General features: G+C 47.2%; 65 protein-coding genes (2 of these 65 running past the window's edge). 15 read left to right on the forward strand and 50 right to left on the reverse strand.

Going from position 1 to position 56,645, the window contains the following annotated elements:
- The 4 genes from deoB to KNP04_RS01225 form a co-directional block, all read right to left on the reverse strand.
- Positions 1-746 carry the 5' portion of a phosphopentomutase gene (gene deoB, locus KNP04_RS01210; protein ID WP_214820133.1) on the reverse strand. The gene continues 421 nt to the left of window position 1, outside the view, so only the first 746 of its 1,167 coding nucleotides appear in the window; its start codon is at positions 744-746; the stop codon falls past the left edge of the window.
- A gap of 23 nt (positions 747-769) precedes the next feature.
- On the reverse strand, positions 770-1,654 hold the full coding sequence (gene xerD / locus KNP04_RS01215; protein ID WP_214820135.1) for a site-specific tyrosine recombinase XerD: 885 nt from the start codon (positions 1,652-1,654) through the stop codon (positions 770-772).
- A gap of 182 nt (positions 1,655-1,836) precedes the next feature.
- Positions 1,837-2,316 carry a ferric iron uptake transcriptional regulator gene (gene fur, locus KNP04_RS01220; protein WP_012726507.1) on the reverse strand — a complete coding sequence of 160 codons (480 nt, stop codon included), beginning with the start codon at positions 2,314-2,316 and terminating at the stop codon, positions 1,837-1,839.
- A gap of 112 nt (positions 2,317-2,428) precedes the next feature.
- A complete protein-coding gene (locus KNP04_RS01225; RefSeq protein WP_214692812.1) occupies positions 2,429-2,959 on the reverse strand; it encodes an NUDIX hydrolase in 531 nt (176 codons plus the stop codon).
- 72 nt (positions 2,960-3,031) lie between these two features.
- Here KNP04_RS01225 and KNP04_RS01230 point away from each other — a divergent pair, with 72 nt between their 5' ends.
- Complete coding sequence (locus KNP04_RS01230) at positions 3,032-3,862, forward strand: aldo/keto reductase (protein ID WP_214874494.1); 831 nt, start codon at positions 3,032-3,034, stop codon at positions 3,860-3,862.
- Between the two features lie 6 nt (positions 3,863-3,868).
- Here the strand turns inward: KNP04_RS01230 and KNP04_RS01235 are convergent, their stop codons facing one another.
- Positions 3,869-4,411 carry a PadR family transcriptional regulator gene (locus KNP04_RS01235; RefSeq protein ID WP_214820139.1) on the reverse strand — a complete coding sequence of 181 codons (543 nt, stop codon included), beginning with the start codon at positions 4,409-4,411 and terminating at the stop codon, positions 3,869-3,871.
- A 129-nt stretch (positions 4,412-4,540) separates the two neighbouring features.
- Between KNP04_RS01235 and KNP04_RS01240 the strand changes: the two genes are divergently transcribed.
- Both KNP04_RS01240 and KNP04_RS01245 read left to right on the forward strand, forming a co-directional pair.
- Positions 4,541-4,855 carry a thioredoxin family protein gene (locus tag KNP04_RS01240; RefSeq protein ID WP_012726511.1) on the forward strand — a complete coding sequence of 105 codons (315 nt, stop codon included), beginning with the start codon at positions 4,541-4,543 and terminating at the stop codon, positions 4,853-4,855.
- A gap of 245 nt (positions 4,856-5,100) precedes the next feature.
- Positions 5,101-5,313: a hypothetical protein gene (locus KNP04_RS01245; RefSeq protein WP_214874495.1), complete on the forward strand. Its 213-nt coding sequence runs from the start codon at positions 5,101-5,103 to the stop codon at positions 5,311-5,313.
- Positions 5,314-5,329: 16 nt separating this feature from the next.
- Here the strand turns inward: KNP04_RS01245 and KNP04_RS01250 are convergent, their stop codons facing one another.
- The 9 genes from KNP04_RS01250 to KNP04_RS01290 all read right to left on the reverse strand — a co-directional run bounded on the left by KNP04_RS01250 (position 5,330) and on the right by KNP04_RS01290 (position 13,625).
- Positions 5,330-6,256 (reverse strand): NAD(P)/FAD-dependent oxidoreductase, encoded by a 927-nt coding sequence (locus KNP04_RS01250; RefSeq protein WP_214820143.1) that lies wholly within the window; start codon positions 6,254-6,256, stop codon positions 5,330-5,332.
- Positions 6,253-6,834, reverse strand: coding sequence for a CDP-alcohol phosphatidyltransferase family protein (locus KNP04_RS01255; RefSeq protein WP_214692829.1), 582 nt, complete (start codon positions 6,832-6,834; stop codon positions 6,253-6,255). Before KNP04_RS01255 ends, KNP04_RS01250 begins: the two co-directional genes overlap by 4 nt.
- The gene (locus KNP04_RS01260; RefSeq protein ID WP_214820144.1) at positions 6,827-7,714 is read right to left on the reverse strand and encodes an ABC transporter ATP-binding protein; all 888 of its coding nucleotides are present in this window, start codon (positions 7,712-7,714) and stop codon (positions 6,827-6,829) included. Before KNP04_RS01260 ends, KNP04_RS01255 begins: the two co-directional genes overlap by 8 nt.
- Positions 7,711-8,418, reverse strand: coding sequence for an ABC transporter permease (locus tag KNP04_RS01265; RefSeq protein ID WP_214820145.1), 708 nt, complete (start codon positions 8,416-8,418; stop codon positions 7,711-7,713). The genes KNP04_RS01260 and KNP04_RS01265 overlap by 4 nt, the downstream gene beginning before the upstream one ends.
- A complete protein-coding gene (locus tag KNP04_RS01270; protein ID WP_214820146.1) occupies positions 8,415-9,188 on the reverse strand; it encodes an ABC transporter permease in 774 nt (257 codons plus the stop codon). The genes KNP04_RS01265 and KNP04_RS01270 overlap by 4 nt, the downstream gene beginning before the upstream one ends.
- Complete coding sequence (locus KNP04_RS01275) at positions 9,175-10,350, reverse strand: ABC transporter substrate-binding protein (RefSeq protein WP_214820149.1); 1,176 nt, start codon at positions 10,348-10,350, stop codon at positions 9,175-9,177. Before KNP04_RS01275 ends, KNP04_RS01270 begins: the two co-directional genes overlap by 14 nt.
- A gap of 15 nt (positions 10,351-10,365) precedes the next feature.
- Positions 10,366-11,109, reverse strand: coding sequence for an SDR family NAD(P)-dependent oxidoreductase (locus KNP04_RS01280; RefSeq protein WP_214820150.1), 744 nt, complete (start codon positions 11,107-11,109; stop codon positions 10,366-10,368).
- Positions 11,106-12,080, reverse strand: coding sequence for an MBL fold metallo-hydrolase (locus KNP04_RS01285; RefSeq protein WP_214820152.1), 975 nt, complete (start codon positions 12,078-12,080; stop codon positions 11,106-11,108). The genes KNP04_RS01280 and KNP04_RS01285 overlap by 4 nt, the downstream gene beginning before the upstream one ends.
- Before the next feature lie 108 nt (positions 12,081-12,188).
- Positions 12,189-13,625 (reverse strand): NADP-dependent glyceraldehyde-3-phosphate dehydrogenase, encoded by a 1,437-nt coding sequence (locus tag KNP04_RS01290; protein ID WP_074033255.1) that lies wholly within the window; start codon positions 13,623-13,625, stop codon positions 12,189-12,191.
- A gap of 222 nt (positions 13,626-13,847) precedes the next feature.
- On the opposite strand from KNP04_RS01290, the gene KNP04_RS01295 reads away from it, so the two are divergent.
- Positions 13,848-14,729 (forward strand): chemotaxis protein CheV, encoded by an 882-nt coding sequence (locus KNP04_RS01295; protein WP_214692850.1) that lies wholly within the window; start codon positions 13,848-13,850, stop codon positions 14,727-14,729.
- Between the two features lie 36 nt (positions 14,730-14,765).
- Here KNP04_RS01295 and KNP04_RS01300 read toward each other — a convergent pair whose 3' ends face one another.
- Positions 14,766-15,128 (reverse strand): Hpt domain-containing protein, encoded by a 363-nt coding sequence (locus KNP04_RS01300; protein ID WP_214821674.1) that lies wholly within the window; start codon positions 15,126-15,128, stop codon positions 14,766-14,768.
- Between the two features lie 156 nt (positions 15,129-15,284).
- On the opposite strand from KNP04_RS01300, the gene KNP04_RS01305 reads away from it, so the two are divergent.
- Positions 15,285-16,220 (forward strand): magnesium transporter CorA family protein, encoded by a 936-nt coding sequence (locus tag KNP04_RS01305; protein WP_074033258.1) that lies wholly within the window; start codon positions 15,285-15,287, stop codon positions 16,218-16,220.
- Positions 16,221-16,406: 186 nt separating this feature from the next.
- Here KNP04_RS01305 and KNP04_RS01310 read toward each other — a convergent pair whose 3' ends face one another.
- Positions 16,407-16,703, reverse strand: a complete 297-nt coding sequence (locus tag KNP04_RS01310) for a transposase (protein ID WP_251126045.1) — start codon at positions 16,701-16,703, stop codon at positions 16,407-16,409.
- 193 nt (positions 16,704-16,896) lie between these two features.
- Positions 16,897-18,009, reverse strand: coding sequence for a PP2C family protein-serine/threonine phosphatase (locus KNP04_RS01315; protein ID WP_214820153.1), 1,113 nt, complete (start codon positions 18,007-18,009; stop codon positions 16,897-16,899).
- A 144-nt stretch (positions 18,010-18,153) separates the two neighbouring features.
- On the opposite strand from KNP04_RS01315, the gene ytzI reads away from it, so the two are divergent.
- Positions 18,154-18,345 (forward strand): YtzI protein, encoded by a 192-nt coding sequence (gene ytzI, locus KNP04_RS01320; protein ID WP_074033260.1) that lies wholly within the window; start codon positions 18,154-18,156, stop codon positions 18,343-18,345.
- A 15-nt stretch (positions 18,346-18,360) separates the two neighbouring features.
- Here the strand turns inward: ytzI and KNP04_RS01325 are convergent, their stop codons facing one another.
- Positions 18,361-20,487 (reverse strand): DNA topoisomerase III, encoded by a 2,127-nt coding sequence (locus tag KNP04_RS01325; protein ID WP_214820155.1) that lies wholly within the window; start codon positions 20,485-20,487, stop codon positions 18,361-18,363.
- A 200-nt stretch (positions 20,488-20,687) separates the two neighbouring features.
- Here KNP04_RS01325 and KNP04_RS01330 point away from each other — a divergent pair, with 200 nt between their 5' ends.
- Complete coding sequence (locus tag KNP04_RS01330; RefSeq protein ID WP_214874496.1) at positions 20,688-21,551, forward strand: DMT family transporter; 864 nt, start codon at positions 20,688-20,690, stop codon at positions 21,549-21,551.
- Here the strand turns inward: KNP04_RS01330 and KNP04_RS01335 are convergent, their stop codons facing one another.
- The 3 genes from KNP04_RS01335 to KNP04_RS01345 all read right to left on the reverse strand — a co-directional run bounded on the left by KNP04_RS01335 (position 21,552) and on the right by KNP04_RS01345 (position 25,175).
- Positions 21,552-22,949, reverse strand: coding sequence for an MATE family efflux transporter (locus KNP04_RS01335; RefSeq protein WP_214692868.1), 1,398 nt, complete (start codon positions 22,947-22,949; stop codon positions 21,552-21,554). It lies immediately after the preceding gene.
- A gap of 78 nt (positions 22,950-23,027) precedes the next feature.
- Positions 23,028-24,269, reverse strand: a complete 1,242-nt coding sequence (locus tag KNP04_RS01340; RefSeq protein WP_214874497.1) for a peptidase U32 family protein — start codon at positions 24,267-24,269, stop codon at positions 23,028-23,030.
- Between the two features lie 9 nt (positions 24,270-24,278).
- Positions 24,279-25,175, reverse strand: a complete 897-nt coding sequence (locus KNP04_RS01345; protein ID WP_353047564.1) for a peptidase U32 family protein — start codon at positions 25,173-25,175, stop codon at positions 24,279-24,281.
- Positions 25,176-25,329: 154 nt separating this feature from the next.
- Here KNP04_RS01345 and KNP04_RS01350 point away from each other — a divergent pair, with 154 nt between their 5' ends.
- Positions 25,330-26,121, forward strand: coding sequence for an SDR family NAD(P)-dependent oxidoreductase (locus KNP04_RS01350; RefSeq protein WP_251126046.1), 792 nt, complete (start codon positions 25,330-25,332; stop codon positions 26,119-26,121).
- 31 nt (positions 26,122-26,152) lie between these two features.
- Here KNP04_RS01350 and KNP04_RS01355 read toward each other — a convergent pair whose 3' ends face one another.
- The 7 genes from KNP04_RS01355 to rnz are packed head-to-tail and all read right to left on the reverse strand — an operon-like array spanning position 26,153 to position 30,814.
- Complete coding sequence (locus tag KNP04_RS01355) at positions 26,153-26,485, reverse strand: hypothetical protein (protein WP_214748132.1); 333 nt, start codon at positions 26,483-26,485, stop codon at positions 26,153-26,155.
- 41 nt (positions 26,486-26,526) lie between these two features.
- Complete coding sequence (locus KNP04_RS01360) at positions 26,527-27,072, reverse strand: hypothetical protein (protein WP_214874498.1); 546 nt, start codon at positions 27,070-27,072, stop codon at positions 26,527-26,529.
- Complete coding sequence (locus KNP04_RS01365) at positions 27,045-28,001, reverse strand: ATP-binding cassette domain-containing protein (RefSeq protein ID WP_214874499.1); 957 nt, start codon at positions 27,999-28,001, stop codon at positions 27,045-27,047. Before KNP04_RS01365 ends, KNP04_RS01360 begins: the two co-directional genes overlap by 28 nt.
- On the reverse strand, positions 27,979-28,665 hold the full coding sequence (locus KNP04_RS01370; RefSeq protein ID WP_251129804.1) for a hypothetical protein: 687 nt from the start codon (positions 28,663-28,665) through the stop codon (positions 27,979-27,981). Before KNP04_RS01370 ends, KNP04_RS01365 begins: the two co-directional genes overlap by 23 nt.
- Positions 28,616-29,023, reverse strand: coding sequence for a DUF4430 domain-containing protein (locus tag KNP04_RS01375; protein ID WP_074033270.1), 408 nt, complete (start codon positions 29,021-29,023; stop codon positions 28,616-28,618). The genes KNP04_RS01370 and KNP04_RS01375 overlap by 50 nt, the downstream gene beginning before the upstream one ends.
- Complete coding sequence (locus KNP04_RS01380; protein WP_214820166.1) at positions 29,020-29,907, reverse strand: hypothetical protein; 888 nt, start codon at positions 29,905-29,907, stop codon at positions 29,020-29,022. Before KNP04_RS01380 ends, KNP04_RS01375 begins: the two co-directional genes overlap by 4 nt.
- A 1-nt stretch (position 29,908) precedes the next feature.
- A complete protein-coding gene (gene rnz / locus KNP04_RS01385) occupies positions 29,909-30,814 on the reverse strand; it encodes a ribonuclease Z (protein ID WP_214874500.1) in 906 nt (301 codons plus the stop codon).
- A gap of 74 nt (positions 30,815-30,888) precedes the next feature.
- Here rnz and KNP04_RS01390 point away from each other — a divergent pair, with 74 nt between their 5' ends.
- Entirely contained in the window at positions 30,889-31,062 is a 174-nt protein-coding gene (locus KNP04_RS01390; protein ID WP_214874501.1) for a hypothetical protein, read from the forward strand.
- A 454-nt stretch (positions 31,063-31,516) separates the two neighbouring features.
- Here KNP04_RS01390 and KNP04_RS01395 read toward each other — a convergent pair whose 3' ends face one another.
- Both KNP04_RS01395 and KNP04_RS01400 read right to left on the reverse strand, forming a co-directional pair.
- Positions 31,517-32,644, reverse strand: a complete 1,128-nt coding sequence (locus KNP04_RS01395; protein ID WP_214875152.1) for a M20/M25/M40 family metallo-hydrolase — start codon at positions 32,642-32,644, stop codon at positions 31,517-31,519.
- 173 nt (positions 32,645-32,817) lie between these two features.
- Positions 32,818-33,816 (reverse strand): aromatic acid exporter family protein, encoded by a 999-nt coding sequence (locus KNP04_RS01400; protein ID WP_214782456.1) that lies wholly within the window; start codon positions 33,814-33,816, stop codon positions 32,818-32,820.
- A 77-nt stretch (positions 33,817-33,893) separates the two neighbouring features.
- Between KNP04_RS01400 and KNP04_RS01405 the strand changes: the two genes are divergently transcribed.
- Positions 33,894-34,964 carry an N-acetylglucosaminidase gene (locus KNP04_RS01405; RefSeq protein WP_251126048.1) on the forward strand — a complete coding sequence of 357 codons (1,071 nt, stop codon included), beginning with the start codon at positions 33,894-33,896 and terminating at the stop codon, positions 34,962-34,964.
- A 38-nt stretch (positions 34,965-35,002) separates the two neighbouring features.
- Here the strand turns inward: KNP04_RS01405 and KNP04_RS01410 are convergent, their stop codons facing one another.
- Complete coding sequence (locus KNP04_RS01410) at positions 35,003-35,563, reverse strand: hypothetical protein (protein WP_214874502.1); 561 nt, start codon at positions 35,561-35,563, stop codon at positions 35,003-35,005.
- Positions 35,564-35,803: 240 nt separating this feature from the next.
- On the opposite strand from KNP04_RS01410, the gene fadH reads away from it, so the two are divergent.
- Positions 35,804-36,574: a 2,4-dienoyl-CoA reductase gene (fadH, locus tag KNP04_RS01415; protein WP_353047565.1), complete on the forward strand. Its 771-nt coding sequence runs from the start codon at positions 35,804-35,806 to the stop codon at positions 36,572-36,574.
- A 38-nt stretch (positions 36,575-36,612) separates the two neighbouring features.
- Here fadH and KNP04_RS01420 read toward each other — a convergent pair whose 3' ends face one another.
- The 8 genes from KNP04_RS01420 to KNP04_RS01455 form a co-directional block, all read right to left on the reverse strand.
- On the reverse strand, positions 36,613-37,188 hold the full coding sequence (locus tag KNP04_RS01420; RefSeq protein ID WP_214874503.1) for an HD domain-containing protein: 576 nt from the start codon (positions 37,186-37,188) through the stop codon (positions 36,613-36,615).
- A gap of 2 nt (positions 37,189-37,190) precedes the next feature.
- Positions 37,191-37,865 (reverse strand): metal-dependent hydrolase, encoded by a 675-nt coding sequence (locus tag KNP04_RS01425; RefSeq protein WP_214748101.1) that lies wholly within the window; start codon positions 37,863-37,865, stop codon positions 37,191-37,193.
- A gap of 30 nt (positions 37,866-37,895) precedes the next feature.
- A complete protein-coding gene (locus KNP04_RS01430; RefSeq protein ID WP_074033278.1) occupies positions 37,896-38,618 on the reverse strand; it encodes an amino acid ABC transporter ATP-binding protein in 723 nt (240 codons plus the stop codon).
- Positions 38,615-39,274 (reverse strand): amino acid ABC transporter permease, encoded by a 660-nt coding sequence (locus KNP04_RS01435; protein WP_012726548.1) that lies wholly within the window; start codon positions 39,272-39,274, stop codon positions 38,615-38,617. Before KNP04_RS01435 ends, KNP04_RS01430 begins: the two co-directional genes overlap by 4 nt.
- 60 nt (positions 39,275-39,334) lie before the next feature.
- Positions 39,335-40,126 (reverse strand): transporter substrate-binding domain-containing protein, encoded by a 792-nt coding sequence (locus KNP04_RS01440; protein WP_214820177.1) that lies wholly within the window; start codon positions 40,124-40,126, stop codon positions 39,335-39,337.
- Between the two features lie 182 nt (positions 40,127-40,308).
- Positions 40,309-40,650, reverse strand: coding sequence for a DUF952 domain-containing protein (locus KNP04_RS01445; protein WP_214692910.1), 342 nt, complete (start codon positions 40,648-40,650; stop codon positions 40,309-40,311).
- Between the two features lie 56 nt (positions 40,651-40,706).
- Positions 40,707-41,135, reverse strand: coding sequence for a BrxA/BrxB family bacilliredoxin (locus tag KNP04_RS01450; protein WP_012726551.1), 429 nt, complete (start codon positions 41,133-41,135; stop codon positions 40,707-40,709).
- A 35-nt stretch (positions 41,136-41,170) separates the two neighbouring features.
- Positions 41,171-42,355 carry a class I SAM-dependent methyltransferase gene (locus tag KNP04_RS01455; protein WP_214820179.1) on the reverse strand — a complete coding sequence of 395 codons (1,185 nt, stop codon included), beginning with the start codon at positions 42,353-42,355 and terminating at the stop codon, positions 41,171-41,173.
- Positions 42,356-42,454: 99 nt separating this feature from the next.
- On the opposite strand from KNP04_RS01455, the gene KNP04_RS01460 reads away from it, so the two are divergent.
- From KNP04_RS01460 to KNP04_RS01470, 3 genes are all read left to right on the forward strand, one after another.
- Positions 42,455-43,228 carry a sporulation protein gene (locus tag KNP04_RS01460; protein ID WP_214874504.1) on the forward strand — a complete coding sequence of 258 codons (774 nt, stop codon included), beginning with the start codon at positions 42,455-42,457 and terminating at the stop codon, positions 43,226-43,228.
- A 119-nt stretch (positions 43,229-43,347) separates the two neighbouring features.
- On the forward strand, positions 43,348-43,728 hold the full coding sequence (locus KNP04_RS01465; protein ID WP_214820183.1) for a hypothetical protein: 381 nt from the start codon (positions 43,348-43,350) through the stop codon (positions 43,726-43,728).
- Between the two features lie 16 nt (positions 43,729-43,744).
- On the forward strand, positions 43,745-43,960 hold the full coding sequence (locus KNP04_RS01470) for a hypothetical protein (RefSeq protein WP_214820185.1): 216 nt from the start codon (positions 43,745-43,747) through the stop codon (positions 43,958-43,960).
- Positions 43,961-44,004: 44 nt separating this feature from the next.
- Here the strand turns inward: KNP04_RS01470 and KNP04_RS01475 are convergent, their stop codons facing one another.
- The 8 genes from KNP04_RS01475 to KNP04_RS01510 all read right to left on the reverse strand — a co-directional run bounded on the left by KNP04_RS01475 (position 44,005) and on the right by KNP04_RS01510 (position 53,619).
- Positions 44,005-45,321, reverse strand: coding sequence for a dihydrolipoamide acetyltransferase family protein (locus KNP04_RS01475; RefSeq protein WP_214874505.1), 1,317 nt, complete (start codon positions 45,319-45,321; stop codon positions 44,005-44,007).
- Between the two features lie 12 nt (positions 45,322-45,333).
- On the reverse strand, positions 45,334-46,311 hold the full coding sequence (locus KNP04_RS01480; RefSeq protein ID WP_214820189.1) for an alpha-ketoacid dehydrogenase subunit beta: 978 nt from the start codon (positions 46,309-46,311) through the stop codon (positions 45,334-45,336).
- Positions 46,311-47,318 (reverse strand): thiamine pyrophosphate-dependent dehydrogenase E1 component subunit alpha, encoded by a 1,008-nt coding sequence (locus KNP04_RS01485; RefSeq protein ID WP_483297961.1) that lies wholly within the window; start codon positions 47,316-47,318, stop codon positions 46,311-46,313. The genes KNP04_RS01480 and KNP04_RS01485 overlap by 1 nt, the downstream gene beginning before the upstream one ends.
- A gap of 12 nt (positions 47,319-47,330) precedes the next feature.
- Positions 47,331-48,740 carry a dihydrolipoyl dehydrogenase gene (gene lpdA, locus KNP04_RS01490; RefSeq protein ID WP_214820191.1) on the reverse strand — a complete coding sequence of 470 codons (1,410 nt, stop codon included), beginning with the start codon at positions 48,738-48,740 and terminating at the stop codon, positions 47,331-47,333.
- A complete protein-coding gene (gene buk, locus KNP04_RS01495) occupies positions 48,724-49,815 on the reverse strand; it encodes a butyrate kinase (RefSeq protein WP_214874506.1) in 1,092 nt (363 codons plus the stop codon). Before buk ends, lpdA begins: the two co-directional genes overlap by 17 nt.
- 1 nt (position 49,816) lies before the next feature.
- A complete protein-coding gene (locus KNP04_RS01500; protein ID WP_214820195.1) occupies positions 49,817-50,938 on the reverse strand; it encodes a Glu/Leu/Phe/Val family dehydrogenase in 1,122 nt (373 codons plus the stop codon).
- A gap of 25 nt (positions 50,939-50,963) precedes the next feature.
- A complete protein-coding gene (gene yqiS, locus KNP04_RS01505) occupies positions 50,964-51,860 on the reverse strand; it encodes a phosphate butyryltransferase (RefSeq protein WP_214820197.1) in 897 nt (298 codons plus the stop codon).
- A 121-nt stretch (positions 51,861-51,981) separates the two neighbouring features.
- The gene (locus KNP04_RS01510) at positions 51,982-53,619 is read right to left on the reverse strand and encodes a sigma 54-interacting transcriptional regulator (RefSeq protein WP_214820199.1); all 1,638 of its coding nucleotides are present in this window, start codon (positions 53,617-53,619) and stop codon (positions 51,982-51,984) included.
- 135 nt (positions 53,620-53,754) lie between these two features.
- Here KNP04_RS01510 and KNP04_RS01515 point away from each other — a divergent pair, with 135 nt between their 5' ends.
- Positions 53,755-54,003 (forward strand): DUF2627 domain-containing protein, encoded by a 249-nt coding sequence (locus KNP04_RS01515; protein ID WP_074033291.1) that lies wholly within the window; start codon positions 53,755-53,757, stop codon positions 54,001-54,003.
- A gap of 224 nt (positions 54,004-54,227) precedes the next feature.
- Here the strand turns inward: KNP04_RS01515 and KNP04_RS01520 are convergent, their stop codons facing one another.
- The 3 genes from KNP04_RS01520 to recN form a co-directional block, all read right to left on the reverse strand.
- A complete protein-coding gene (locus tag KNP04_RS01520; RefSeq protein WP_214874507.1) occupies positions 54,228-54,401 on the reverse strand; it encodes a hypothetical protein in 174 nt (57 codons plus the stop codon).
- Between the two features lie 258 nt (positions 54,402-54,659).
- Complete coding sequence (gene spo0A / locus KNP04_RS01525) at positions 54,660-55,391, reverse strand: sporulation transcription factor Spo0A (protein WP_214820201.1); 732 nt, start codon at positions 55,389-55,391, stop codon at positions 54,660-54,662.
- On the reverse strand, positions 55,392-56,645 hold the 3' portion of the coding sequence (gene recN / locus KNP04_RS01530; protein ID WP_214820203.1) for a DNA repair protein RecN. It continues 444 nt past the right edge of the window; the window shows 1,254 of its 1,698 coding nt (coding positions 445-1,698); the start codon falls outside the window, past its right edge; it ends in the stop codon at positions 55,392-55,394.

The raw sequence follows: 56,645 nt of genomic DNA on the forward strand, positions 1-56,645 counted from the left end.
GTCACACCTTCACCGTCGTAGATATCACTGATTTTCCCGAGAGCGATGACATCTTTCCCAGCCTCTTCGAGCGTATTCATGACTGTCTTACCGAAAGGTTTGAGTGCGTAGTCATGACGATTTGCCGTACGTACCCATGCACCCGGTGTGCCGATGAACGGACGGGCGATAATACGACCGAGCATATACGGGTCTTCACGTGTAATCTCACGCGCGTATTCACAAATCCGGTACAACTCGTCGATTGGCACAATCTCTTCGTGCGCGGCGATCTGTAAAACCGAGTCTGCTGATGTATAAACGATGAGCGCACCTGTCTCGACATGTTCTTTACCGAGCTCATCTAAGATGGCTGTACCTGATGCCGGCTTGTTTCCGATGACTTTACGGCCACTGAACTCTTCTAGACGATGAATCAAATCGTCCGGGAATTCTTCAAAAACACGGAATGGCGTCTCGATATGAAGACCCATGATTTCCCAATGACCTGTCATCGTATCTTTACCTGCCGAGATTTCTTCCATACGACCATATGCACTTGGCGTCTCCGACACGTCGATTCCTTGAATCGGTTTAATGTTCGCGAGTCCGAGTTTTCCCATATTCGGCATGTTCAATCCGTTATGTTCACGAGCGATATGTCCGAGCGTATCGGCCCCTTTGTCACCGAACTGTTCAGCATCCGGTGCTTCACCGATACCGACCGAGTCCATGACCACTAAAAAAATACGTTTAAACTTCTTCACAAAAAATTCCTCCTTTTCAATGTCTAGGCACGAGGGTGATGCTTGCGATACACATCATGTAGCCGCGACTTATTGACGTGTGTATACACTTGCGTCGTCGCTAAATCCGCATGACCGAGCATTTGTTGAATGGCACGTAAATCAGCGCCGTTCTCGAGCAAGTGTGTCGCAAAGGAATGACGGAGAACGTGAGGTGTGATCTCCTTATCAATTCCGGCAAGCTTGGCACGTCGTTTGATCATCTTCCAAAATCCTTGACGACTGAGCCGTCCACCTCTGCCGTTTAAAAAGAGCGCTTCGGTCTCTCTGCCGCCGAGTCCGTTTCGAGCTTGTTGAATATATCGCTCAACAAACCCTTGCGCGACCGACGAAACCGGAATGATTCGAGCGCGCTCGCCTTTCCCTTCACATTGTAGATACCCCAATTCGAACTGCAAATCATCCAAATCAAGACCTAAAAGTTCACTGACCCGCATTCCGGTCCCGTAAAGCAACTCGAGCATCGCACGGTCCCGAAGTGATAGGGGGTCGGATGTCGGGACGCTATCTAAGAGACGCTCGACTTCCGCTTGTGACCAAGTATCCGGAAGGTGTTTCTCTGCTTTCGGCGTCTCTAGATAAAGAGACGGATCTGTCGTCGTGACCCCGGTCATTTTTAGATGATGATGGAACATGCGGATTGAACTGACAGCCCGTCTCAAAGAAGACGAAGCACGCCCCGCCTGTGACAGCTCTTCGATATGCTTAACGATATGAGAACGTGTCACGTCGTTCCAATCTTCCACCCCCAACTGGGTCAAAGTCGATGCGTATTGCGTCAAGTCGCTCGCATACGCTTGTCTCGTGTTAGCGGACATCCGCTTTTCAACCGTCATGTACTGAAGAAATGACTCGATATGCGAACGCATCATACCCTCCTCCTTCCACATTTCGCCTGAATACGCTTACAGCATATCACTTATGTAAACCGTTGTGAAGATGTCTGACCTCATTTTTTATTCACTTTTTTGTGACAAGATTAAGTGAGCCTTTTCTTTAAAAGAACATTAGAAAAAACCATCCTTATAGAAAGAATGGTTTAAAGTAATCGTTATCCGTTAATTACTGCTTTATGACCTTCGAGCGTGACGCCTTTTGCTTGGCACACTTTACAGATGCCGTGAAACGTCAAGCGATGGTCTTTAATCAAAAATTCATATTTGCTCTCGACTTTTTTCTCAACATCGACGAGCAAGTCTTCCATGATTTCCTCAACCGATCCGCATTCGACACAGACGAGATGGTGATGCGAATGATTCGCCCCTTCTGGGCGCAGATCAAAGCGCGCGACCCCGTCACCGAAGTTGACTTTATCGACAACACCGAGCTCAGTCAATAACTCAAGTGTGCGATACACCGTTGCGAGTCCAATCTCTGGTGCGATGCTCTTGACGAGCATAAAGACGTTCTCGGCACTCAAATGGTCACTCTCATTCTCAAGTAAGATGCGAACCGTTGATTCACGTTGCGGTGTCAATTTATATCCTTTGGCGCTCAATTGCTGTTTAATTCGTTCAATTCGCGTTTCCATAAGGCGCCCCCTCTTTACATAGTTCACTACACAAAGCATACCGAAGTTTTAATCAATTTTCAATTTAAAATCATTACTATGTAAGTTTACCATATAAAATTTCAGATTAGAATTATTTTAATCTAGACAATTGCCACCATTGTATCGCCATGATTGTCTTCGCATCGGTGATGACACCTCTGTCTAACAAATCAACCGCTTCTTCAAAAGAATATCGTTTCACGTTTAAAAACTCATCCTCGTCAAGATTCATTTCACCCGCTGATAATCCTTTCGCGACAAACACATCGACTCGTTCACTGCAAAAACCTGGGGCTCCGTAGAAAGAGAAAATCTTTTCGAGCGACTCCGCCGTATATCCGGTCTCTTCAGCTAACTCACGTTCGGCACTCGATACCGGTTCTTCCCCTTTTTCAAGTTTGCCTGCTGGGATTTCAAGCGACATCGATTCAAACGCTTTTCGATACTGCTCTACCATGACAATTTTGTCTGATTCATCGATGACGAGTACGGCAACAGCACCGTTGTGATAGACGAGTTCTCGCACAGACGTGTTTCCATTCGGAAGGGAGACGACATGCTTTTCCACATCGAAAATCTTACCTTCGTAGATGACTTCCCGCTCAATCGTTTTTTCTTCCATATGATTACTCCTCACTTTTCGATATACTCTGATTATGAGTCAAACCAACATTTCGAACAAGGAGGAATCCATATGAGTGAACTCGGACTCGGAACGATGACGATTTTGAAACATGGGGAGATCGAGGCGAAGAATATCCTCGAGACGGCCATTCAATCGGGGATTCGTCATATTGATACAGCAGATGTCTATGCACGACAAGCTGTCGAGCATGTAATCGGTGAAACGTTAGGTCAGGAACGAAAACAACTCTTTTTAGCGAGTAAAGGTGGCAATGAACTGACTGAGGACGGGATGCGTTGGAATCCTGATCCGTCCTACTTAGAGGAAGCGTTACACGGATCGCTCGAGCGATTACAAACCGATTATCTTGATTTATATTATATTCACGGCGGTACGCTCGAGGACAATCTCGACGCAACGATTGAATGGGCGCAAAAACAAAAGCGTGACGGTCTCATCCGACAAATCGGACTCTCGTCGATTCGACCGAACGTCATCAAACATTGGGTCGCTTCTGGAGCTCTCGATGTGCTCATGACGCCGTATTCCCTTCTTGACCGACGACCAGAGACGCTTGAGTTGTCGATTCCAATCGTTGGACGTGGTGTTCTTGCCAAAGGATTCCTAACGGATGAATGGGAGACACGACTCGGGGATAAAGGATTTGAGTCGTGGCGAAAAGAGGAAGTTGCCAGTGAATTGGCGATGATGCCAAATCCGATTCAGGCGTATGCACTCGAAGCCGCTAAGCGGTTCTGTGACGTCGTCTTACCTGGTGCCTCTTCAGTGAAGCAATTGAACGAGACGATTCGCGCGTTCGAGACTGAAATCGATGAAGATGCGCTTGACCGACTACTCGCCCGTCTGCCGATTCATCCTTATACAAAACACGTGACCTGAACTGTTTCAGGTCACGTGTTTTTCATTACGTTCTTTAATCTGTTCGATTGCCCAGTCTGCCCATCCGGCATAGTTTTCCATCATCCGAATCGCATATTCACTCGTCAATAAATAGCCGAGCGTATCTTCATCTGATTGATGTTCTTCTTGAAACATCCGAATTTGTTGGGCAACTTGTTCGTGATGGGCTTTTGTCTCTTCGATATATCGGACCGCTTCTTCGACCGGAAGCAATTGAAGCAGACTGACTCGCAATAGGTTCTCATCTTTCATTTTTGGTTGAAACGTTGTCGGTTGACGTAGCCAGTTGATCAACTCCTCACGTCCTTGGTCCGTGATCGAGTAGATTTTCTTATCTGGCAACTCCTGTTGCGAAATATGCTCCGCTGAGACAAGGTCATCTTCTTCCATCTTTAACAGTTCCCGATAAATCTGTGTATGGTGTGCGTTCCAAAAATGAATCATCTGCGCCTTGAACGTTGCGTTCAGGGCATACCCGGTCGCAGGCTGATGGGTCAATAACCCGAGCAATGCGTGACGTAACGCCATATCCATCACCTTTTCCTTATCATGCTATTTTTATAAGTGTATCACATTCTTCTATGGATTCGAGAATGCCAATCTGTTGACGACTCGTTTAAAACCCGACAAAATAGATAGAAGAAAGGAGAGTTGTCTATGCAACCGATTCATTCATCACAACAATTTGACGAAGCCACAAAAGATCATGGAATGGTAGTCTTCACCACATCATGGTGCCCGGACTGCAAACGTCTGGACATGTATGTCGACGAGCTCGTCAAAGACTATCCACAGTTTAACTGGCATGTCGTCGACCGCGACGAACTACCAGAATTATCTGATGCTCAAGAAGTTCGCGGCATCCCTTCACTTCTTTACTATAAAGACGGGGTAAAACAAGAACACCTCCACTCGGCAAACGCCAAGACGGAGATGCAAATCCGTTCATTCCTCGATACGATTCAAGCATAACCTGATTCCTGCAGACCTATCGCGGCTGCAGGATTTTTTTGTACATGCCTGTCTCATCTCCGACTATACTGTAAGAAATAACCAAACGAGAATGGAGAATAATCATGATTCAAACTCGCCTTTTTACCGCACTTTGTTTCACCATCTTCATGTTAGTCGGTTGCAAACAACCATCCACCTCATCACCTTTGCCACCTGATGGTGAGAAAGTCATCATAAATCATGCAATTGAATATCTAAACAATATGGATTGGCTACCAACCGACGAAGATGGCAAACAGGTCACGGTTCAATCCATCACAGTCGATGATCGTTATGAATTAGTTGATTCAAGTTTTGAAGGAACACGGGCCTGGCTCGTCACGTTCCCTTCTGATTCACAACGCACGGCCGAGATTCCACAAGTGCTCGTTGAATCAAAATCGAACGAAGTGATCGGCTATATGCCAAGCGAATGACGCTTTAGACCTCCGACTACTTGTAGTGCCGGACATATCGCGAGTCAATGAAACGCTTCACATAATACGGAAGTCGTCCATGCCAGGTGAACTGTCCAAATGTCAGCAAGGCATGACCCGGTGTCGTCAATAGTATATTCATCGATTGACGTCTTCGAAATGGTTGGTTCGTCTCACCGAGTAAGCGCTTGGCGACATAGCGTCCCGACCTGACAGCATCGACGCCTCCATTTAAGCAGGATGCCATATCTCCTGTTATATATATATTTGTAAACTGATGATGACGTAAATATTCATCCGTCTCTATAAAATTGTCAGGTTTTGCAAGCCCGGATTCAGCCCACCATTCTACGGGAACAACGCCCGTCGCATCTAGCAGGAGCCCCTCCGATGCGTCATCTTGAAGCTGTTGTTTCACGACCATAATACCTGATTTGACTAAAAGACGTTCAATTTGCTTCTGTCTATAGAGCGGCACGTCTGGCAAAATCTTTTTCGCATACAGCGTTACGTCTTTCGTCCTTGCGCACGTAAACGCCAATTCTACACCGGCCTTGCCCCCACCGACGATCGTCACTACCGGACTCGAATCGATACGGCCAAGTAAAGCTTGTGACATCGGTTTAAGCGGTGTCCCAATGCCTCTACTCTTTGCACCAGTCGCCAGCACGAGTTGATCGTAGTGAAACAATCCCTGTTCTGTTTGAACGGTTTGCTGTTGAGGATCAATTGAAATAACCCTTTCTGCGACCGGTTCAAGTCGAGGCAATTGGACTGTCGCGGAGTTCATGAACCCAGCAATCACTTGTGGGAAGGCACCTGTATACACCGTCTGACGTCCTCCGATGAATTGAACTTCGTAATGCTCTCGAATCTCATCAATACGGTCCAAAATTTCAAGCTGGCCGTGACCGAGTCCTGCCAACATCAATACTGGTTTCATCGCAAAATTCTCCGCGCCTCGATGAATCGTTGCGTGATTGTCATCACTTCAAGTACTAAAAAGATGAGCGCAATCACACCGACCCAGTTCGGGAAGAGAATCATCAATGTGAACAAGATGAAGCATTCCGTTCGTTCAATGATTCCAGGCTGATAATAAAATGTCTTCTCTGATCGCCTTGAACTACTTGCACCAACAGCCAAAAATAGCGTCATCGCAATGACAAATGATCCAATCAATATGAGAAAGATTGGCATGTATTCCGGATAGCGAAGTGCGAGGGCAATCACGACCGATAATTCGACGAACCGGTCTAAGACGAGGTCGAGCACCGTTCCAAAACCAGTCGTTTTGGATTTTCGTGCCATCGTTCCATCCAAGACATCAAACAAACCGGATAGCCACAATAAGATAACGGCCGTCCAGTGCATGTCATTATAAATAAAGATTCCTGTCGAAACCCCTATGATTCCGCCTAAAATGGTTACTTCATTCGGTGTAAAGTTCCATTTGAGCAGTCGATTCGCCCCCCGTTCAATGACAGGTTGGACGTAACGACTCCCGTACGTATCAAGCATGGTATTCCTCCTTTCGTTTGATTCGATATGACATTCCGATTTGAAACCATTCATGCGTCGGTAACATGACCGACCTCCCATCCTCGAAATGATATTCTCCAAAGCACTGACCGAACCGATAAATTTTCTTCATCAATTGCACCGGTTCACCAATCGTTTCGGATATTTCCACCTCGGATAATGGTCGAAGTTTGCCATCGAGCATGACAAAGTCTCCGAATCCAGGTGCGGAGTCATACAATTCCTCTACGGTCCCTGTCTGCGTCACCTTGCCAGCTTCAAGCAGTGTCACTCGATCTGCCATGAGCATCGCCTCTTCTCGGTCATGGGTGACCAATACTGCCGTGAGGCTGAGCTCTTTGACTAAGTCACGGATGAAACGTTGCAAATCAAGTTTTAGCTTCGGGTCAAGGTTTGTGAACGGTTCATCCAATAACAGAAGTTCCGGTTCTGCTGCTAGAGCCCGGGCAAGGCTCACACGTTGCTGTTCGCCACCCGATAGTTCGTGTATTTCAGCATCGTACCGGTCAGTGAGGCGAACGACTTGTAACCAATGTTCTGCTTGTTTACGTGAACGCCCAGGTGTCGCGAGTGTGACGTTCTCCCCTACCGTCAGATGTGGGAACAACAATGCAGTCTGCGATAGCATCGTCACGCGACGTTTATGGGCAGGAATGTTGTTTAAGGAGCGATGATTCCACCACACATCACCTCCATCAGCCGTCTCGAGACCAGCGATGATTCGGAGAATTGTTGATTTCCCTGAGCCGCTCACCCCGACGATTGCATGAATGTCATGAGGTGCGACCTTAAAATCGACACCGTTTAATATTTGTCTTGATCCAAAATGTTTACGTAAATCGTGTACATTCAAACTCATTGCAAACGTCCTTTCAGCATACGCACCATCCACCGATTCCATCCAGAAAGCAGGAAATAGATGGCTACGGGGAATAAAATGAGCATCCAAGTGTTCGAGAGCGCGAGACTCCTATTGTTTCCCGCGTAAGATTGATACAATTCTGTCGTCACTGTCGGAATCAATCCTGCACCGATTAGCTGAATGAGTGCGAATTGACTAAGTAAAATGACGGTCGTGAATAACGCGATGGTCCGCATCGTTCTCGAGAAGAGCGGATATAATACATAGACGACTCGTCGACTCATCGGCAATAGTCGGGCCTGTTCTAAAAGAGGACGACCGATGACCGCCATTCCGTTATAAGCGAGACGGATTGAATATGGAATCGTCACGACGAGCAAAGCAAGTATGACTCCGACATACGTCCCAATCAGTCCCACTTCAGCCAAGATGAGGTAAAGCCCAAACAGTGTGGCAAGCATCGGAATGAACAACGGTAAAAACACGAGCCATTCTATGACACTTTTCCATCTCGATTCTGTCCATAAGAGCCACCAGGCAAATGTCGTCGCTAGCCACACATTGATTCCAGATAGAATAATGGTTAATCCAACCGTATGAACAATGGACTCAACATTCCCGATTTCCATTGACGGAGCGACTAAAAATAAACTGACGAACGGGAATAACGCAATAAATAGGATGAATCCTTGAGGAATCATCGCCTCACCCCCCGTTCAATCCGTCGACGAATAGATGCGGTGATCACGTAAGACACGAATACACCGAATCCGACAAGACATGTCCAAATAAGGGCGACGGCATACGGTTCTGTCGCCTCCAAATAGAGTCCCGTAGAGAGTCGTTCGTAAGCGAGGACACCGATTAGTTTCGGATAGGTCACACCAAGCAGTGCCGGAACCTCATACGCAAATGAAATAAAAGCGATTAAAATCCAGGTCGAGTCGAGCAACGGTTTAATTAAAAATGGGAACTCTGCATGTTTGAATTGTGCAAAGGGAGAAAGTTGCAGCGTTTTCGCCGTTTCTACGTAACCCCGATTCAATTGTTCATACGTTCCAATCATCATTAAAAAGACGAACGGTGTCTCCTTCCATATGTATGTCAGGATGACCGTCACATAATCTCGCTCGTTCGTCTCAATCCCCCAAAAACTATTGGACCCACTAAATAATAGCCAAAACAAATACGCCGCTGCGATGTGAGGAACGAACATTGGGATTTTCAAGATTGTCGATGTGAATCGCCAATTTTGTTTTACAACCGTCCGTGCAACCCACGTTCCGAAGAAGAGTGATAGAGTGGTTGACACACTGACGACATAAAGCGTTGCGAACAAACTATCTCGCCACGTTTCGTCCGTCAACAGTGCGCCCCAATCCGTCCCTAGCGCCTCCATTCCTAGAAAAAGGAGGGCAGCGAGCGGCAAAAAAGATACGAGAATCGTTAACGCGACACTACTTCGCAACACGCGGCCACTCCTCGCGTACGACATCAATGATGTTCGGTCCGTAATCTGGAATCGACCGTTCGAGTAACTGTTCCGGATTCGGATACGTCACGCCGTCTCCTAGCTCTTCGAAGGCTTGTTGGTCGTTTGCGTCAAGTTTTGTCAAATCGAGTGACGTCCCATCTCCCCAATAATCAGGACCTTGTTTCACGAGCTGAGCTTCTGGCGACAACAGTTCTTGAATGAGAACGAGCGCCCCATCTGGATTTGGTGAATTGAAGGGGATAGCCAAAAAGTGCGTCGAGGCAATCGAGTGATCTAAGAGAAGTGCACGTGTCTCTTTCGGGAAAATGCCTTCCATCACTTCCGCTTCTGCTCGACGTTCATTGAAGCCCATCGTCATCCACACTTCCCCGGATGCATAGAGTTGATCGAGTTGTTCAAGCGTCTTCGGATACGTCTGTCCTTCTTTCCATAAATTCGGGGACCACGCTTTCAAATCATCCCAGAACGACTCTTCAACGTTCGCGTTTTTGTTCAATTCGTCACCGTAGCGCTCATATAAAAGATGGCGGACAAAAGCATTTCCAGTGAAATCTGTGACTTCAGGATACGTGAAACGACCTGGGTTGTCTTCGGTCCAGCGACGTAATTCCTCAAACGATTCTGGAGGATTGTCTACTTTCGCTGCATCGTAATGCAAGATAAACTGTACATTTCCCCAAGCGAGTTCCAAGTCATCTGTCGGTATACCGGCATCTGATTGTTGAGCCGTTTCATTTAATAACGTGGCATTTGGGACACGCTCCATCAGTCCATCCCGAAGGAGTTCTGCTTCTTTCGCATTTCGGAAATTGTCGCCGTTAATCCAGACGACGTCGATTGTTCCGACTTGTCTGTCCGCTTTTTTGTCGAGCGATAGCTGACGTACGAATTCAGCCGTATCCATAGCGACACGATTTAACTCGACATCGTAAGATTCCTCAAGCCGGGGTGCCACATAGTCATCAATATAGCTGTTAATTCCCTCGTCCCCACCCCACATATATAAGTTGACGGTCGATCCGTTCGCTGACTCAGCCGCAGCTTCGAATGTGTCCGAAAACTCAACTGCTTCTTCATTCCCACATGCTGCAACGAAAGTGAGCATAAGCGTTGCGAGCAATACTCTCCATTTCTTCATCGTTCTCCCCCTTTTTTACTTTTTCTCAAATCCCCGTTTTGCAAGCATTTCGAACATATTTGGGCAGATTGCATACACATTCGCACCGATATTCATCCACCACGGTGCATTTATTTCGCGTTTGCGCATAAAACTCCCTTTGACAATCGCGTCGGCTAATCGTTTCGGATTGAGCATGATTCCCTTAACACTTTGGGCATATGTACCACTCTTGTCGGCCCGATCAAAGAATGGCGTGGCAATCGGTCCCGGATTGACAGTCATAACATGGACGCCACGTGGCTTTAACTCGAGTCGAAGGGCGTTTGAGAACTGAAGAAGTGCCGCTTTCGATCCTGCGTACACGGCTGATTTTGGAGTTGGAACTTTCGCTGCTTGCGAACAAATGTTGATGATGACACCTCCACGTCCTAACACTCTGGCAGCGTTTCTCGACAACAACATCGGAGCGACGGCATTCACATGCATCGTCTCTTCCATCACATCAGTCGATTGTTCGGTCACGAAATCAAATTCAGCCATTCCTGCATTATTGACCCAAATGTCAAACTTCCCAAATCGCTCGATCACATCATCGACAAGAGCATCCGCCTTCGTGACGTCCGCGCGCATCCATCCCCCCTCACACGTGGTCGCAATGGTTTTCAAACGTTCTTCATTTCTTCCAATCAATAACACGCTACATCCTTTTTCATAAAAAGAATGCGCCAATGCGGCACCGAGTCCGCTTGACGCACCTGTAATGACTACCCGTTTCATGACATCGCTTCTTTCTTTGTATAAATCCATTTTCGGTCATCCCGGCGTCTCTCGATGTCGCCACGCTCTTCGAGTAAACTGAGTCGTGCGAACACCTCGCTAAAGACGAGTGGCATACCACTTCGCATCTTTCTCCCATATAATTTCATCGACCAATCAAAGACACTGAGTCCATCTTCCCATTCAGCGAGCAATTGTTCACTGCGTTCATACCGTTGTCGGATCCGGTTCTCAATCAAATCGTTCGGATGATGAATCGGTTCACCATGTCCACTGACGACAAGTTTCAAATCGATTCCACGCAACTTTTTAAGTGAATCGATGTAGAGAATAACCGGTGAGGCAAACCCTTCATCCTCATACGGTTGTTCAATGAGTGGATTTGGTTCGACCTTATCAATCAAGTGATCCCCCGCAATCAAAACGCCTCCAGGACCGATCAATCCGAGCTGGTCACTCGCATGTCCCGGCAAATGAATCGTTTGCCACGCCCCGTCCGGTGTCACAGCTTGTCCGTCACTAAACGTCATGGTGACGGTCGTCGGCCCAATCCAACGTAATGCTTCCCGATAGTCTGGCAATTTTTCCACGAGTGGCGCCGGTGCTCCAAATGAGAGCGCCAATTCATGTAAAAAGTGGTTGCCCCTTTTTAGAAAATTCGGGGTTTGTTCTAAGTATCGAACGAGCTTCTCGTGCCCATACACCGGAATCGAGGCATCACGAAGTCGCCACGCCTGCCCCGCATGGTCGGCATGATGATGCGTCAAAAATAAAAAGTCGATGTCAGACAACGATAGTTCAAGCTCTTCAAGTTGCCGATTCAATGAAGTCCACGCTTCTTCCGTATCTGGTCCACAGTCGACCATAAAAAAGCGATTCTTATGTTCAACGATATATACGTTCACGTTTCCAACTTCGAACGGTGTCGGAATATCGAGTCTTGCCAGTTGGCTTGAAATCCAGTTCGCCACGTCATCACCACCCCTTCTTCCTGTCTTTCTCCATTATACCCGTCTGAAAGATGCGTTTTCAATCAAACAAAAAAGAGGGGGACACCTCCCCCTCACGAATGTTGAATATTATAAGTTGATAACCGTCACTTTATCGCGCGTCATCGTCTCGAGGCTACGCCCGATTCCTTGAACGCCAAGTCCCGATTGTTTCACGCCGATGAATGGGAAGTGGTCTGGACCACGTTCCGTACGTCCGTTCACTTGGACCGTACCGACTTCTAGCTTGTCAGCGACTGTAAAGGCGCTATTCACATTTTGAGTGAAGACACTCGCTTGAAGACCGAACTCAGATTCGTTCGTGAGTTCAATCATCTCTTCGAGTGATTTCACGCGGATGACAGGAAGGACTGGTCCGAACGGCTCTTCCCATGCGACACGCATGTCTGTCGTCACATGATCGAGTAATGTCGGATAAATAAGGTTTCCTTCACGCTCATTTCCATGAACGACCGTCGCCTTTTTGTTAACCGCATCGTCAATCAAACCTTGAACGTAATCTGTCGTTTTCGCATCGACTAAAGGAACGATGAAGCTGTTCTCTTCAGGTGAACCGACCGAGAGTTTTGCGACGCGTTCTTTCAACATGCCAACGAGCTCATCCGCTTGGTCTTCGAGGACGAAGACACGTTTGATGGCTGTACAACGTTGACCTGAGTATGAGAATGCACCGCTGACAATTTGATCTGCCGCAAGTGTCAAATCTGCATCCTCAAGGACGAGAGCCGGGTCTTTCCCACCGAGTTCGAGCACGACCGGTACCATTGACGCTTGTTGTGACAAATGTTGACCTGTACCTGTTCCACCTGTGAATGTGATCATGTCGATTCCTGGGTGAGACGTCAAGTAATCTCCGATGACCGAACCGCGTCCTGTCACGAGATTCAAGAGACCTTTTGGAAGTCCTGCGTCATGAAGGGCTTCGACCATCTTGATTCCGCTGATTGCACCTTGAGTCGCCGGTTTGAAAACGACCGCATTCCCCGTGACGAGAGCTGGCGCAATTTTTGCCGCTGCCAAGTTGACCGGGTAGTTGAACGGTGAAATCGCGAGCACGACACCAAGCGCCTCTTTCTTGATGATGGCCATCTTGTTTTTCGAACCACCAGGGAACGAATCACCTTGCATGAATCCACCATTGAAACGAATGCCTTCTTCCGCTGTGTAACGGATGATTTCAGCTGTGCGAACGACTTCTTTTTTCGCGTCGTTCAAGTTTTTCCCGACTTCTTGCATGATGATTTGACCGATCTCATCGACGCGTTCTTCGAGTTTCTCTGCCCATGCATACAACAATTCAGCGCGCTTGTTGACCGGAAGCGCCGCCCATTCTTGTTGTGCACGTTTTGCGCCATGGATGGCTGCATCGACTTCGTCGCGTGACATCGCCTGAACGCGACCTACGACTTCGTCTTTATATGGTGAAACGAGTTCAATCGTTTCCTGACTTGATGATTCCTGCCATTGACCATTCAATAAATATGGATATGTGTTCATACTCATCATCTCTATCTGCCTCCTGAGTAAGCTGTAATATCTCGTTGCCAACCCCATTGTATGCAGATTTTTTTGCATTGGACAACTATAACGATTCAGTTTATAAGATGTAAACGGTTACTATGAAACTTTTTGTGAATTCTGACGACAGTTCGACAATTTTTCACTATAGATTTGATGATCTGAGACCGATAGTAAAGGAGAGAGTACGTGAAATAGGAGGGACAACCATTGAGCACTGATCATAATATTTTACTTGAGGCTGGTACGAATGAACTTGAAATCGTCATTTTCCAAGCTGGACCGTTCTTATTCGGTATCAACGTCATGAAAGTACGTGAAATCATCACGATGCTTCCATTGACACCTCTTCCGGGTACACCAGAGGCAATTATGGGACTGATCGAATTACGGGGCGAGGTCATGACCGTCATCGACCTTCCAATGGTCATCAATCACCCACGTGAGGTCGGAAGTGACGATCGATTGATTGTCTGTGAATTTAACGGGGAAAAATCAGTTCTTCGTGTCGACCAAGTGACGGAGATTAAACGCATCTCGTGGGAGCAAATTGATACGCCTTCTGACCTTGCACGCGGCGTCCAAGGGATAACAAACGGTGTCGTCAAAACAGGTGATCAAATGATTATCCTGCTCGATTATGAGCGAATCGCACTCGAACTTTCGCGTAAAGATATCATGGCCCGCGAATCGGTTAAACGTCTCGGTGCTCGTGAACGCTCAAACAAAAATATTTGGATCGCTGAAGATTCGGAAATGCTCCGGACTCTTATCCTCGATACGTTAGATGATGCCGGGTATTTCAATACGACCGTCTTCAACAACGGGAAAGAAGCACTCGATGCGTTTGAACAAGATGGTGTAGAGTGCGACCTTCTCATCACGGACATCGAGATGCCGCAGATGGATGGACTCCATTTAACGAAGCGTCTCCGGGAGATGGACCGTTACGCGTCCCTTCCAATCATTATCTTCTCGTCGCTCATCTCAGACGACTTGAAGCATAAAGGCGAGGCCGTCGGTGCGAATGCTCAAATCACAAAACCAGAAATCGGGATTTTGATTGCGACGCTCGACGAATTTGTAGGGTAACAAAAAAAGTTTGCGACTTCACGGTCGCAAACTTTTTTATGTCAACTGCTCAAAATGATTATTCCATTCGACTAAAAAGCGCTGACTATGCGACTCGATTGTCGCAAGCGTTTCATGTGCACCTTCAAGATGTGCATTCTCGCCTGCCAGTTCAAGGTCATGAAAAAGAAGCGCGGTCTGTTCCAAGCCGACCGAATAAGAGGCCCCTTTTAATAAATGGGCGAGTTGTTCGACACGTGAATAGTCGTTCGACTCGACAGCTGCGTACAATTCAGGGTATTTTTCTTCGAACTGCTTAATATATGTGGTTGCAATTTTATTCAAAAATTCCATGTTTCCATTTGCGATTTGGTGGAGCTCCGCTAATTTATCTTCATTGAACAGAGCGTCTTCGGGCATTCTTGTCAATATAACCCCTCCTCAATAAACAATCATCCGATCGTTCCCTTTCACTGTAACATGTTTTCTAGAGAAAACAAAAAATCTCCTGCTTTGGATTGCACTCTTCATTTTCGCTACCTATAATAAGATTGAGTTAAGGTAGGAGGAAGATGCATGCTGACGATTTACCGTACTGACGCATCAGGCCATGTGGATGAAATCGAAGACTTTGATAAAGGAAGCTGGATTCAACTCGTGAATCCGACAAAAGATGAGGCCGATCAAGTCATCGAGGCGTCCGGCATTCCAGAAGACTTTGTTTATGACCCACTTGATATCGAAGAAAAACCGCGTTTTGAAAAAGATGATGAGGGACTTCTCATGATCATTGACGTCCCGTACGTGGAGGAAGATGATACGGGGCGAACTTATAATACAATCCCACTTGGTATCATCGTGACTGGACGACATTTCATCACTGTCTGCTCCCGAGAGCTCGACGTTTTAAATTTATTCGCAAACGGCAAAGCACGACTGTTTCGGACAAATTATCGAAGTCGTTTCGTCTTTCAGATTTTACATCGTGTAAGCATGACGTACTTACGTTTCTTGCGACAAATCGACCGAAGAATGGATGAGCTTGAACAGGAACTACAACGTTCGATGCGAAATCAAGAGATCTTTCAGTTGATGAACCTGCAGAAATCCCTTGTTTACTTCATGACCTCTTTGAAAGCGAACGATAGTGTCTTAGACCGAATCGTCAAGACACCAAGTTTGGAGAAACATGAAGAGGACGAAGAACTATTAGAAGATGTGTTCGTCGAACACCGCCAGGCCATGGAAATGGCGTCAATTTATAATGATATCATCAGCATTAAGATGGAGGCGTTCGGGTCAATCATTTCGAACAACGTCAACTTCGTCATGAAGTTCTTGGCGTCGATTACGATTGTCCTCAGTATCCCAACGATGATTTCTGGAATCTTTGGGATGAACGTCCAAGTTCCATGGGAAGGACAGCCGTTCGGATTCATCATGGCAATCACAATGATGATCGGGTTTTCTGGTCTCGCCTTTTACATCCTATGGCGAAAGCGATATTTCTAATGAACAAGAGTATAAGACTGGATTTGTTCACTACAATTTTTCAATAAAAAGACAAACTGCTCACCGAAAATTGATGACTGGTTTGTCTTTTTATTCTTCCTTTTATTCATAGAAGATCTTCACACTAGTATGTTTTATCACAAATCAGTTCTTCTTATTTCATGTCTAGAGATGAGTAATCATTATTTATGGAAACAGATTTTCGTCTTCGATATATGCTAAAAATAAATCTTGTAAATCACCTTCAGAATCAATTGAATCCAGTAATAAAGTGGGTTCTACTTCAGCGTCTACAAGTCCTGAACTTCCATCAATAATTCCAAAAACATGCGAAATGGTATCAATCATCGTTTGTTTCATCATTAACATCAAAACTTCTTTTTGTTCACTGTTTAGTTTATTGTAGAATTCATCTTGTTTTTTCCAATAAACATCTATTTCTGATTTGCTCAATTTTGCGTGATCTAGTCTTTCTTCATACATTTCTTTATATGATGCTAAGTTGCCTTCAATAATCGTTTTATAAATCGCCTTTACAAATACTTCATTCTAACTACTCATACTTTCGCCCCATCTCCTTTTGATTTGATTATAGGATTAACAATCGTCTGGTCTGAGTAACCACTACTTAACAAACATACCAAAAAACCTGACGCATCATACGTCAGGCTCTTTGTTATGTGATCTTGACCGTGACGAGACAAAGGTCATCCTCAATTTCAATTTTCGGGACGAGTTGGTCTGCAACGTGACGACTATAGTCGAGACCGTACGAGGCGATATCCTTCTCAAGCCAGCGAATCCCATCGTCGATATCTTTGCTGTAACATTCCATGAGTCCATCCGTGTACATGTGAAGTGTCATACCCGGAGCAATATCAACTTCTTTAGACTCATAATTTGGTTCTTCGAACATGCCAACAGGCACTCCCGTCGTCTCAAGACGACAATTGCCTTCTTCTGACATCACAATGACTGGAGGATGCCCTGCATTCACATACTCGATTCGACGCTTCGTTGTATCGATATAGCAATACACCGCTGTAAAGTAACTATGCATATCGTCACCCGAGAATAAGAACGTCATCTGTCGATTCAACTCGGTCATCACGTCCACCGGATATTGAACATTTCCAACAAGTCCTGGAAGGATCGAGCGAATTCCCATCGTAATAAGTGCCGAAGAGACCCCATGTCCCATGACATCAAAGATGATGACCCCATACCGGTCCGGTGCGACCTGGAACCATGCATACATATCCCCCGCTAATTTTTTCGAAGGTAAATAGAGAGCACGCACATCAATCTCTTCGTTACTAATTGGTGGAGTGAGCGCACTTTGTTGAATTTTTTGCGCAAGATCCAAATCGTATTGGAGACGGGCCTCATAGATTTTCCGCTCATCGACGGCCGCTTTATAACGGAGAGCAGAACGGATCCGAGCGAGTAACTCCGTTACCTTGATTGGTTTCGTCGTATAATCCGACGCTCCTGCATCTAGTCCTTCTGCAATCTGCTTTTCATCTGTACGACCCGAAACCATGATGACTGGCATTTCTTCATAATCGGCCATCTGACGAATTCGGTTACATGTCTCAATCCCAGAAATTCCAGGCATCTCGACATCCAACAGGACGAGATCATACAGCGATGCGGCTTGTGGGGCCATTAATAAATCGAGCGCTTCTTCTCCGCTCGAGACTGATACCGTCTCATAGTCGTGCTGGTGAAGCAGTTGCTCGAGAACGAGCGTATTGACCGGTTCGTCGTCCACAATCAAAATCGCCATGACTATCCCTTCCTTCTCTACGTAGTGTTCTACATCGTATTGTACCATATCTTTTCAATGTGACACGAGATTACCGTCTGTTCATTCCAGTTGAAGAACCAACTCACTATTTGGCATACTGAAGAGAGAAAGTGAGGGGTTCTTATGGCCTGGATTTTTGCCGTCAGCGGTTTGATTATTTTACTCGTCCTCATTGCATCTATCGTCGTCATCCAAAAAGGATACGCCTACAAAGATAACAAAGACGACATCGTTCTTGACTATGACGAAATCAATCGTCGCATCGAGGACGACCAGAAAAGAGAGAAGACTGACAAGACAGAAGGGCCGCTCTAATTTGCGACCCTTTTTTTATTTGAATTCGAATCGGAGCGTACCTTTTTCAAGATATAAAGAAGCATTGAACGTCTTCTCCCCTTTTTTGAATGTATGCACGTTCGATTGACCTCCGTTAATCATTTGCTTCAACTCATCTTTGACAAGTCCGACGCCGAGCACCTGTTTGGAGACCGTGAAGCGACATCCTTCCCGGTAACCACTACAACCGATGAATTTCGGATGTTCGACGAGTCCTTTGCCACAATTGGGACAGACTCCGAACGACGGTTTCGGTCGAGTCGCTCCCTTTTTCCCGTAACGCTTCGCCTCAATCGTATAACCTTCCGGGTTTGCTGCCTCGACTCGTGACTTTGCCTCTTCAACCAAATGAATCGACATCTTCTTCGCTTGTTCAATGAATTCAGCTGCAGATGCCGATGCTTGGCCGATTTCGTGAAGTCGTTTCTCCCATTTCGCCGTCATGACAGGCGATGCTAAAATACTGTCGCCGAGCACATCAATCAATAGACGTCCTTTATCTGTCGGAACGAGTTCTTTTTTCTGAAGTTGAACATAGCCGCGCTTTTTCAATCCGTCGATAATGTTAGCGCGTGTCGCCTCAGTGCCGAGACCTTCGACTTCTTTCATAATGTGAATCAGCTCTTCGTCATCGAGCTGTTTTCCTGCGACTTTCATCGCCATGATCAGCGACCCTTCCGTATACCGTTTCGGCGGCTCCGTCTGTTTTGACAACACTTCAACTTTCTTCTCTTTCAATTCTTCGCCGATTGTCAATGCAGGAAGCTCGACATCTTTTGATTTCATCTCGACGACTTGACGATAGCCTGGACTCACGACGACGGTACCTTTTGCCCGATACAAATCGTTTCCATCAATCAAGTCAACTGTCGTCTTCTCGAGCTTCGCCGCAGGTGCAAATGCCGCGAGAAAACGCCGGTTGATCAAATCGTACAGCTTTGCCTCATCACCGCCGAGACGTGTGACGTCACCACAAGCTTCGGTCGGAATGATTGCGTAATGATCACTCACCTTTTTCGCATTGACGTAACGACGATTCTTTGACGGGTCCTCGGTTAAGATGTCGCGAAGACCCTCATAGGCGGCTGATTTCAGTAGTCTCGCCTTCGTCTGAGGGAACAGCGTTGCCTCATCTGGAGTGACGAAACCTGAATCCGTCCGAGGATAGCTGATCCACCCTTTCGTGTAAAGCTTTTGAGCGATATCGAGCGTCTTTTTCGCCCCAAAACCAAAACGTTTCCCTGCTTCTGCCTGAAGCCCGGATAAACTGAACCAAAATGGGGGTTGCTCAATCTTTTCTTCATTGTCGATTGTTTTGACCGTTGCGGTGCCGGAAGCTCGTTTCACGACAGCGTCTGCTTCCTCACGTGTTTTGAGCTTCGTTGTCTTTCCGAATGAATACTTCGCTTTGAACGTGCCTCGACCTTTTGCAAGTGTCGCCTCGACTTCAAAGTACGGTTCTGGCACGAACTGCTTGATTTCTCGTTCGCGATTGACAATCAAGGCGAGTGTCGGAGTCTGGACACGACCGAGCGAGAACACGTCCTCGATCCCGATTGTTTTCAACAAGGTCGTATATGCACGGGAAGCGTTCATGCCAACGAGCCAGTCGGCACATGCGCGACTCATCGCCTCATGATAATAAGGGACTGTTTGCTCACCCGGTAACAGTTGAGAGAATCCACGGTCGACCGCTTGTTCCGTCAGACTCGAAATCCATAGTCGCGCTAACGGTTTTTTGTTTCCGGCGAGCCGAAGAATTAATCGAACAATCGCCTCCCCTTCCCGCTCGGCATCCGAAGCGATAATCACATCGGTGATGGAGCGGTCATGTAGCCATTTCTTGATGGCATAAAACGGCTTTGATTTTCCTTTCGAGATTCGATAATCGAACCGTTCCGGAACAATCGGAAGTGCCTCGTATTTCCAAGACTTCCATTCAGGACGATAGTGTGAAGGCTCCTGCAGTTCGCACAGGTGACCGACCGCCCAAACGACAATCGCCCCTTCAGGGAAACGTGAACATGGTGAGATTTCAATCTCATCTTTTCTTTTTTTAGATGGGTAGGGAGCCGCCAACTTTTGAGCTTGCGATGGCTTTTCCGCGATGATTAGTCTCATAAGAACTCCTTACTTTGCCTTCAGTTTCGTGGCAAGACGTACGTGGTGGGATTGCTTCTTCTATGTATTTTACTATACCAAGTCGAGGATGGACATATCGAGAGGGGAGCATTTGTTTGTATTCCATGAATCATATCTTGCCACACGGCTGTTTTCCGATATGATTAACAGAGAACATACATATGTGAAGGAGTGTCGTCATGTCTTACCTCATTTTATTCGCTGCCGTTTTTTTCTTGTCGACGAGCGTCTTGTTCGTCAAATGGACGTCTGCTCCAGCCGAGACAGCTGCGTTTTACCGCATGCTGATCACATGTCTCATGCTACTCCCATTCGTCGATTTCAAATCACTCATCACAACGCGATTGATGACACGATATGCTTTGTTACTTAGCGGAACGTTGCTCGCGTTTCACTTTTGGCTCTGGTTTTTATCACTCGATTATACGACAGTAGCCAGCTCCACTCTTTTTGTCACATCGAGTCCGATTTTCGTATTAATTGGAAACGCCTTGATCTTTAGAAAGAACCCGACGCGAAAAGGATTGGCATACGCGCTCGTAGCTGTCCTCGGTGGGATGCTTGTCGCTGCAGGTGATATTCAGCTCGGACGAGAAGCACTATTTGGTGACCTGCTCGCTCTGATTGCCGCCCTCCTCATCGCAGGGTACTGGCTCGTCGGTCAACATGTCCGGACATCGATGAACACGAATACGTACTCTTTTAGCGTCTATCTCGTCGCGACGGTCGTCCTTTGCTTCATGCTCCTCGTACGCGGGACGACTTTCACGGACTTTGAAACGGTCAACTGGTGGTATTTCCTCGCCCTTGCCTTCTTCCCGACGATTTTAGGGCATAATCTGTTCAATTATGCACTCGCTCGGGTCAGTGCGACCGTCGTCAGTATTACCATCCTTGGAGAGGCCTTATGGGGAATGCTATTTGGGTACGCCTTTTTCGGTGAGCGCCTCGGTCCGTTCCAGTGGCTCGGCGCCATTGTCTTGCTTGGCGGGATTTACTTGTTCCTAAAAGAAGACGCCCGCTCGACACGAGCGGACGTTTGATTATAAGTTTGTCGCTTTCGGATTTACATCATGCGCTTCTTGATCTTCTTCTGAAGGACGGAACAATAATTTACGGTCCCAAAATGCCAAGGCGACTGCCGTCAAAAACGTCATCGCATCGGCAATCGGAAACGCCAACCAGACCCCGAACACTCCGAGGAACGACGGGAGTATAAAGACGAGCGGAATCGTATAGAGCGTCTGACGTGAAAGGGACAAGAACATGGCGACTCGCGCTTTCCCGAGTGACTGGTAAATCCCGTTGACGAGCATTTGAACACTCGGTAAAAACGAGACGGCGAACAAGATGTGAATTGCCGTCACGCCTCCTGCAATCAATGCCTCGTCCGTCGAGAACCATCCCATCAACGTATTCGGGAATACCTGCAAGATGAGCCAGATGATCACAGCGATTGCAATCCCTGCCCGCATCGCTGTCCATATGGTCTCACGCATACGATCATACCGTTCGGCACCATAGTTATATCCGACAATCGGTTGCATCCCTTGGACAATTCCCATGATTGGCATGCCGACGAGGGCCATGAACTTATTGATGATGGCGAAAATCGCCAACTCCTCTGTCCCACCGTATGTTCCGAGCATCACGTTGACGCCAACGAACAAGATGGATTGGGACACCATCATGATGAATGAAGAGGAACCGATTGCCATAATCTCTTTCATCTCATCGAATCGTATCCGGAACTGTCGCCATTTGAAGCGCAGTTCCGTTTTTGGTTTTCGGGCGAAGAAGAATCGAAGCATCAATATGGAACCGATGACTTGAGCGAGTGCCGTCGAAGTCGCTGCACCGTACATCCCCCAGTCGAACGTGAAGATGAAAAGTGGAGTCGTGACGAGATTGACGAGAACGGTCGTCAACATGACCTTCATTTGATACGGTGCCTGACCTTCGGCACGAACCATCGCACTCGAAGCAAGTGTGAACATAAAGAATGGTGAACTGATCAAAACAACTGATAAGTACTGTCTACTGAGCTCCATAATCTCGGACGTCGCCCCGAAGACCATTAAAATCTCATCCAACATAAAGAAAGCGGAACTCACCGCGAGGGCAGCAAACAATCCGACGAGGACGAGCACATTCAAAAATGTGACAGCCGCACCGGCATCGTCTCCTCTACCTAACTTCCTAGAACTGATGGAGGCGCCACCGAGACCAACAGCACTCGACACGGCCATTAAGATCATCTGTATGGGAAACGCAATCCCGATGGCAGCGACGGCCGAAGCGCCAATGCCACGAGCGACAAAAATCGTATCAATGATATTGTAGAGCGCCGTCACGAGCATCCCGATCATCGCGGGTAGCGATAACTTAAACAGGAGTCGGCCGATGGGCTCTGTCCGCAATTGCTCCGTATTTTGGTTCATCCTTCCATCCCTCCGTCTCTATCTCTTAGGGTAGCAGGATTAGACAGTTCGGGCGACTATGTTGGCTCGGTGGATGTGTCAGGCGAGGACGCGCGCCAGGACACCTTTTCGCTTGCGCATGATGTAATCGGTCGCGACGGGGTTTTCCACTTTGACTCGAATCGTCATCATCGCTTGATTGGCGGATTCAATCGGTTGACCGTCGACATCCTCAATTGTCTCAATGACTTGGGAGAAACGGACGAATCCAGGTCCGAAAAATTCAACTTCTTCACCGATTGAGAAGTGATTTCGTTGTTCGAGTGTCGCCATCCCGCTCGACGGGTCGTATGCGATGACACGTGCGGCAAATGCGTACTGAGGAATCGAACGTGGTTTCCCAAACAATTGTTCTTTCTCGGTCGGAATCCCGTAATAGAAACCACTCGCGAGTTCTCGCTGTGCCGCTTTCCAAATCTCTTCTTCCCAAGCCGGGTCGAAGACAAAGTTCTCAGGATCTTCACAGTATGCGTCAATCACTTGACGATACACGTTACACACGGTCGCGACGTAATGAATCGATTTCATTCGTCCTTCGACTTTCAAACTGTCGACTCCAGCGTCCACCAAGTCGGGAATATGTCGGACCATCGATAAATCGACCGAACTCATCGAGAACGGCTCTTCATCACGGGTCTCCATCTCTTTCGTCAAGAGATCATCCTCTTCAAAGAAGCCATATTTCCAACGGCACGACTGGGCACAGCCACCTCGATTGGCATCACGCAATGTCATATGGTTCGACAGCGTACAACGCCCTGAATATGAGATGCACATCGCTCCATGTACAAACGTCTCAATTTCAACATCGACTTCTTGTTTCATTTGCAAAATCTCATCCATCGATACTTCACGAGCCAAAACAACCCGCTCGAGTCCTTCTTCTTTCCAAAAACGAAGCGTCTCGTAGTTCGTCGCGGAAGCTTGTGTCGACAGGTGAACCGGCAATCCTTCCGCTTCAGATAGACACGTCTCAATCATGGCAGGATCAGAGACAATGACCGCATCGATCCCGATATCGCGGAGCGTTCGGAAGAAGTCACCAGCTCCTTCGATATCTCCTTCATGCGTCACCATGTTTGCAGCGACATATACTTTTGCACCGCGAGCATGTGCGAAAGCCACACCTTCACGCATCTCGTCATAACTGAAGTTACCGGCACGCGAACGTAACCCGAATTGTTGACCGCCGATATAGACCGCATCGGCACCATAATGAATCGCCATCTTCAATTTTTCTAAGTTTCCTGCTGGCGCTAATAATTCTGGACGTTGTTTCATCTTGATCCCTCACTTGATCTCTTCTGGTTTGCGTAACAATAATCCCGTTCCGAGTCGAAACGCTTCCGGTTGTAATTCTCTGAGGCGGTGCTCCATCTCGATTCGGTCGAATCGACCATTCAATAGATTCGTCCGTGCGATGGTAAACAACTGAACGATTTCAACAAACTGTTCTCCCGCGTGCCAGCCGTCAAGTTTCCACGTATGCAGACCGTTTTTGACTAACGTCGGTAGCTGACCCATAAGCGTCAAATCTTCTGAGAAAACATGTGTGCCATTCTCGTCCTCGTAGATGGGATATCGACTCGTCTCATCTGCTGGCTCACTCATATAAAACTCACGTTGTTTCGCCTCTTCAGAAGGGCGTCCGAGTTCATTGAAATAGTTCGTCACGAGCGGTCGCTTCGAATGATGAATACACGTCGGACCGTACACTTGTACTTCTACCGGGAGACCGATTTGTTGCTGAATCAACACCAATTCCTCGAGAGTGACTTCTCGAGCGACGACCGCCCCAATAGCCTCACGTTTCCCCCAGAATTGAATCTGTTTGGCGGACGTGACGAGCGTTTGGGCATCGTACCAATATGGGATTTTCGCTTGACGGATCAAGCGGATGGCCCCGGGATCTCCAGCTGTCACATCGTCGACTCCGATTGCTTTCAACGTTTGTAAATAATCCGGCAATTCTTGAATGTGGTCGTTATGCATCAAATTGTTGACGGCCACCGTCACTTCTTTTCCGTATCGATGGGCAAGCTGTGTGACTTCCCTCACAGCATCGATTGTCCAGTCTCCCTTTTGTCGCAAGCCGAACCTAGAATTCCCGATATACAATCGGTCCGTACCCGCTTTAATTAACGCTTCTGCTTGTTCGACGCTTTGCGCCGTAGTGACGAGCTGAATCATCATATTTGTTCTTCTCCCTACTTTGTGAGTCTAATCACATTTTCTTGCTATACTTTAGCATAGGATTGAATGTGCAAACGGGGCAGGATTTTAACAACTCGTGAAGAATTCAGTAACAATGTATGACTTTTCATTAAAGGAGTGGATCACGTTGTCAAAGACAGCTTTAATTACCGGGGCCTCGATGGGCATCGGTTTAGACTTGGCCGTACTCGCCGCACGAGACGGGTACGACTGTATTCTCGTATCCCGAAACGAACCTCGCTTACACGAACTGAAAAAAGTCCTTGAAACGAGATATCGAATCAATGTACATGTCTTCGCGCTCGATTTGGCGAAACATGACGCTGCCAAACAATTGACCTCGATGATTGAAGAAGCCGGACTAACCGTCGACTTTTTAATTAACAATGCTGGATTTGGAACGTCTGGTGCGTTCGCTGATCTCGATGCTGAGACAGAGGCGGACGAAGTACGATTGAACGTCAACACATTGACCGAACTGACAAAAGCCTATTTACCGAGTATGCTCGAACGAAATCACGGCTATGTGCTAAACGTCGCTTCCGTCGCTGCGTTCCAACCCGGTCCGTACATGGCTGTTTACTATGCGACGAAGGCTTATGTCCTCTCACTTACCGAGGCGTTGCATGCCGAAGTGAAAGGGAGCGGTGTTCACGTCAGCGTCCTCTGCCCTGGTCCGACAGATACGAATTTCTTTGATCGCGCCGGTAGTGAATTATCCTTCTCAAAAATGCCATCTCACCTCGTCGCCTTCTTCGGTTATAAAGGTGTCATGAATAATAAGCGCGTGATTGTGCCTGGTCTCTCGAATCAACTCCTAGTCGGGGTGGCTAAGTTGATGCCACGTGCTCTCAGTCTCGAAGTATTGCGTCGTGTCCAAAAACCAACAGACGGGTCAGCCGCTGAATCAACGACATGAAAAAAGGAGCGACCATCGCCGGTCGCTCCTTTTAAGATTCTGAATGTAATCGCGAGACACTTACGAGCCGATGTAAAAACACACCTGCTGGAATCATCGTCATGAGCGCTGTCGAGAGGACGACCCCCCACGCAAGCACAGCATCTAGTGACCATTCACCCGAGGTCAATTGATCCATCACGCTCAACTGTTCTACTGATAGAACAATCATCAGCGCTGGCCATACACTTGCCGCTAGAATGCTTAGCATGGCGAAACGGGCCCTCGTATAACGTTTCACTAAAAGAACAAGGTTTAATAAGATAAACAACAACCCTACAAGTAGAAACATGCCGACTTCAGTAATGTTAATATATGCACTCATCCGTCGTTCACCTCACTCAATATGATAGGAATATTGTATATTTACCCGAGTTGACGAAGGAATATGCGCTCAAATAGCGGACGAATCATGATTAAAAAGACGACATTCGAAATACCGTGGGCCAGATCAAATGGAAAACTGAGTAACAACAACTTCACGACATCCGTACCGACCACTTCAATGAACGCCAAGTTTGTCGTCCACCCATATAAAAAACCTGATAGTAAACCGAGTAGTAAGAAGAGGATTGTCGATTTCAATAGAATCGGACGAAATAAACGGACGAGCACAACGACAAGAAGCCATCCTAAAAATTGAAAAAATACAAACGGACCAATCCCGAGCAATAGTCCTGACAAAATCGGGACAAAGAGCGCGAGGATGGCGGCCTCGTTCAAACTGACCAGTAAGGCCGTCAACATGATCATGGCTGTCGTCGGTTGAACATTCGGTATCGTCATAAAGAGCCAGCGTCCAATGACCGCAAGTGCTAACAATTGAACGAGTGGTTGAATCGGGATTCTAGATTTTTCGAACCGGTACAACACGACGATTGCAATCAGGATGGCGAGGACGTATGTGACCATAAGGTGCTCCGATCTTGAAAAATGTTCCGATCGCCTTGAAAGACGACTTGACCGCTCGCTAGATAAATCACATCCGTTGCAACCTGTATGAGACCCATGTCATGTGTTGCACAGATCACGCGGGCCGACTTTGCTTTTTGTTGAAGCGCACTGAAAAACGCATCCCGCTCTCTCTTCGTCAAATCCACGGTCGGTTCATCAAGTAAAAGGACACTCGACGGATCGTGTAGGACGGATTGAAGTTGGGCGACCCGTCGCTTCCCTTCTTGTGGGAACGGACCAATTTCTGGATTGGCAGGAAGATAGACTGCTCGTTCTCCCTTTTTCACTCGCCCCTGAAGTGGACGTCTACTTCTAGCTAATAGTTCGAGTAAAGTTGACTTCCCACTCCCGTTCGTCCCGACACAAACTGTGAGTCCAGGCTCAGTCATCTGAACTGTCACGTGATCAATCGCATAAGTCGCTTGCAGAGGATGCCGATAAGATACGTCGGTCGCATCGATGGAAGGTGTCGTTCTCGATTCGTTGAACGTGAACATTGCTTCTCCTGAAGGTTCTTTCGCTCGCTCGGTATAACCGATTTGTACCCCGATTCCAGAAATACGGCGGAGCAACATCTCTAAATGCTCTCTTCGAAATTGGTCTAGATGCCGAAATGGTTCAATCAGGACGATGGAGTCCGGTCGATTCAACAGGGCGTAGGCGACTCGAACAATCTGTTGTTCTCCACTCGAACATGCATCAAACCGCTTCGGATAAAGCGCGTCGATTTGTAATAGTGTAGCGAGTTCCGCCCCTCGAAAAGGATCGACATTCGAAAGTAAGTGCCCAACCTTTCCCGAGAACGATTGCGTCATCTCAATCACAAGTGGGCGGTAACGTTCGACGTAATGCTCGAACGAACCATCAACGGTAGATAACCATTGCATCACGCATCCCTCCTTTCGTGAGATATGGATAGATTAGCCAAAGTCCGACAAACAGATGGATTGAAGCCAGACCGATCATCCCAATGAGGACGATTTGCAACAAATCCTCTAAACGAAAGCGCCGTATCGGGTCAACCGCAAACTTCGGCTCAGTTTGCTGACTTTCAATCCCGATTTGCACACCCTCTCGCCAAGATGCCCTCGGATGACTCCTGACTGCCTGACGTACCGCCTGCTCCATTGACGGAATGAGTGCCCATGCGCCGTATAAGAGTGAAGACGATCGTGGAAAGTTCGATAAGAGCGGGAGCAATCGTTCGAGACGAATGATGCGTGCAATCCATAACATCCCTAGTAAAAAGGCAGCCAATTTCAAAAGCTGACGCCATATGTATGAATAAGAAATTTCCCAACCAATCAGGATGGGCATGATTGAAATCAACCCAAACGCAATCAGTATGGATAGCATTGACCAAGGGAAACGACGTTCAATGATGAGCAGCAAGAGGAGTCCAACCACAAAAAGAGTGACGTCTTCGACATTCATTAATATGTAAAGGTGACAGAAGAGATAGAAAAGGAGCGTGACAGGATGTCTCCGCTCCCAATCTGCCTCATTCGAAGAAAGCCACTGCATCTTCTTCGAACCGCCATTGAATGACATCCGTCGATTCCACTTCTTTGGCGCCCGCACCTTCATCCCCGGGTGCACCGTTGAAAGCAAATACCCATCCTGACGATTGTCCTTCAGATTTTTCTTCGATTCCTTCGATTGCCGTCACATAGGACATATCACCGCTCCCTGTCACCTCAAGGTCGAGTCCTGTTGCTTTTAATGCATCGAGAACAGTCGCATCCTCTTCTAAGCAGACACTTTTCTCTTGATAGAGCGTTTCCTCAGTCGCTGCGTTATAGACCGAAATAGTCGGACTCACTCCGCACGATTCTTGTTGCGCCTCTTCCCCGCCACATCCGGCAAGTAGCGCCGTCGCTAGTAGAGCAATCGTTACATATGATTTCATTGGTCTGTCAAATCCTCTCGTTGGTGTATCGAATAATTGTAAAGAATCGCATAGCGTTCACCTGTACTACGACCCTCTTGCGTCAGTCCGACGAGCTGGATACTGTTAGCAAGGACGGGTTCACGTTGTAGCCAGAACTTAACGAGTTCATTGTCACGGTTGATCATGAGCATCGACTCATTCTCGAACGTATACATATCATACAGCCCATCGTAAGAGAGTTGTAAGATTGGCGCGGCTATGACATCTGTATATTCTTCCCATGAAGGTTCCCTTAAAGTAGATAACATATGGTCAAATTCGACGAGTTTTTCAAAGAATGCCTGACCTGATTCTTTTCGTAATTCATCGACCTGTTCATAAGATAATTGTCCGTCTGCATACGTCACGCGAATTTGTTGGAACGATTCGGCTCGTTCGACCATCAGCAAATATTCAATCGTTTGGACGTTCCCTTCCCGATTAATTTGAAGTTTACCTCGGTCAAGTTTGATGGAGTCACTGTTGACTCGTTGCAAAATTTTCTCTGTCATCTCGTCGAAAGATTCATCCGTGACGGAGACGACGCCAATTTGTTGCGATTCCGCACGAAACCCAGATTGGTCAAATAAGGGTACGAATAATAAGACGATAAAAAAGAAAAATCCTAAAAGCGCTCCATACCATTTATAGCGGCTGTTCTGTTTCGGGAAGAATAAAAAAGACAATAAAAACCCGATTGGGATATGAAATCCGCCGATTGGGAACGAAACGATGCCAAGCAGTGAATAAAATAAGAACTTCGGAAAGAAATTGGCTTCCGGTTCTTTCAATTGGTTCAAGCGAACACCTAACAGGACGCTGATCACTAAAAACGCGGCCCAAACATAGAGTTGAATGGTCACATCAATCCCCCACTGTATATTCTAGAAAGTCGGTCGCAACTAAACTCGATGGAAAATCCGAAACGACCTCTTGTTCAAATTCTTCCTCTCGTCCGACATAGCGAGCGGAAATATGTGTGACAATCAATTGGCCGACCGCAGACGCTTTCGCAAGTGTAGTCGCCTCACGCGTCGTCGAGTGACCATATTTTCGTGCGAGCGGTTGTTCACTTTCCATGAATGTCGCCTCATGAACGAGGAGGTCGGCTCCTTCTGCTAACAATCGCGCGTTTTCACACGGTGTTGTATCCCCAAGAATCGCAACGACTTTGCCCGGAGTCGGTTCAGTGACGTATTCTTTAGAATCGTACCATTTTCCTTCATATTCGAACCGTTCTTGTTCTTTGATTGTTTTATAGATGGGTCCACTCGGGATTCCAAGCTCTCTTACCCGATCGACGCGTAACGTTCCCGGTTTTTCCGGGCCTGTGACACGAAACCCATAAGAAGGGAACCGATGCTCTAATTTTCGCACAGTGATCGCATGACCGTCTTGCTCAAATGTGTCTCCGTCCGTGAATTCAATGACGTTCAACTCATAACCGAGATGAGAACCTGTGACGCGAAGTGTCGCTTCGAGCCATTTTTTCAATCCTTTCGGACCATAAACCGTGAGAGGATCCGTTCCGTCTAGCGCAGAACGGGTCGATAAAAATCCAGGTAATCCGAACACATGGTCACCGTGCAAATGTGTCACCCATACCGCTGTCACTTTACGTGGTTTGACTTTCGTGTAGAGCATCTGATGTTGAGTCCCCTCTCCACAGTCGACCAACCAGGTGACTTTTGGCAAGACGAGCGCAAGACCTGACACGTTGCGTTGTTTCGATGGCATACCCGAACCAGTTCCTAAAAACTGTAACTTCATAAATAAATTAGTCCTTTCTTCAAGTCCGTTCCATGCTATACTTGTGGTAATCGCTGAAAAGGATGTGATTTGTGATGACCAAGGCAGAACAACCCGAATCCATTTACGAGACGATTCGAGACCGTGCGGCTTTGATAAATCGCTTGCACCAACAGGAACAAGGCACCTCTATCTGCATTCACGACATAGCGATCGAACTTCATTGCACAGACGAGTTGATTTTGGAGTCTTTGGAGTTCGCAGCATAACGAGTACGAACACATACGAAGAGCCGACGAATGGTCGGCTCTTTTTTATCAAAAATAGGCGAGAATACTTCCACTTCTAAACGTTCAGTGCAAATCCCTAGTGAAAGTGGGAGATGAATCGCCTTCAGGCAAGGTGTGTCATGAGACACATCAATTGCCCGACAATCTCGGCTTAAAAATACTTAGAATCGGGAATAAAAGTATGTCATGTTCTTTGAAAACTGAAGATATAGGGTTGTGACAGGAAGTTCGTCTGTCACGTAAAATCTTCAACGTTCACCTTGCGGATGACCGAAGTAGCGAAAACCAAGCAGAGTAGGCATCCGCGGAAAAGAAACTGACAAGATTGACTTTCAACCGTCGGGACGACGGGGTTAGCCTGATAAGGTTCCGAACGTTAGGTCGGATAACTCAGGAATCCTCCATCTCTAAGCAAAGCGTAGGTGGAGGTAGTTCAATGCTTAGGTGATGCGACTTCTTCGACGATTGTAACGACATACTCGACGAGTTTATATAGCTCTTCAAGTGGCATCCGCTCGTTCGTCGTATGAATTTCTTCATAACCGACTGCTAAGTTGACTGTCGGAATCCCGCCACCGGCGATGACGTTCGCATCTGAACCGCCACCTGAGTGCAAGATTCGTGTCGGACGTCCGATTGTTGCCGCTGCACGTTTTGCGACCTCGACAACCTCATCGCCTTCTTCAAACTTGAATCCCGGGTACATGATATCGATATCGACTTCAGCACGACCACCGTATGACTCCGCCACTTCGATATAGGCCTGCTTCATCGTTTCCGCCTGTTTCTCCATCTTCTCATGAATGAGCGAACGAGCCTCAGCGAGTACTTCGACATAGTCACAAACGATGTTTGTAGCACGTCCCCCTTCGAAGCGTCCGATGTTCGCCGTTGTTTCTTCATCGATTCGACCGAGCGGCATCTTCGCGATGGCTTTTGCTGCGATTTGAATAGCTGAAATCCCTTTCTCAGGAGCGACACCCGCATGAGCCGTCTTGCCATAAATCTTCGCGTTCACTTTCGCTTGTGTCGGTGCCGCGACGATGATGTCGCCGACTGGACCGTCCGAGTCAAGCGCAAAACCGAACTTCGCGTCGATTTTTGATAAATCCAAGACTTTCGCCCCGACGAGTCCTGATTCTTCCCCGACCGTAATCACGAATTGAATCTGACCGTGTGGAATCTGTTTTTCGTTCAACACGCGAACAAGCTCGATCATCGCCGTGAGACCTGTCTTATCATCCGCTCCGAGAATCGTTGTACCATCCGTGACGACATAACCATCTTTGATGCTCGTCTTGATTCCCTTACCAGGTGTCACCGTATCCATGTGAGCTGTGAAGTAAATCGGATCAACATTCTCTTTCGTTGCAGGCAACGTGATGATCAAATTGTTACCAGAATGTGCTGTCTTCGTTGATGCATCGTCTTCATACACATCACATCCAAGCTCTGTGAATACCGCTTTCAAGTGTTCACAAATGACAGCTTCTTCCTTCGTTTCTGAATCGATGCCGACCAATCCTAAAAATGTGTCAAGCACACGTGTCTCGTTTACCATAAACAACATCCCTCCATCCAAACATTTCTTGACCATTATAACAAACTCCCTTAGATTGCACGAATCTTTTCCATTCTGTACAATGATGGCAAACACGTACATGGAGGCAAGTTATGAAGAAAAAGCAAAAAAGACGACAACGCATCATTCAAATTGGCGTCATCGTCATCGTCTCAATCTTTTTGATCAGCACGTTTCTCTCGAGCATGACCATGTTCTTTTAAGAGCAAAATATAGCGCTCTTTCAAGATCAAGTAACTTTTCACATCCGATAAAATATTCAACAAGGATGAGCGTACCTCAAATTCTTCACGTGTTGTGGGGAGAGGTACGTTTTTTCGATAGTGTTCAATCATTTCTTCAAGTTCTTGCAGAAAAACGGAAGCGTCCGCCTGCTCGTTCACGTGGTCCCCGACACGACGCAAAAATGTTGCAACAGGTTTTGCTTCATTAACGACCATGGTGATTTCTCTTGCGTTATCAGCGACCCGCTTCAAAATATCGTATTGTCGCTCCCGCATCCGGAAGTAGAGGTAATCCATATCTTCATTTCGTTTCCCAATGGAGTTACCCATACGTCGAAGGGCCAAATCTTTCCCTTCTTTCAAATAGTCCCGTGTCTTGATGAGCATCATCGAATGGTTGTTATACACACCGGTCTCGACACATGCCGCTACATCGTAAAAAAGTACGGCAAGCGATCGGTCGATACTATCTTTGATACGCTCGATTTCTCGATCTAGCGTCGGCATATACATGTTGACGACGAGTCCGACCCCGACACCAATCGCGATGAGCAATAACTCGTTAATGAACAATTCGAGTGAAAACTGTGCCTCGGTATAGAGATGCGTCAAGATCACGACACTCGTAATGAGTCCATCTTGCAGTTTCAGTTGTTGTACGAGCGGAATGAAGATGACAAAATAAAGTGTGAGCGTCACCGGTGAATAACCGAGTAACGTAAACATGGCGGCACCCATTCCGATGGCGAGAAGACTCGCCATGACGCGCTCATACGAGGCGCGAATAGACTTTTTTCGTGTCTCTTGAATACTCAAAATGGCGATAATGGCAGCAAATACAAAATAATCAAGATGAATCGTCTCGGAAATGAGCATTGCGATACCCGCTGCGACCGCGGTTTTTAACGTCCGCGTTCCAATTTTCATACTGATTTCCCCCTTCTCCATCAAATTGTTGACTAAATCAACTCGTTTGGCAATTCAAAAGTTTGGAAGTGATCTGATTGAAACAAAAGAAAAAACGTACGATTTGGCCGATGATTGCGACGCTTGGTCTTGCCATCGCCGCATTTTTATGGATTCAGTCTGGCCGTGAAGACACGTATATTGTCGAAACCGTCACGAACGGGGACCGTGTCACACGGTCGTTCGAATCTCTTGCTGAGGCAAAACGCTATATGGCAGCGGGAAATAACCGCACCTTATTCTCTCCTTCTGGAGAAGTTCTCGACTTCACAGGCACCGGTGTGGCCGTGACTCCAAGCGATGCCATCACGAACCTTTACGAAGATCAATCGTTTAAAAAACGTCAGTCTTATGTCGCTGGTGGTACAAGACTTCAACTCCTTGAACGAGGCGAAGACCATTTGAAAGTACGCATATCAGGCGCAGACGTCTACGTAAAACCTGATCAGATGGCATTGTTCCCAGAAGCCGTCGTGGAAAGACGTGGATATTACGAGATTCGAGATGGTGATGTGTATCATTCCGTCGAGGCGAATGCGAATCTCGCCGGCACGTTTCTTGTCGGACCGACAGAGAAGCGCTCAGAAAATCGTTTTTATACGGAACGTGTCCGAGACGTCTTCGACTCTCCCTATCAATTCGCTTCAATCCGATCATCGTCACCGTATTCCGCCAAAGCGTTCGATCAGTATTTACAATCCATCGACTCGCCTCTCGCTGGAGAGGGCGACGCCTTCAAACGTGCGGAAGAAACGTATGGAGTCAATGCCTTGTTCCTACTCGCGGTAGCCGGTCACGAGTCACGGTTTGGAACGTCCGACATCGCACGGGAAAAACGTAACTTGTTCGGATTCCGGGCAACAGATGACGACCCGAGCGGCAACGCCACAACCTTTGAGACGGTTGAAGCGAGCGTTGACGCGGCTGCCGAACTGTTCGCCACAAAATATGTAAAAGGACCATACGCACGCGGAGATTACCCTGGTAACAAGCAAGAAGGAATTAACATCTTTTACGCGTCAGACCCGTATTGGGGTGAGAAGGTTGCCGGTACGATGTATGCAATCGATCGCGAACTTGGCTTGGAACAGTTAAAACAGATAAAATGAACAATAGCCCAGCTCAGTTGAGTCGGGCTATTGTTCATTTATAGTGTATCACTCACTTCAATTTCGTAAAGCTCGATGAGTCGATTGTTGTCGAGCACTTTCTCACTTGCCTCTTCATACCGTTCCGTGACGAGCGGGATCAGTTTTTCCCACACGACCCACTTCATATATTGATCACGATCATAATTATGATTCAGCTCATATACACTCATTTCTTTTGCCTCGGCATACCGTCTCTGTGACTCGACTTCCTCCGCATCAGGTCCTCGTTCAATCCAACCATCGACTTCTTCATCTGTTACGACGACCCCATACTCGTCTTTCGCATGAGTCAACCAAGCACGTTCAAAATCAGCTTGCTCTGAAGCGCGCGTTATGAGCTTGTTTATATCAATACTTTCATCAAATATACTCATCTCCACGTACATTCGTTCCGCCAACTTCCGTTCGAAATCATTCTTGATTTGCGGGGCCACATCGCGTTGGAAATCAGTTAAGATACCTTTTAGTTCGCCCACAGTCATCTCAGGAGCTGTCTTTGTTTCGACTTGAGAATTCGTCACCTTTTTAATCGGTTCGGACAAATCATCATCTCTCATATTCGTAAAAAAGAGCGCTATCACAACTAGAATACTGAAAATAGATATCCCCATCAGTCGCCTCATGGCTTAGCAGCTCCCTCCAATTGATTGACATCATCTTACGCACTTCAATCGTATCATATTCTATATACGCATCTTGTCGAAGAAATGATTCAACACCAAATGACATCTGATTGAAGGAATTTCAAATCAGAAGACGAATATATAGAATGAACGACCATTCATTTTCAAGGGGGAATCAATATGAAAACGATTTGGATTACCGGGGGATCGTCTGGTATGGGGAAAGCCATGGCCTTAAAATTTAAGCAAGAAGGATGGAATGTGGCGATCAGTGGTCGAAACGAGGAACGACTACTAGAAGCGATGAACGAACTGAACGCAATCGAAACAGGTCAAGCGATGAGTGTGCAGCATGATGTTCGTGATTATGAAGGATGCGCTCAAGCACTCGCTGACATCGTATCCGCTTACGGACCGGTTCACGCACTCGTCAACAACGCGGCAGGTAATTTCGTCTGTCCGACACTTGATTTGTCTCCGAACGGTTGGGCGAGCGTCATTGACATCGTCTTGAACGGCACATTCAACTGCACTCATGTTCTCGGGAAACATTGGGAAGCAGAAGAATTACGAGGCGGGTCAATCATTAACATGGTCGCCTCATATGCATGGCAAGCAGGTCCTGGTGTCGCACCGAGTGCGGCAGCGAAAGCGGGCGTCCTCAATTTGACGAGAACGCTCGCAGTTGAATGGGGCTATCAGTTCGGGGCTCGTGTCAACGCCATTAGCCCAGGACCGATTGAACGGACAGGCGGTGCGGAAAAACTCGTGTCCCATGTCAAAGAAGTAGAGCGGATTCGCCGCAATGTCCCACTAGGACGTTTTGGGACACCGGAAGAAATCGCCGACTTGGCCTTTTGGATGGCCTCTGACGAGATGCGTTATTTAAACGGGGATTGTATTTCTCTTGACGGCGGCCACTGGCTCAATAAACATCCATTTTAATCAAAAGGACGACCGAGACATATGTCTCGGTCGTCCTTTTAAATGTCTACTCCATCCCACTCTTCGTGAAATTGCACCAAAAAGCGCTCCATGAACGCATGCCGTGACATCGCCAATTGTTTCGCTTTAGCGGTATGCATCCTAGACGCCAGATTCAACAGTTTATCTTGAAAATGTTGTATTGCACTTTCTTCCGACAGATTGAGCGGTGTTCCGCGAGAACCAGCGAATTGGAATGTTCGCGCAATCCCAATGGCCCCGATGGCATCAAGACGATCGGCGTCCTGCAAAATTTCACTTTCGCGAGTCGTAGGCTGAATCCCTTTTGAGAAAGACACTTCATCGATTAAGGTCAGCACTAAGTTTGCTTGCTCTTCAGTGATTTCTAGAGAAGTCAAATGTTGTTTGACGAGTCCCTTCGGTCGACCGAGCTTATGGTCTTCCACGTCATGTAAATACGCAGCAAGGATGAGCACTGTCTCGTCGACAGGCTCATCCTTCATCAAGCGCTTCACCAGTCGGACGACGCGCTCAATATGAGCGGTGTCATGCCCTGTATGGTCTTCTGCATGAATCTGTTCGACGAACGTTTTCGTCGCTTGTATGACATCCACGCTTAAATCTCGATCGTCGTGTTCGGTTCAATCAAAAGACCACGACGATGTAACTGGTCACAGAATGCCTGAGCGTCCTGCTTGATCGGCGGGAACGTATCAAAGTGGATTGGGACGACCCGTTTGGCTTGGAGCCACTGCGCCGCGTCTAATGCATCTGCAGGTCCCATCGTAAAATTATCTCCGATTGGAAGGAATGCGACATCGATTTCGAAACGTTCTCCGTACATTTTCATATCCGAGAACAGGCTCGTATCCCCAGCGTGATAGAGCGTCAGCTCATTCGTCTCAATGATGAATCCAGCTGGCATTCCCATATAGATTGGTGTGTCACCCATATCGAAACTCGAGCTATGAAATGCTTGCGTCATCGTGACACGTCCGAACGGGAAGGCGTGTCCGCCACCGATATTCATTCCGTGTACAGAAAATCCTTTTTTCTCATAGTAGGTCGCGAGCTCATGCGTCGCCACAATCGTCGCACCCGTCTCTTTCGCGATCAATTCGACATCTTCGATATGATCAAAATGAGCGTGGGTGAGCAACAAATAGTCTGGGCGTAGTGTAGAAGGGTCTACTTCCGTATGAGGGTTACTCGTCAAAAATGGATCGATCAACACGTTTACGCCATCGATCTCAAATCCTACTGTCGCGTGTCCGTAATAAGTGATTTTCATGTGCATTCATCCTTCCTTCGTAAGTTCAGATTACAACACTTTTTCTAAGAATCGTTTCGCACGGTCTGTCTGCGGGTTCAACAATAGGTCGGCCGGTTTTCCTTCTTCCATCAGAATTCCTTCATCAAGGAAGAGGACACGGTCTGCCACTTCACGAGCAAAGCCCATTTCGTGTGTGACGACGACCATCGTCATCCCTGTCTCAGCTAACCCCTTCATGACATCGAGTACTTCGTTGACCATCTCAGGGTCAAGTGCCGATGTCGGCTCATCGAATAACATGACGTTCGGTTCCATCGCCAAAGCACGTGCAATCGCGACACGTTGTTTTTGTCCACCTGATAATTGGCTCGGGTAGGCGTCGATTTTCTCAGAGAGGCCGACACGTTCGAGCAATTTTTTCGCACGTTCAAGAGCTTCAGCCTTACTGACTTTCAAAACATTGACAGGTGCATACGTCAAATTGTCCAATACGCTCATATGCGGGAAGAGGTTGAACTGTTGGAACACCATCCCGATATTTTGGCGAGCCTTCGCGACGTTCGCCCCTTTTTTCGTAAGTTCGAATCCATCCACACTGACCGTCCCGCTCGTCGGGATTTCTAGCATGTTCAAGCAACGCAGAAATGTCGATTTACCAGACCCAGACGGTCCGATGACGGCGACCACTTCACCACGTTCAATCGTCGTCGTGATTCCCTTCAATACTTCTAAGTCACCAAATTGTTTGTGTAGGTCTTTAACTTCGATCATCTTCCATCACTCTTTCTTAACCGTTTTTCTAGACGTTGTCCAAGATACGTCAAGATCATCACTATCGTAAAGTATATCACACCGGCGAATAGAAGCGGTTCGAAGTAGATTGCCTTCTGCCCACCGACAATCTGTGCCCGGCGCATAATGTCGAGTACGCCGACCGTCGAGACGAGTGCCGACTCTTTCGTCAATGTAATCATCTCGTTGACGAGGGCGGGCAAGATATTCTTGAACGCCTGTGGCAAGATGATTGAACGTAATTGTTTGACGTATGGGACACCTAAAGCATCAGATGCTTCCCATTGGCCTTTATCGACCGCTTGAATACCAGCACGAATAATCTCTGAAATATACGCCCCTGAGTTCAATGAAAAGGCGATGACTGCCGATTGATATGGCGTCGTGATATAGCCAGTCAGTTGTGGCAACCCGAAGTGAATGATGGCAAGTTGCAAGATAAGTGGTGTCCCACGGAATACAGCCGTGTATGCATGTCCAATAAAGTTGATGAGACGATTCGGTACGATTTTCAGTGTTGCAACGACAATACCAAGTGAAATCCCGATTAATGCCGAGACGATGACCACTTGGAACATGACTGGAATCCCTTCAAGTATGTAAGGGATCGAATCATAAATCCGGCTAAAATCCATTGTAAGTTCCTCCTAAAAAAAGGCTGACCGATTCATCTTCAGTCAGCCTCGTACGATTCATTATTCGGCTGGTGCAGCCTCTTCTTCAAACCATTTTTGTGCTAACTCTTCGATTTCTCCACTGTCGATCATCTTCTTCAACTCTTCGTTGAATTGATCGCGGAGTTCATCGTCTTTACGGAAGGCAGCAGCAGAGCCCGCTTCTTCTTCGTCCACGATTTCAAATGTTGTCAATTCGCTGTCTTGCTCGAGGTATTTCTTCGCGACCGTATCTTCGATGACCATTGCGTCAATACGTCCTGTCTTGATTTCCTGGATGATCTCAGGAATCTTGTTCAATGAGACGATTTCAGCGTCTGCGATTTGATCCTGTGCGATTCCTTCTTGAATCGAACCAAGCTGGACACCAATCTTTTTGCCTTTCAAATCTTCAAGTGATTGAAGTGAATCATCTTTCGATAAGATCAAGTTCACCGCTGTGAAATAGATATCCGAGAAATCGGCATTTTCTTTACGTTCTTCTGTCGGTGTCATACCAGCCATGACGAAGTCGACACGACCCGCGTTGAGGGCTCCGAGCAAACTTCCGAAATCCATATCTTCAATTTTCAATTCATATCCCATGTTTTCTGCCACTTTTTTGGCGATGTCGATATCAAATCCGACGATCTCGTCGCCATTCGCTGTGTCGACGAATTCATACGGGAAGTAATCGGCACTCGTACCCATGACGATGACTTTGTCATCCTCACCATCGGTCGATGTCGATCCTCCTTCGTTCACGTCTGCTCCACATGCGACTGAGAACGCGGCCAGTCCTGCTAAACATAATGCTAGAAAACCTTTTTTCATCTTCATCTCCCTTTCGTAATTGAATGATAATTATCAGAACTTTAACAAAATTATGACATATGTGTGAACGTAGCTCAACTGTTCTATGACACATCAGTTGTCCGACTTGTGTCTCCAACCACTATATACACATAATTATTACTTGTAAAGTATATTCATGCAATTCATACAAAAAAAGAAGGTCACATCCGCTCGAAAGCGAAATATGTGACCGTTCCGTTGTCGCGAGACCCATATGGTTGGACCTGTTTGACGGATGACATTGGGATGGCACTATACACGTGCGGGTAACGTTCCCCGTCCTCATCTAACTCATAATGTAACAGTTGCCCAAGACGATTGACGTAAAGGGAGACGAGAACGACCGCTTCTCCCGCATACGACGCTTTGACGACCTTTCCAATCTGTTGCGGCGTACAACATTTAATCGTTCCTTCCGATTGAAGAGACGGTTCATTGATTTCACCGCGTGACAGGGCAATCATATATTCTGCCTCCGTCATAATTTTGATGACTGGTTCCATATACACTGCCCCTTTTCACAAAAGCGCAAAGGCAATGCCTTTGCGCCGTTGCTTGATTATGCGAAGTAGATATCGAACAATGTTTGTAATTGGTCGACAAGTTCTTCCGCAGTTGACGACTCGATTTCACTACGCTCTACCATCGTCACGATGTTTCCATCCTCGAGGAGGGCAATCGATGGTGAAGACGGTGCATATCCTTCAAAATACTCACGTGCACGATCTGTCGCTTCACGGTCTTGACCTGCAAACACGGTCACGAAATGGTCAGGTTTTACACCTTCCATCTTGTTAACGTAAGCAGCGGCCGGACGAGCGATCCCGCCTGCACAACCACATACCGAGTTAACGAGTACAAGTGTCTTCCCTTCTTTTTTCAGTGCCCCGTCTACTTCTTCCGGTGTCGTGAGCTCTGTGTATCCTGCAGCACGCACTTCGTTACGCGCTTGTTCGACTACATCTTGAAAATATAATTGAAAATCCATGTTGTTTCCCCTTTCGACATTTCGTCTATACTCTCTTATTTTACGTCTTGTTCTACCTCGAGGACAAGTCTATCGCTCAATTCACGTTCTAAGAACGGATCTGCCTGTAACATTTGTTTAAAGGCGAGGTAGCGCGCCTTCGTCTCAGCACTCGCTTTACGATTCGTCAAATACGCACGAATCATGATGTTCTTCGGTGTATGCTCGAGGTCGATGAACTCCAGTAACTGAGCTTCATAACCAACAAGCCCAAGAAGTTCAGCCCGAATCGAATCTGTCGCCAGCGAAGCGAACCGTTCTTTGATCAATCCATGCTGAAGCATCACGTCTAGATTCGGTGCTTGAAGTTGACGATTTAACTCCTTCTGACAGCAAGGAACACTCAAGATGACTTTCGCCCCCCACCGGACGGCACGGGCTAACGCCATATCAGTCGCCACGTCACATGCATGAAGTGTCACGACCATATCAACAGCTGTCTCCCCTTCATATTCATTGATGTCTCCGACTAAGAATTCGAGCCGCTCATATCCTAAGTCTTTTGCAATCGATGCACATTCTTCGATGACTTCTTTTTTCAAATCGAGACCCGTGATATGGACATCATACCCTTTCATCTCGTGTAAAAAGTGATAGAGCGCGAACGTCAAATACGATTTCCCTGAACCGAAATCCAAGATTCGGACGGTACGGTCTGTCGGCAAGTGTTTAAGCGAGTCCTCAATGAACTCAAGGAAGCGGTTGATTTGTTTAAACTTGTCATACTTTTGTCGCTTCACTTTTCCATCACTCGACTGGATGCCGAGTCGAATCAAGAATGGGACTGGTTCGTCGAGTGGTAGCACATATTGCTTTTCCCGATTATGGCTCAACTGAATTTCTTTTTGAGCTGTCTGTCTCTCTTTAAAGGTCACTTTAAATTTTTTGGATAACTGAAATTGAAGGTCAGACTCTTTTAATTGAAACTGTCCTTGTCTGAACGTTTCAAGAAGGTCGAACAATTCTTCTACAGCCTCATCCGGTGATAAGTTTTTATGGTTCATCACCCGTTCGTACTGATATTCAAACTGGATGTGGTATGCATTCCGAAGCATGACCGGTTTCAATTTGACCCGTCTGAGATCACTTGATTTTTGACGGGGTTGACTGATTGTCGCCGACACGAGATGATTTGATTGGATTACGTCTTCGAGACGTTCTTGTAACGCTTTATATTCCAATGGATTCAATCCTTTTTTAAAAATTTTGAAACATATCGTTTCACCTGTCCGTACATACTATTACACGAAGACGACGTTACGTCAAAGGAGGATACACATATGTTTAAAAAGATTTTATCATCAATCGGAATCGGTGCCGCAAAAGTCGACACACGCTTGAATCAAAGCCATTGCACACCCGGTGGTGAACTTAATGGAGTGGTCCATGTAGAGGGCGGTTCAGTCGAGCAGTCGGTCGACAGCATCTATCTTTTCTTCAACACGCTGTATAAACATGAGGTCAACGATAAAACGACTCATTCGACCTTTACAATTGAAAAGATTTTATTGAATGAGGCTCCATTTATGATTGGACCAGGAGAAGTGAAAGAAATCCCGTTCACGGTCAACGTCCCGTTCAATACCCCACTCTCTGTCAGTCAATCTAAATCATGGATTGAGACCGGGCTTGATATCGCCCAAGCCGTCGACCCAAAAGATGAAGATGCGATTACCGTTCAACCGAACGCTTCACAACAAGTCATTTTAGATGCGATGGACGAACTCGGTTTTCGTCTCAAGAAAGCCGACACAGAGATGCTCCCGGCACGCCATCGTTCAGGTCGTCTTCCGATTGCACAAGAACTCGAATATTCAGCGAACGGCTCACGTTTGGGGCGTCAGTTAGATGAAGTCGAAGTCGTCATCTTACAAGAAGAGGATTCGATTGAATTACTCATACAAGTCGACCGCAGTGTCCACGACCTCGGAAGTCTTTTCGCTGATTTGACGGGAACGGACGAGTCGACGCATCGTGTCCGCTATGATGCTGCACGTTTGTCACCAGCTGAAGTTCGTCGCGACATCGAATCGATGATTGAACAATCGATATAAAGAACTTACCGACACGCCATTTCTATGAATGGCGTGTTTTTCTGAGATGTTGAATTTTACCATCCATTATTTTACAATAAACACATAGAATCAAACCTTTTTTTGGAGGTGACTACATCTTGTTCGCTTTAATAATCATCGGGAGTTTAGGTCTTGCGACGCTTGCCTCACCCATTCTAGAAACCAGCTTCTCTGATTCACTCGCCTATTTCACGCTTGGTGGACTCGAGGTGTTGATCGGTTTGATCGCGATGAGTTTAATGCGTAATCCGTCGACAAATGCCTTATCATTCATGAAGTTCGTACCTTATCTTGTACTCTTTATCCATTTCCCGGCCTCTCTCTGCCTGCTTTGGATTTCCTCAGTCAGACATGATGGTGTTCCCGAATTTACATTAGACTATATCTTTGTATATTGGATGTTTCTTCTCGTATTTATTGTAATCAACAAATCGATGTACCGTGTTCATCTACGACAATTTAAGAAGGTTCATGACTAGAAAGGACGATTCAACATTGGATCCATTTTACCTTCTTTACGACCGATCAATCCCGCTCACGCTATTCATGACGCTCGGCATATTTAGTCTTGTGTTTGCGTATGCGCTCTACAAAACCAAACAACGACTCTCGAAAAGACTCGTCATCACCGGCATGTCCATGTCGTTCCTTCTCTTACTCATCTCAGCCGCAAGTTTCTTCTTCACGCTATTCATTGGCTATAACTCATGAAAAATGGAGGCGATCCCACCGGGGGCGCCTCCATTTTTTTTGAATCAATACACTGTATATGTGTTCGGGTCGATCGACTCGAGCGACTGTTTGATTGCTTGCAAGAATTGCCCTGCGACGAGCCCGTCGAGGACACGATGGTCGACCGACATACAAAGGTTGACCATATCGCGTGCCGCGAACATTCCGTTCATCCAGACCGGACGCTTCACAATCGACTCGACTGATAGGATTGCCGCTTGTGGGTAGTTCAAGATTGGTGCCGATTGGATTGAACCAAACGCACCCGTGTTGTTGATGGTGAACGTCCCTCCACGCATCTCCTCCGCCTTCAAACGGTTCTCACGCGCACGTGACGCTACGTCTTGAAGGGCCACAGCGAGTCCTTTGATGTTCTTCTCATCCGCTTGGCGAATGACCGGTACATACAGGGCGTCGTTTGCCGCGACGGCCACAGACAGATGGATGTCTTGGTGAACTTTGATGTGGTCGCCTGCCCATTCTGAGTTCATCATCGGATACTTCTTCAATGCCTCGATGGCTGCTTTCATGAAAAACGGCATGAATGTCAATTTGACGCCTTCCCGTTTCATGAACTCATCTTTCAATTTCGCACGCGCCTCGACGAGATTCGTTACATCGACCTCAATCATGAGCCATGCGTGTGGTGCCTCATGCTTCGAGCGAACCATATTGTTCGCAATCGCTTGACGCACACCAGCTGTCGGAATCGTTTCGTATCGACCTGTAGATGTCGAGGCAGCTGATTGTGAAGGTTCGACGGCAGGACGTGGTGCCTCAGTCGGAACGTCCATTTTTGTTTGTACCATTGTCTCTTGGACAGGTGCTTGTGTCGCTTTCTCAGGAGTTGATGCAGGGCGTCCTTCTGATAAGTAACGAAGAATATCTTTCCGCGTAATCCGACCGCCTAGACCGCTTCCGCTCAATTCATTCAAATCGATGTTGTTCTCATTCGCGAGTCGGATGACGGCAGGAGAATATCGACCGTTCCCACTCTGTTTTTTCGGAACCGTCGCGACAGCTTGCTTCGCTGCTGCCGGTTCTGCTGGTTCCGCTTCGGCGACCGGTTCAGTCTTCGTCTCAGTCACAGCTTCCTCTGCACTTTCGACTTCCATCGTCAGGACAGGTGTCCCGACACTGACCGTCTCACCTTCTGGAATGAGAAATTCTTTTACGATTCCTGCACTTGTTGCCGGAATCTCGGCCGTGACTTTATCTGTCATCACTTCGGCAAGTGGTTCATATTCTTCCACACGATCGCCCGGTTTGACGAGATATGTCGTAATCGTGCCTTCCGTCACACTCTCACCGAGTTGGGGCATTGTAATCGTTTGTTCCATGGAGACGCCTCCTTAAAACGCGGCGAGCTGACGCGCCCGCTCGGCAATTTTTTCTGGGGATACGATAAAGAATTTTTCCATCGGTGGTGCATATGGCATAGCCGGAACGTCAGGACCCGCTAAGCGTTCAATCGGCGCATCGAGTTCAAAGAGTGCCTTCTCTGCGATAATCGCCGCTACTTCTCCAATGATGCTTCCTTCTTTGTTGTCTTCTGTCACGAGTAACACTTTACCGGTCTTCTTGACCGACTCGATGATTGCACCCTGGTCGAGCGGATAGACGGTACGAAGGTCGAGAATATGCGTACTGATTCCTTCCTTTTCGAGTGTTTTCGCAGCTTCTTGTGCCATGTGGACACAAAGACCGTACGTGATGATTGTGATATCGTCACCTTCACGTTTGACAGCAGCCTTACCGATTTCAACCGTGTATTCGTCCGTTGGCAAGTCCGCCTTCAAAAGACGATAGGCACGCTTATGTTCGAAGAAGAGGACAGGGTCGTTCGAACGGATTGCTGCTTTCAACAATCCCTTCGCATCGACTGGGTCTGATGGAATGACGACTTTGAGACCTGGCGTCGAACTGAACATCGCCTCGACCGATTGCGAGTGATAGAGTGCCCCGTGAATGCCACCCCCGAAAGGAGCACGGATGACCATCGGACACGTCCAGTCGTTGTTTGAGCGGTATCGAATTTTTGCCGCTTCCGATACGATTTGGTTCACTGCTGGCATGATAAAGTCTGCGAATTGCATTTCTGCAATCGGTCGCATGCCGTACATGGCAGCCCCGACTCCTACACCGGCAATCGCACTCTCAGCGAGCGGTGCGTCGATGACACGGTCTTCTCCATACTTCTCAATCAAGCCTTGGGTGGCACGGAATACACCACCACGTACGCCGACGTCTTCCCCGACGACGAAGACGTTTTCGTCGCGCTCCATTTCCTCATGAATCGCTTCATTGATCGCTTCGATAAACGTTTTCATCATTTTTCCTCCTCATAGACGTAATCCAATGCAGATTCAGGTGATGCGTACGGTGCTTTGTCCGCATATGTCGTCGCTTCATTCACTTCAGCATCGATTTGTGCATCGATTTCGGCAAGTGTATCCGCTGTTGCAATACCATCGTTCACAAGTCGTTGACGGAACAATTGAATGCCATCTCGCTCTTTTAATCCGGCCAATTCTTCAGCTGAACGGTATGCTTTGTCATCATCATCTGATGAGTGTGGGACGAGACGTTCGACTTCTGCTTCGATTAGCGTCGGTCCTTCTCCGCGAAGTGCACGTTCGCGCGCTTCCTTCACGACCGCATATACAGCAATCGGGTCTGTCCCGTCGACTGTCACACCTGGCATGCCGTAGCCTTTTGCACGGTCTGATACATGCTCACATGCCAACTGTTTCGTAAGTGGTACCGAAATCGCATACTTGTTGTTCTCACAGAACAAGATAACCGGTAATTTATGGACACCTGCAAAGTTTGCCCCTTCGTGGAAGTCACCTTGGTTCGATGAGCCTTCTCCGAACGAGACGAACGTGACGAGTTCTTCTTTTTTCATCTTCGCCGCAAGTGCAATTCCGACCGCATGAGGGACTTGTGTTGTAACCGGAGATGAACCCGTCACGATGCGATGTTCTTTCGAGCCGAAGTGACCAGGCATCTGACGACCGCCCGAGTTCGGATCTTCCGCTTTCGCAAATGCCGACAACATCAAGTCTCTTGATGTTTGACCGAAGTGAAGAACAACCGCCACATCACGATAGTAAGGCAATACGTAGTCGATTCCTTTCTCGAGCGCGAACGCCGCACCGACCTGCGCCGCTTCTTGTCCTTGACATGAAACGACGAACGGGATTTTCCCGGCGCGGTTCAACTTCCACATCCGTTCATCAATCTTACGGGCGCGTACCATCGTTTCATACATTGCCAATAAATCTTGTTTGGTTAAACCAAGCTCTTCATATGAGTTTACAGTCATCTGTTCCATTCTTGTTCCTCCTTAGGCGTGAATCGGTAATCCATCAACGGCAAGTGCCGCTTCCTGGAAGGCTTCGCTCAATGCAGGGTGTGGGTGCACAAGTTGTCCCATCTCCCAAGCCGTCGCGTTCAAGACGAGCGCGAGTCCACCTTCTGTGATGAGTTCAGTCGCTTTCGGTCCGACGATATGAACACCGAGAAGGTCATCTGTTTCTTTGTCCGAAACGAGTTTGACGAATCCGTCTGCTTGTCCTTCAATTCGCGCTTTCCCGAGTCCGTTGAATCGATATGTCCCCGTCTTCACATCATGTCCGGCATCTTTTGCCGCCTCTTCCGTCAAGCCGACCGAAGCGACTTCAGGAACGCTATATACACAACGTGGAATGAGCGCATAATCGAGTGGTGTCGGCTCAAGTCCAAGAATCGTTTCGACCGCCTTCACGCCTTCTGCAGACGCGACGTGAGCGAGTTGTAACTTCCCGATGCAATCACCGATTGCGAAGATATGACGTTCTTTCGTCCGATACTGACTATCGACTTGGATGATCCCGTTTTCTACGACGATGGAAGTGTTTTGAAGTCCTAAGTCTTCCGTGTTGGCAACTCGACCAACCGAGACGAGGACACTGTCTACTTGTAACATCTCTTCCCCGACAGCAAGCTCCACTGTATTTTCGTGAATCAATGTTCGTTCGGCGTCGACCGTCACGCTCTTCTTCACACGGACACCACGCTTCTTCAATAAGCGTTCCACCTCACGAGAGACCGCCTTGTCCTCAAGTGGAAGTAATCGATCTCCTACTTCGATCAACGTCACGTTCACATCTAAATCGACGAGCATGGACGCCCATTCGACTCCGATGACACCTCCACCGACAATCGCAATCGATTCAGGAAGTGTCTCAAAATTGAGGAGGTCGTCCGAGTTTAAGATACGTTCGTGATCGAACGGCAAACCAGGAAGTTCACGCGGAATCGAACCTGTCGCGATAATCAATTGGTTTGGCAAGATGAGCTCTGACTCACCGCTTTCATCTTCAACGGATACGGTCCCAGGTTGTGGCGAGAAGATACTCGGTCCAAGGATCGAGGCTTTTCCGCGAAACACTTCAATTTTCCCTTGTTTCATCAAGTGCTCGATTCCTTTTTCAAGACCAGCCACAAGATCGCGTTTATACGTTTGAGCCCGTTCCATGTTGAACGTCACACTTCCCGTTTCTACGCCGTACGTTGCCCCCTGTTTCGCCGTTTGATAGACATGGGCAGCTTTTAGAAGAGCTTTCGTAGGGATGCAGCCTCTATGTAAGCAGGTGCCGCCTAATTTTCTCGCCTCGACGATTGCGACAGATTTACCAGCCTGTGCAGCCTTGATCGCAGCCACATATCCTCCTGGTCCTCCACCAATGACGACAACATCAAATTCTCGTGCCATGTGTATCCCCCTCATATTCTCTTGCGGTCTCTTCCTTCTCGATGACGCGAAGTGCACCTTCTGCCAAGGCTTTCAATTCATCTTCACCTGGATAAACGTATACCGGCGCGAGGAATGCGACACGCTCTTTAATCTTGTCAGTCAGCCAGTCAGAATAAGCGATTCCACCTGTCAATAAGATGGCATCCACTCGGCCACTGAGCGTCGCACCATGTTTTGAAATCTCTTGTGCGACACGGTATGCCATCGTCTCATAAAGGAGTCTCGCCTCATCATCTCCCGATTCCATCCGTTGCTCAATCTCAATCGCATCGAATGTACCGAGGTGTGCGAACAACCCACCTTGACCGACAATTTTCTTTTTCATTTCCGATTCTTTATACCTGGTACTATAACATAGTTCTACTACCTGTCCAACAGGAATTGAACCTGCCCGTTCTGGAGCAAGTGGTCCATCACCGTCGAGTCCATTGTTCACATCGATGACGCGGCCTTGTGCATGAGCACCGACCGTAATCCCTCCGCCCAAGTGAGCGACAATCAAATTCAGCTCATTGTAATCGCTTCCATTTTTAGTCGCAAAACGTTTGGCGACGGCCTTTTGATTCAGGGCATGAAAGATACTACGGCGATCGATGTCGGCCATTCCGGTCTTTCTTGCCAACTCATGCATCTCATCGACAACGACAGGGTCAACGATGAAGCTTGGGATTCCTTCATTCTCGCCTATTTTGGATGCAATCAATCCACCGAGGTTAGACGCATGCATACCGAATCTTCCGCTCGTCAAGTCCTCTCGCATCAAATCATTGACGGTATACGTTCCTGATGTCATCGGTGCAAGCAAGCCACCACGACCGACAATCGCGGTCAAATCGTTGACCGCGATGCCAGTCTCTTCTAACAAGGCACGTACTTCTTGCTCACGATGAGGTAACTGCTCAGGAAGGGTGAGACCGGTCACATCAATCTCATGGCGGACCGTACGTGTCATCACTTCTTCCTTCCCATCAAACAATCCAACTTTTGTCGAAGTCGACCCAGGGTTGATCGCAAGAATTAGCCGTTTTGTCATCTTAGCGTCTCCCCAGAATACTTTTTTCAACTTTGAGGAACTGACTACGTGAACGTGACATCATATGAATCCGCTCTTCAGCCATCTTGTCAGCCGCCACATGCGTCGGTACTCCATCACGCTCCGCAATTTCAAAGACACGCATCATGTTGTCATAGATGAGTTCGACTTTCTTCATTGCCCGTTCACGGTTATAACCTTCGAGTTCGTCCGCGACGTTGATGACACCACCGGCGTTGATGACGAAGTCTGGCGCGTAAAGGATACCGTTCTCGTCAAGTACATCCCCATGACGATCTTCAGCCAATTGGTTGTTTGCGGCACCTGCAACGATTTGTGCTTTCAATTGTGGAATCGTTTTGTCGTTGATGACTGCACCGAGTGCACATGGAGCAAAAATGTCACACTCGACCGCGTAAATCTCATCTGGTTTGACGATCGTCGCACCAAAGTCTGCTTCTGCACGTTTGAGCGCTTCTTCGTTGATGTCTGTCACAATCAAATGTGCACCTTCTTCATGGAGGTGGCGGCATAAGTTATAGGCTACGTTTCCGACACCTTGCACGGCAACCGTCTTCCCTGCGAGTGAGTCTGTTCCGAACTTCCATTTTGCAGCGGCTTTCATACCGCGGTAGACGCCATATGCCGTTACTGGTGAAGGGTTACCACTTGAACCGAACGCAGGACTGACTCCTGTGACGTAATCCGTCTCCATGTGAATGAAGTCCATGTCAGCTACCGTCGTGTTCACATCTTCAGCTGTGATGTAACGTCCACTTAGTGATTGTACGTATCGACCGAATGCACGGAAGAGAGCTTCTGACTTGTCCGTCTTGGCATTTCCGATGATGACAGCTTTCCCACCACCAAGGTTGAGTCCGGCTGCAGCATTTTTATAAGTCATTCCTTTTGCGAGACGCAACACGTCTGTGAGCGCTTCTTGCTCTGACTCATAATTCCACATACGAAGTCCGCCAAGTGCTGGACCGAGTGTCGTATCGTGGATCGCAATGATTGCTTTTAACCCAGAAGCTTGGTCTTGGCAAAATACGATTTGTTCGTAATCCTCAGATTGTAAGACATCAAAAATACGGAAGCGTGGTTCTGTGTTTGTTTCCATCATGATCAATTCCTCCTGTTAAGTACGATTAGTTTTTGGCATGTAACAAAGCGAATGCGAGGGAATAAAGTTTCGCCTCCGCTGTATCGGCACGACTCGTCAATACGACAGGGGCAGATGCGCCAACGACAATCGCCGCAACGCTCGCCTCTGCAAAGTACATGATTGATTTATAAAGGACGTTGCCGACCTCTATGTATGGTACGACTAATAAATCTGCTTGCCCCGCCACTTCACTATTGATTCCTTTTTGTTTCGCTGCGACCATATCGACTGCGTTATCAAGGGCAAGCGGTCCATCTACGATACAGCCTTTGATTTGTCCTCTACGATTCATCTGACTGAGCAACGCGGCATCGAGCGTCGCATTCATCTGAGGATTAACAACCTCAACAGCCCCAATTGCTGCGACTTTTGGCGATTCGTAACCGATGTCATGCATCGCTTCTACCGCATTATGAATGATTTCGACCTTTTCTTCGAGCGATGGCGCGATATGGATTGCTGCATCGGTCACACCAATCAATTTTTCCCGATTTGGAATTTGAAATAATGCGATATGACTGAGCGTCCGGTTCGTCCGAAGGCCAGCCTCTCGATTGAGGACGGCTTTCATGAATGTCGATGTCGACACCATTCCTTTCATGAGCACATCCGCCTCTTTGTTTTTCACGGCTAGTGCAGCACGTCTGGCAATCTCTACGTCACCTTTTGCATGTAAAATATCGACATCTGACTCATCGATTCCATACTGTTCACATAACTTTCGGATTTCCCGAGCTTCTCCAAATAAAATGAAACGTGACAATCCATGATCCGTGGCAAGTTTTACGGCTCGGATCACTTCTTCATCCGCTGCCCCCGCAATGGATACCGTACAACCCTCTAGTTGTTTTGCGTTCTTCAGCATCCGTTCAAAATTCATCATTGTCCCCCCTTGCTCTCTACACTATAACATAAGCAAGTTTGTTTCCTAAATTGTAAGCGCTTTATCATGCGGATGACTATGCAAAAAAATGCTTACCATGCAATTATTTTCATGCATATTATTTCATGGTTTCTAGTTTATTGTATAAAGTCCGAATCGAAATTTTTAATCGACGGGCAGCTTCTGACTTATTTCCACCAGCCTCTTCGATTGTTCGCTCAATCAAATCACGCTCATATTTCGCCACCGCCTCATGGAGCGTTCCAGACTCGACGACTTTCTGACTCGGCGTACGCGGTGATAATTGAAGGTGATGTGGAGCAATCCATTGTTCCGCGCTCGCCATATAAATCATCGCCCGACCAATCACATTCTCAAGTTCTCGGACGTTCCCTTTCCAATGCTGACTTTTTAGAAGCATCAGGGCATCTTCATCCACACCTTGTACACTCCGTCCATATTCTTGATTCAACTTCCGAATGATACGATCACAGAGTGCCTCGAGTTCATTCAACCGTTCACGAAGTGGAGGGATATGGATTGGCATGCGGTTGATGCGATAGTACAAATCTTCTCGGAACGTCCCATCTGCCACTTTCTGTTCAAGGTCAGCATTCGTCGCGGCGATGATGCGGACATCAATCGGAATCGCCGTCGTCCCACCGACTCGGACAATCTCATTTTCTTGAAGCACACGTAGAAGCTTCACTTGGACATCAAGTGGCAGTTCTCCGATTTCGTCCAAAAAGAGCGAACCGCCATCTGCCTCCTCAAAGTAACCGGTCTTTCCGCCACGCTTCGCGCCACTGAACGCTCCATCTTCATAGCCGAACAGTTCACTTTCGAGAAGCGTGGGTGAAATGGCCGCACAGTTTACCCGGATGAACTTTTTGAATTTCCGAGGGGACTCCCCATGAATGGCATGGGCGAACAGTTCTTTTCCTGTTCCCGATTCTCCGCGAATCAATACTGTTACCGGGGTCACAGCTGCCAATTTCGCTTGATCGATGACGAATCGCATCGTATCACTTGTCGCGATGATATCGGCAAACTGATATTTCGCCTCTAGATTTCGAATGCGTGTTTTCGCTTCTTGTAATTCATCACGCAGCGCACGTATTTGAGACACGTCTCGAATGACGCCGACCGAACCTCTCAACTTCCCCTCAACGATGATGGGTTCGGCATTCACAAGAATGTCACGTCGCGTCGCCCCGATTTGCATCCGAATGTCTCGGACCCCCTGCCCCGTCGATAGTACTTTCAAATGTACACTCTCCTGCATCCCGATGTCGGCAGTGGCGGGTTTATCGACGACATCCTCCTTTTTGAATCCCGTCAACCGTGTGTAAGACGGATTGATTAATATGGTGTTGCCGTGATGATCGGCTACCGAAATTGCCTCACTCGTACACTCGATGATTGCCTCAAGCATTTGCTGATTCTGCTTCAATCGTTCGACAACGATCCGAATAAACTCTCCTGGCAACACAACCGCATCTTGATAATGATCCTTCAACTCTTCAAACGTTTGATGCTGTCCTGTCGTCTCAATGACAAAGTCCAATGATGCATCCGCATATTTTGTCCAATTGTCCGTCACGGCGATGCCATAACTTTTGGCAAGTGCAATCCCTTCAGCCGATGCATCGGAGTCCACGACCGCCACGATCGTAGCAAGCGGAGAGTCCATCAACATGTTCAGGACTTCCGTCCCCCCTTTTCCTGCCCCGACAATCATCAATCGTTTATTCATACGAATTCCCCCATCTTTCTCTCTTCTCATCTTCATGCTACTGAATACAAACATGATGCGCAAGCCGCCTAAAAATAGACAGTGTAGAATGAATGAATTTCTGTTAAAATAATGTATGGTAAAGGAGGAGATTGCATGCGTTTCATCGCGCTTCTAATCTTAATCGTCCCTGGCTTACTCGGTGTTTACGGAATCAAATTACTTCGCGATAGCTTCTTTTTGAAGACGAGTGGACCATTCACATGGATTGATTCACTCGCTGCCGCCTCCATGTTGCAGGGGACTTTTGGACTTCTGCTCGCCATGGGCGGGATCGGATTTGTAGCTGGCTATATATTTAACCGCGATAAAAAAACAGGTAAAGTTCAACGACTCGACTCATAAGCGCACAAAAAAAGGTTCCCTAACTTGACTTCATTTCAAGTGCGGAACCTTTTATTCGTATTGAATTGTGATCACTACGGATGATCTCCTTTCCAACTACTTTACTTCCATTGACATGAGATCCAACGTCTTCTTAATGAAGAAGTATGAAAGAACTTTAGTAACTGCCGTCTTGCGTGAACGGAACGCTTCCATTCGAGTTACTAACTTTTTTTGTTATCGGATCATGTCCAACCATCCATCGTGAAGTCGAACGCTTGCCATAAACTATTCAACGGTTGACAACACTCCTTTTGGTTAACTGAACGATTCGTTTTTCCTATATCAACCCCTAGCTTCGAGTTGATGATAGAATCGTCTCGCGAATGAGCGACTGTCGCGACCTCACGTCGGGACATTAACGACTTGAGATGTCGTTCCCACCTCTGAGCTATTGTCGGATAACGAACCGAGATGATTTTGTTTCTTCAAACATTGCTCCGGAACAAGTTTGAAAAGCGTTCATCTGACGCTTGTCCAAGTAACTTGGTACACCTTTATTATAACAAACCACACTCGTTTTGCAAGCGCTTTCTTTCATAAAGTAAATAAATTTTTTTATTGATTATTTTACAAAAAGGACTAAACCATCAAACGGCTTAGTCCTTCTGAAAGATTCAATTACTTTTAAACGACAAGTAGGTGACGAAATACGAAATAAACTCCGAGTTCTTCGGACTCCGCTCACGCTCAGGTCGCCCTTCAAACATCTCATGATCGCGCATGCCATTCTCCCACGCCGTCTTGATCGCGTGACGCATCGCCCGCTCTACACGTGAGGAAGTCGTATCATGCTCTTTTGCGACCATCGGATACAATTCCTTTGTGATTAATCCGAGCAAATCTTGACGCTCGCGTACGTAAATGACGGCTTGGCGGATATACTTGAATCCTTTGATTCGAGGGGAAATGCCAAGCTGTTGGAGCAAGATCGAAATTTCAATTTCATCTGGGGACATTCCTTCGAATTCGCGATTCGCACCATCCGACAACTCACGAATTTTCGTCAACAGTTGTTGGATATTGAAAGGTTTGACGAGAAAGTAAGAGGCCCCCAATTGAACCGCTTGTTTCGTCACTTCATCTTTTCCGAACGCACTCAACATGATCACTTCCGGCTTATCATCACCGAACTCTTCATGTAAACGTTGCAATACTCCGATTCCATCCAAATGAGGCATGATAATATCGAGTAAGAGTACATCCGGTTGGTGTGTCTTGACGACCTCCAAGCACGCTTCACCATCGTGCGCTGTTCCAACGACACGGAGATCAGGCTCAGATTCTAGTTGTCGGCTCAACAAATCGACGATTTCTCGATTGTCGTCCGCAATACATAATGTAATCACTTATGACACTCCTTTGATGAACTTCTGTTTTACTTGCTGTGACATTTCGAGCAACTCTTCAACATGTTGCTTCGTCAAGTCTGTCATTTGAATACCAGCAATCATTCGACCTAGCTCGTCGATCCGGCTCTCGCGGTCAAGAGTGGCAACGTTCGTCTTCGTCCGGTCGTCTGTTTCCGTTTTCGTGATGTAAAGGTGTTGATCTGCCATTGCAGCAACTTGAGCTAAATGCGTGATACACAGCACTTGCGACCCGACAGACAGACGGAAGATTTTTTCTCCCATCGCTTGTGCGACACGCCCTGATACTCCTGTATCGACTTCATCGAAGATAATCGATGCGACTCCGACCGTTCGGGAAAAGATTGATTTAAGGGCTAACATGACACGGGAAAGTTCACCACCTGAAGCGACTTTCGCAAGCGGCTTGAACGGTTCTCCGACGTTTGTCATCATATAAAATTCGACATCATCAAAACCGTCTTGTTTCAATGTCGTCGTACTGAATCGAACTTCAAACGCTGTTTTCTCCATATATAATTCTTTTAGTTCTCGATGGATGTCATGTTGAAGGGACTCGGCCGCCGCTTTACGTGACGCCGACAGCCGTGCACCTGCCTCTTTTGCAACTTTCTCTAGTCGGACAAGGTCCTCAGACAGTGTTTGCAGCAACTCCTCACGATTCGTCATCGATTTCAATTCATCGGATACTTGTTCCCCATAGGCGATGACTTCTTCGATTGTCGTGCCATATTTCCGCTTAAGCTGTTGGAACAGCGCTAGACGCGACTCGATTTCATCCAAACGAATTGGATCAAACTCAAGTGAGTCGAGTTGATCCCGTAACTGAAACTTTGCATCTTCGAGCAAGTAATAAGCGTTCGAGATTGTCTCTGACACTGATGCGAGGGAAGAGGACAATTGAGAAGCTTCTTCCATCTCGCGCATTGCGACCCCGATTTGGTCAAGTCCGTTTGACTCTTCAGAGACTGCCTCATAAGACAGGCGAATGTGTTGATGAATGCGTTCAAAGTTCGCTAATTCATCCCGTTCTTCCATTAATGCCTGTTCTTCACCCTCTTTTAGTTCAGCCGCTTCAATTTCTTTCGTTTGAAACGATAATAAGTCCATGCGCTGTGCAAGCTCTTGTTCACTTTGACTGAGTCGCTTCAGTTCATCCGCGACTTGCTTCCAAGCTGCGTACGCTGTCTGATATTCCTCTAATAATGGAGCGATTTCCTTTTCGGCATAATG

Source organism: Exiguobacterium sp. CH10, assembly GCF_018617635.1.
GTDB classification, from domain to species: domain Bacteria; phylum Bacillota; class Bacilli; order Exiguobacteriales; family Exiguobacteriaceae; genus Exiguobacterium; species Exiguobacterium aestuarii_A.

Excerpts from the sequence above, each read along its gene's own strand:
- KNP04_RS01370 (WP_251129804.1), bottom strand. The coding sequence starts at position 28,665 with ATGTCATTCAATGGCGGTTCGAAGAAGATGCAGTGGCTTTCTTCGAAT.
- KNP04_RS01250 (WP_214820143.1), bottom strand. The coding sequence starts at position 6,256 with ATGAAACCAGTATTGATGTTGGCAGGACTCGGTCACGGCCAGCTTGAA.
- xerD (WP_214820135.1), bottom strand. The coding sequence starts at position 1,654 with ATGCGTTCGCATATCGAGTCATTTCTTCAGTACATGACGGTTGAAAAG.
- KNP04_RS01230 (WP_214874494.1), top strand. The coding sequence starts at position 3,032 with ATGAGTGAACTCGGACTCGGAACGATGACGATTTTGAAACATGGGGAG.
- KNP04_RS01395 (WP_214875152.1), bottom strand. The coding sequence starts at position 32,644 with ATGGTAAACGAGACACGTGTGCTTGACACATTTTTAGGATTGGTCGGC.
- buk (WP_214874506.1), bottom strand. The coding sequence starts at position 49,815 with ATGACAAAACGGCTAATTCTTGCGATCAACCCTGGGTCGACTTCGACA.
- KNP04_RS01235 (WP_214820139.1), bottom strand. The coding sequence starts at position 4,411 with ATGGCGTTACGTCACGCATTGCTCGGGTTATTGACCCATCAGCCTGCG.
- KNP04_RS01315 (WP_214820153.1), bottom strand. The coding sequence starts at position 18,009 with ATGGCGATTTTGATTGTGGACGACGAACCGGTCAATACGCTCGTTCTC.
- KNP04_RS01440 (WP_214820177.1), bottom strand. The coding sequence starts at position 40,126 with ATGAAAAAAGGTTTTCTAGCATTATGTTTAGCAGGACTGGCCGCGTTC.
- lpdA (WP_214820191.1), bottom strand. The coding sequence starts at position 48,740 with ATGGCACGAGAATTTGATGTTGTCGTCATTGGTGGAGGACCAGGAGGA.
- KNP04_RS01255 (WP_214692829.1), bottom strand. The coding sequence starts at position 6,834 with ATGCTTGATACGTACGGGAGTCGTTACGTCCAACCTGTCATTGAACGG.
- KNP04_RS01365 (WP_214874499.1), bottom strand. The coding sequence starts at position 28,001 with ATGCAATGGTTATCTACCGTTGATGGTTCGTTCGAGCATTACGTCGAA.
- rnz (WP_214874500.1), bottom strand. The coding sequence starts at position 30,814 with ATGAAGTTACAGTTTTTAGGAACTGGTTCGGGTATGCCATCGAAACAA.
- KNP04_RS01280 (WP_214820150.1), bottom strand. The coding sequence starts at position 11,109 with ATGAAACGGGTAGTCATTACAGGTGCGTCAAGCGGACTCGGTGCCGCA.
- KNP04_RS01340 (WP_214874497.1), bottom strand. The coding sequence starts at position 24,269 with ATGAAACAACGTCCAGAATTATTAGCGCCAGCAGGAAACTTAGAAAAA.
- KNP04_RS01225 (WP_214692812.1), bottom strand. The coding sequence starts at position 2,959 with ATGGAAGAAAAAACGATTGAGCGGGAAGTCATCTACGAAGGTAAGATT.
- KNP04_RS01485 (WP_483297961.1), bottom strand. The coding sequence starts at position 47,318 with ATGGAACAGATGACTGTAAACTCATATGAAGAGCTTGGTTTAACCAAA.
- KNP04_RS01310 (WP_251126045.1), bottom strand. The coding sequence starts at position 16,703 with ATGTATGAAGAAAGACTAGATCACGCAAAATTGAGCAAATCAGAAATA.
- fur (WP_012726507.1), bottom strand. The coding sequence starts at position 2,316 with ATGGAAACGCGAATTGAACGAATTAAACAGCAATTGAGCGCCAAAGGA.
- KNP04_RS01275 (WP_214820149.1), bottom strand. The coding sequence starts at position 10,350 with ATGAAGAAATGGAGAGTATTGCTCGCAACGCTTATGCTCACTTTCGTT.
- KNP04_RS01240 (WP_012726511.1), top strand. The coding sequence starts at position 4,541 with ATGCAACCGATTCATTCATCACAACAATTTGACGAAGCCACAAAAGAT.
- KNP04_RS01335 (WP_214692868.1), bottom strand. The coding sequence starts at position 22,949 with ATGAACCAAAATACGGAGCAATTGCGGACAGAGCCCATCGGCCGACTC.
- yqiS (WP_214820197.1), bottom strand. The coding sequence starts at position 51,860 with ATGAATTTTGAACGGATGCTGAAGAACGCAAAACAACTAGAGGGTTGT.
- KNP04_RS01430 (WP_074033278.1), bottom strand. The coding sequence starts at position 38,618 with ATGATCGAAGTTAAAGACCTACACAAACAATTTGGTGACTTAGAAGTA.
- KNP04_RS01480 (WP_214820189.1), bottom strand. The coding sequence starts at position 46,311 with ATGAAAACGTTTATCGAAGCGATCAATGAAGCGATTCATGAGGAAATG.
- KNP04_RS01360 (WP_214874498.1), bottom strand. The coding sequence starts at position 27,072 with ATGGTCACATACGTCCTCGCCATCCTGATTGCAATCGTCGTGTTGTAC.
- KNP04_RS01425 (WP_214748101.1), bottom strand. The coding sequence starts at position 37,865 with ATGAAAATCACTTATTACGGACACGCGACAGTAGGATTTGAGATCGAT.
- ytzI (WP_074033260.1), top strand. The coding sequence starts at position 18,154 with ATGGCCTGGATTTTTGCCGTCAGCGGTTTGATTATTTTACTCGTCCTC.
- KNP04_RS01305 (WP_074033258.1), top strand. The coding sequence starts at position 15,285 with ATGCTGACGATTTACCGTACTGACGCATCAGGCCATGTGGATGAAATC.
- KNP04_RS01450 (WP_012726551.1), bottom strand. The coding sequence starts at position 41,135 with ATGGATTTTCAATTATATTTTCAAGATGTAGTCGAACAAGCGCGTAAC.
- KNP04_RS01400 (WP_214782456.1), bottom strand. The coding sequence starts at position 33,816 with ATGAAAATTGGAACGCGGACGTTAAAAACCGCGGTCGCAGCGGGTATC.
- KNP04_RS01265 (WP_214820145.1), bottom strand. The coding sequence starts at position 8,418 with ATGATTCCTCAAGGATTCATCCTATTTATTGCGTTATTCCCGTTCGTC.
- KNP04_RS01375 (WP_074033270.1), bottom strand. The coding sequence starts at position 29,023 with ATGAAATCATATGTAACGATTGCTCTACTAGCGACGGCGCTACTTGCC.
- KNP04_RS01510 (WP_214820199.1), bottom strand. The coding sequence starts at position 53,619 with ATGAATAAACGATTGATGATTGTCGGGGCAGGAAAAGGGGGGACGGAA.
- KNP04_RS01355 (WP_214748132.1), bottom strand. The coding sequence starts at position 26,485 with ATGAGTGCATATATTAACATTACTGAAGTCGGCATGTTTCTACTTGTA.
- KNP04_RS01445 (WP_214692910.1), bottom strand. The coding sequence starts at position 40,650 with ATGGAACCAGTCATCAAAATTATGACGGAGGCAGAATATATGATTGCC.
- KNP04_RS01520 (WP_214874507.1), bottom strand. The coding sequence starts at position 54,401 with ATGTCCCGACGTGAGGTCGCGACAGTCGCTCATTCGCGAGACGATTCT.
- KNP04_RS01460 (WP_214874504.1), top strand. The coding sequence starts at position 42,455 with ATGTTTAAAAAGATTTTATCATCAATCGGAATCGGTGCCGCAAAAGTC.
- KNP04_RS01435 (WP_012726548.1), bottom strand. The coding sequence starts at position 39,274 with ATGGATTTTAGCCGGATTTATGATTCGATCCCTTACATACTTGAAGGG.
- KNP04_RS01500 (WP_214820195.1), bottom strand. The coding sequence starts at position 50,938 with ATGATGGAAACAAACACAGAACCACGCTTCCGTATTTTTGATGTCTTA.
- KNP04_RS01325 (WP_214820155.1), bottom strand. The coding sequence starts at position 20,487 with ATGAGACTAATCATCGCGGAAAAGCCATCGCAAGCTCAAAAGTTGGCG.
- KNP04_RS01300 (WP_214821674.1), bottom strand. The coding sequence starts at position 15,128 with ATGCCCGAAGACGCTCTGTTCAATGAAGATAAATTAGCGGAGCTCCAC.
- KNP04_RS01245 (WP_214874495.1), top strand. The coding sequence starts at position 5,101 with ATGGATTGGCTACCAACCGACGAAGATGGCAAACAGGTCACGGTTCAA.
- KNP04_RS01390 (WP_214874501.1), top strand. The coding sequence starts at position 30,889 with ATGACCAAGGCAGAACAACCCGAATCCATTTACGAGACGATTCGAGAC.
- KNP04_RS01410 (WP_214874502.1), bottom strand. The coding sequence starts at position 35,563 with ATGAGAGATGATGATTTGTCCGAACCGATTAAAAAGGTGACGAATTCT.
- KNP04_RS01515 (WP_074033291.1), top strand. The coding sequence starts at position 53,755 with ATGCGTTTCATCGCGCTTCTAATCTTAATCGTCCCTGGCTTACTCGGT.
- KNP04_RS01260 (WP_214820144.1), bottom strand. The coding sequence starts at position 7,714 with ATGAGTTTGAATGTACACGATTTACGTAAACATTTTGGATCAAGACAA.
- KNP04_RS01475 (WP_214874505.1), bottom strand. The coding sequence starts at position 45,321 with ATGGAACAAACGATTACAATGCCCCAACTCGGTGAGAGTGTGACGGAA.
- KNP04_RS01330 (WP_214874496.1), top strand. The coding sequence starts at position 20,688 with ATGTCTTACCTCATTTTATTCGCTGCCGTTTTTTTCTTGTCGACGAGC.
- KNP04_RS01290 (WP_074033255.1), bottom strand. The coding sequence starts at position 13,625 with ATGATGAGTATGAACACATATCCATATTTATTGAATGGTCAATGGCAG.